This window comes from Chromobacterium alticapitis, from assembly GCF_002924365.1.
GTDB classification, from domain to species: domain Bacteria; phylum Pseudomonadota; class Gammaproteobacteria; order Burkholderiales; family Chromobacteriaceae; genus Chromobacterium; species Chromobacterium alticapitis.
Genome location: NZ_PQWB01000121.1, coordinates 1 through 56,144, shown reverse-complemented (window position 1 = coordinate 56,144; position 56,144 = coordinate 1). Strand labels below are relative to the sequence as shown.

The 56,144-nt window shown below is 63.2% G+C and carries 56 protein-coding genes and 1 riboswitch (1 of these 57 running past the window's edge); of the genes, 19 read left to right on the top strand and 37 right to left on the bottom strand.

All coding sequences use genetic code 11. The features are described 5' to 3' along the window. From mgtA to C2I19_RS18685, 3 genes are all read left to right on the top strand, one after another. Positions 1 to 1,601, top strand: partial view of a magnesium-translocating P-type ATPase gene (mgtA, locus tag C2I19_RS18695; RefSeq protein ID WP_103904138.1) — the 3' portion only. Its footprint begins 1,141 nt before the window's first position; the window shows 1,601 of its 2,742 coding nt (coding positions 1,142-2,742); the start codon falls outside the window, past its left edge; it ends in the stop codon at positions 1,599 to 1,601. Between the two features lie 306 nt (positions 1,602 to 1,907). Beyond that, the gene (locus C2I19_RS18690; protein ID WP_103904137.1) at positions 1,908 to 3,821 is read left to right on the top strand and encodes a thiamine pyrophosphate-binding protein; all 1,914 of its coding nucleotides are present in this window, start codon (positions 1,908 to 1,910) and stop codon (positions 3,819 to 3,821) included. Positions 3,822 to 3,849: 28 nt separating this feature from the next. Beyond that, complete coding sequence (locus C2I19_RS18685; protein ID WP_103904136.1) at positions 3,850 to 5,469, top strand: flavin monoamine oxidase family protein; 1,620 nt, start codon at positions 3,850 to 3,852, stop codon at positions 5,467 to 5,469. Positions 5,470 to 5,829: 360 nt separating this feature from the next. Here the strand turns inward: C2I19_RS18685 and C2I19_RS18680 are convergent, their stop codons facing one another. From C2I19_RS18680 to htpX, 5 genes are all read right to left on the bottom strand, one after another. Then, complete coding sequence (locus C2I19_RS18680; RefSeq protein WP_103904135.1) at positions 5,830 to 6,906, bottom strand: porin; 1,077 nt, start codon at positions 6,904 to 6,906, stop codon at positions 5,830 to 5,832. A 370-nt stretch (positions 6,907 to 7,276) separates the two neighbouring features. Then, complete coding sequence (locus C2I19_RS18675; RefSeq protein ID WP_103904134.1) at positions 7,277 to 8,725, bottom strand: ATP-binding protein; 1,449 nt, start codon at positions 8,723 to 8,725, stop codon at positions 7,277 to 7,279. Continuing rightward, the gene (locus C2I19_RS18670; protein ID WP_103904133.1) at positions 8,722 to 9,435 is read right to left on the bottom strand and encodes a response regulator; all 714 of its coding nucleotides are present in this window, start codon (positions 9,433 to 9,435) and stop codon (positions 8,722 to 8,724) included. The genes C2I19_RS18675 and C2I19_RS18670 overlap by 4 nt, the downstream gene beginning before the upstream one ends. A 204-nt stretch (positions 9,436 to 9,639) precedes the next feature. Further along, complete coding sequence (locus tag C2I19_RS18665; protein WP_103904132.1) at positions 9,640 to 10,611, bottom strand: TerC family protein; 972 nt, start codon at positions 10,609 to 10,611, stop codon at positions 9,640 to 9,642. A 63-nt stretch (positions 10,612 to 10,674) separates the two neighbouring features. Continuing rightward, a complete protein-coding gene (htpX, locus tag C2I19_RS18660; protein ID WP_103904131.1) occupies positions 10,675 to 11,556 on the bottom strand; it encodes a protease HtpX in 882 nt (293 codons plus the stop codon). Positions 11,557 to 11,690: 134 nt separating this feature from the next. Here htpX and C2I19_RS18655 point away from each other — a divergent pair, with 134 nt between their 5' ends. From C2I19_RS18655 to C2I19_RS18625, 7 genes are all read left to right on the top strand, one after another. Beyond that, positions 11,691 to 12,575, top strand: coding sequence for a LysR family transcriptional regulator (locus tag C2I19_RS18655; RefSeq protein ID WP_103904130.1), 885 nt, complete (start codon positions 11,691 to 11,693; stop codon positions 12,573 to 12,575). 127 nt (positions 12,576 to 12,702) lie between these two features. Further along, positions 12,703 to 13,284, top strand: a complete 582-nt coding sequence (locus C2I19_RS22640) for a GspH/FimT family pseudopilin (RefSeq protein WP_103904129.1) — start codon at positions 12,703 to 12,705, stop codon at positions 13,282 to 13,284. Continuing rightward, the gene (gene pilV, locus C2I19_RS18645; protein WP_158253763.1) at positions 13,281 to 13,826 is read left to right on the top strand and encodes a type IV pilus modification protein PilV; all 546 of its coding nucleotides are present in this window, start codon (positions 13,281 to 13,283) and stop codon (positions 13,824 to 13,826) included. Before C2I19_RS22640 ends, pilV begins: the two co-directional genes overlap by 4 nt. Next, the gene (locus tag C2I19_RS18640) at positions 13,823 to 14,524 is read left to right on the top strand and encodes a PilW family protein (RefSeq protein WP_103904127.1); all 702 of its coding nucleotides are present in this window, start codon (positions 13,823 to 13,825) and stop codon (positions 14,522 to 14,524) included. Before pilV ends, C2I19_RS18640 begins: the two co-directional genes overlap by 4 nt. Continuing rightward, entirely contained in the window at positions 14,521 to 15,051 is a 531-nt protein-coding gene (locus C2I19_RS18635; RefSeq protein WP_103904126.1) for a pilus assembly PilX family protein, read from the top strand. The genes C2I19_RS18640 and C2I19_RS18635 overlap by 4 nt, the downstream gene beginning before the upstream one ends. 2 nt (positions 15,052 to 15,053) lie before the next feature. After that, on the top strand, positions 15,054 to 18,362 hold the full coding sequence (locus C2I19_RS18630) for a pilus assembly protein (RefSeq protein WP_158253762.1): 3,309 nt from the start codon (positions 15,054 to 15,056) through the stop codon (positions 18,360 to 18,362). Positions 18,363 to 18,385: 23 nt separating this feature from the next. Beyond that, on the top strand, positions 18,386 to 18,823 hold the full coding sequence (locus C2I19_RS18625; protein WP_103904124.1) for a type IV pilin protein: 438 nt from the start codon (positions 18,386 to 18,388) through the stop codon (positions 18,821 to 18,823). A 63-nt stretch (positions 18,824 to 18,886) separates the two neighbouring features. Here the strand turns inward: C2I19_RS18625 and C2I19_RS18620 are convergent, their stop codons facing one another. From C2I19_RS18620 to C2I19_RS18500, 25 genes are all read right to left on the bottom strand, one after another. Continuing rightward, positions 18,887 to 19,147: an acyl-CoA-binding protein gene (locus C2I19_RS18620; protein ID WP_103904123.1), complete on the bottom strand. Its 261-nt coding sequence runs from the start codon at positions 19,145 to 19,147 to the stop codon at positions 18,887 to 18,889. 99 nt (positions 19,148 to 19,246) lie between these two features. Next, positions 19,247 to 19,864 carry an energy transducer TonB gene (locus tag C2I19_RS18615; RefSeq protein ID WP_103904122.1) on the bottom strand — a complete coding sequence of 206 codons (618 nt, stop codon included), beginning with the start codon at positions 19,862 to 19,864 and terminating at the stop codon, positions 19,247 to 19,249. 58 nt (positions 19,865 to 19,922) lie between these two features. Next, on the bottom strand, positions 19,923 to 20,657 hold the full coding sequence (locus C2I19_RS18610; protein ID WP_103904121.1) for a DsbC family protein: 735 nt from the start codon (positions 20,655 to 20,657) through the stop codon (positions 19,923 to 19,925). A gap of 23 nt (positions 20,658 to 20,680) precedes the next feature. Next, positions 20,681 to 21,829 carry a UbiH/UbiF family hydroxylase gene (locus C2I19_RS18605; protein ID WP_103904120.1) on the bottom strand — a complete coding sequence of 383 codons (1,149 nt, stop codon included), beginning with the start codon at positions 21,827 to 21,829 and terminating at the stop codon, positions 20,681 to 20,683. A 2-nt stretch (positions 21,830 to 21,831) separates the two neighbouring features. Beyond that, positions 21,832 to 22,998: an FAD-dependent oxidoreductase gene (locus C2I19_RS18600; protein ID WP_103904119.1), complete on the bottom strand. Its 1,167-nt coding sequence runs from the start codon at positions 22,996 to 22,998 to the stop codon at positions 21,832 to 21,834. A 2-nt stretch (positions 22,999 to 23,000) separates the two neighbouring features. Beyond that, positions 23,001 to 24,296, bottom strand: coding sequence for an aminopeptidase P N-terminal domain-containing protein (locus C2I19_RS18595; protein ID WP_103904118.1), 1,296 nt, complete (start codon positions 24,294 to 24,296; stop codon positions 23,001 to 23,003). Positions 24,297 to 24,447: 151 nt separating this feature from the next. After that, positions 24,448 to 25,173, bottom strand: a complete 726-nt coding sequence (locus C2I19_RS18590; protein WP_103904117.1) for a YebC/PmpR family DNA-binding transcriptional regulator — start codon at positions 25,171 to 25,173, stop codon at positions 24,448 to 24,450. A 100-nt stretch (positions 25,174 to 25,273) separates the two neighbouring features. Next, positions 25,274 to 26,050 (bottom strand): flagellar biosynthetic protein FliR, encoded by a 777-nt coding sequence (gene fliR / locus C2I19_RS18585; RefSeq protein WP_103904116.1) that lies wholly within the window; start codon positions 26,048 to 26,050, stop codon positions 25,274 to 25,276. Next, positions 26,050 to 26,319 (bottom strand): flagellar biosynthesis protein FliQ, encoded by a 270-nt coding sequence (gene fliQ / locus C2I19_RS18580; protein ID WP_103904115.1) that lies wholly within the window; start codon positions 26,317 to 26,319, stop codon positions 26,050 to 26,052. The genes fliR and fliQ overlap by 1 nt, the downstream gene beginning before the upstream one ends. Next, on the bottom strand, positions 26,309 to 26,809 hold the full coding sequence (locus C2I19_RS18575) for a GNAT family N-acetyltransferase (RefSeq protein WP_233201270.1): 501 nt from the start codon (positions 26,807 to 26,809) through the stop codon (positions 26,309 to 26,311). The genes fliQ and C2I19_RS18575 overlap by 11 nt, the downstream gene beginning before the upstream one ends. Before the next feature lie 2 nt (positions 26,810 to 26,811). Next, positions 26,812 to 27,564 (bottom strand): flagellar type III secretion system pore protein FliP, encoded by a 753-nt coding sequence (gene fliP, locus C2I19_RS18570; RefSeq protein WP_199181264.1) that lies wholly within the window; start codon positions 27,562 to 27,564, stop codon positions 26,812 to 26,814. Next, complete coding sequence (fliO, locus tag C2I19_RS18565) at positions 27,564 to 28,010, bottom strand: flagellar biosynthetic protein FliO (RefSeq protein WP_103904113.1); 447 nt, start codon at positions 28,008 to 28,010, stop codon at positions 27,564 to 27,566. Before fliO ends, fliP begins: the two co-directional genes overlap by 1 nt. 5 nt (positions 28,011 to 28,015) lie before the next feature. Next, the gene (fliN, locus tag C2I19_RS18560) at positions 28,016 to 28,465 is read right to left on the bottom strand and encodes a flagellar motor switch protein FliN (RefSeq protein ID WP_103904112.1); all 450 of its coding nucleotides are present in this window, start codon (positions 28,463 to 28,465) and stop codon (positions 28,016 to 28,018) included. After that, a complete protein-coding gene (fliM, locus tag C2I19_RS18555; protein ID WP_103904111.1) occupies positions 28,462 to 29,466 on the bottom strand; it encodes a flagellar motor switch protein FliM in 1,005 nt (334 codons plus the stop codon). The genes fliN and fliM overlap by 4 nt, the downstream gene beginning before the upstream one ends. A gap of 5 nt (positions 29,467 to 29,471) precedes the next feature. Beyond that, on the bottom strand, positions 29,472 to 29,990 hold the full coding sequence (locus C2I19_RS18550; RefSeq protein ID WP_103904110.1) for a flagellar basal body-associated FliL family protein: 519 nt from the start codon (positions 29,988 to 29,990) through the stop codon (positions 29,472 to 29,474). A 107-nt stretch (positions 29,991 to 30,097) separates the two neighbouring features. Beyond that, positions 30,098 to 31,024, bottom strand: a complete 927-nt coding sequence (locus C2I19_RS18545) for a flagellar hook-length control protein FliK (protein ID WP_103904109.1) — start codon at positions 31,022 to 31,024, stop codon at positions 30,098 to 30,100. Positions 31,025 to 31,078: 54 nt separating this feature from the next. Further along, positions 31,079 to 31,531: a flagellar export protein FliJ gene (gene fliJ, locus C2I19_RS18540; protein WP_103904108.1), complete on the bottom strand. Its 453-nt coding sequence runs from the start codon at positions 31,529 to 31,531 to the stop codon at positions 31,079 to 31,081. A gap of 9 nt (positions 31,532 to 31,540) precedes the next feature. Then, the gene (gene fliI / locus C2I19_RS18535) at positions 31,541 to 32,932 is read right to left on the bottom strand and encodes a flagellar protein export ATPase FliI (RefSeq protein WP_103904107.1); all 1,392 of its coding nucleotides are present in this window, start codon (positions 32,930 to 32,932) and stop codon (positions 31,541 to 31,543) included. Beyond that, positions 32,916 to 33,785, bottom strand: a complete 870-nt coding sequence (locus C2I19_RS18530; protein WP_103904106.1) for a flagellar assembly protein FliH — start codon at positions 33,783 to 33,785, stop codon at positions 32,916 to 32,918. The genes fliI and C2I19_RS18530 overlap by 17 nt, the downstream gene beginning before the upstream one ends. Continuing rightward, the gene (gene fliG / locus C2I19_RS18525) at positions 33,766 to 34,764 is read right to left on the bottom strand and encodes a flagellar motor switch protein FliG (RefSeq protein WP_103904105.1); all 999 of its coding nucleotides are present in this window, start codon (positions 34,762 to 34,764) and stop codon (positions 33,766 to 33,768) included. Before fliG ends, C2I19_RS18530 begins: the two co-directional genes overlap by 20 nt. Next, positions 34,757 to 36,445 carry a flagellar basal-body MS-ring/collar protein FliF gene (gene fliF / locus C2I19_RS18520; RefSeq protein WP_233201269.1) on the bottom strand — a complete coding sequence of 563 codons (1,689 nt, stop codon included), beginning with the start codon at positions 36,443 to 36,445 and terminating at the stop codon, positions 34,757 to 34,759. The genes fliG and fliF overlap by 8 nt, the downstream gene beginning before the upstream one ends. 101 nt (positions 36,446 to 36,546) lie before the next feature. Next, complete coding sequence (gene fliE, locus C2I19_RS18515; protein WP_103904103.1) at positions 36,547 to 36,873, bottom strand: flagellar hook-basal body complex protein FliE; 327 nt, start codon at positions 36,871 to 36,873, stop codon at positions 36,547 to 36,549. 2 nt (positions 36,874 to 36,875) lie between these two features. Continuing rightward, positions 36,876 to 38,249, bottom strand: a complete 1,374-nt coding sequence (locus C2I19_RS18510) for a sigma-54-dependent transcriptional regulator (RefSeq protein WP_103904102.1) — start codon at positions 38,247 to 38,249, stop codon at positions 36,876 to 36,878. Positions 38,250 to 38,264: 15 nt separating this feature from the next. Beyond that, entirely contained in the window at positions 38,265 to 38,960 is a 696-nt protein-coding gene (locus tag C2I19_RS18505) for a chemotaxis protein CheB (RefSeq protein WP_103904101.1), read from the bottom strand. Positions 38,961 to 39,056: 96 nt separating this feature from the next. Then, positions 39,057 to 39,542 carry a low molecular weight protein-tyrosine-phosphatase gene (locus C2I19_RS18500; RefSeq protein ID WP_103904100.1) on the bottom strand — a complete coding sequence of 162 codons (486 nt, stop codon included), beginning with the start codon at positions 39,540 to 39,542 and terminating at the stop codon, positions 39,057 to 39,059. Between the two features lie 420 nt (positions 39,543 to 39,962). Here C2I19_RS18500 and C2I19_RS18495 point away from each other — a divergent pair, with 420 nt between their 5' ends. Further along, entirely contained in the window at positions 39,963 to 40,511 is a 549-nt protein-coding gene (locus tag C2I19_RS18495; RefSeq protein ID WP_103904099.1) for a hypothetical protein, read from the top strand. A gap of 77 nt (positions 40,512 to 40,588) precedes the next feature. Here C2I19_RS18495 and C2I19_RS18490 read toward each other — a convergent pair whose 3' ends face one another. Then, entirely contained in the window at positions 40,589 to 41,515 is a 927-nt protein-coding gene (locus C2I19_RS18490) for a LysR family transcriptional regulator (RefSeq protein ID WP_103904098.1), read from the bottom strand. 98 nt (positions 41,516 to 41,613) lie between these two features. On the opposite strand from C2I19_RS18490, the gene C2I19_RS18485 reads away from it, so the two are divergent. Next, a complete protein-coding gene (locus C2I19_RS18485) occupies positions 41,614 to 42,609 on the top strand; it encodes a bile acid:sodium symporter family protein (RefSeq protein ID WP_199181263.1) in 996 nt (331 codons plus the stop codon). 20 nt (positions 42,610 to 42,629) lie between these two features. On the opposite strand, the gene uvrB is transcribed toward C2I19_RS18485, so the two are convergent. Continuing rightward, positions 42,630 to 44,642: an excinuclease ABC subunit UvrB gene (uvrB, locus tag C2I19_RS18480; protein WP_103904154.1), complete on the bottom strand. Its 2,013-nt coding sequence runs from the start codon at positions 44,640 to 44,642 to the stop codon at positions 42,630 to 42,632. Positions 44,643 to 44,948: 306 nt separating this feature from the next. On the opposite strand from uvrB, the gene C2I19_RS18475 reads away from it, so the two are divergent. Then, positions 44,949 to 45,818, top strand: coding sequence for a serine hydrolase (locus C2I19_RS18475; protein WP_103904097.1), 870 nt, complete (start codon positions 44,949 to 44,951; stop codon positions 45,816 to 45,818). A gap of 15 nt (positions 45,819 to 45,833) precedes the next feature. Here C2I19_RS18475 and C2I19_RS18470 read toward each other — a convergent pair whose 3' ends face one another. Continuing rightward, on the bottom strand, positions 45,834 to 46,799 hold the full coding sequence (locus C2I19_RS18470) for a LysR family transcriptional regulator (RefSeq protein ID WP_103904153.1): 966 nt from the start codon (positions 46,797 to 46,799) through the stop codon (positions 45,834 to 45,836). An 80-nt stretch (positions 46,800 to 46,879) separates the two neighbouring features. Here C2I19_RS18470 and C2I19_RS18465 point away from each other — a divergent pair, with 80 nt between their 5' ends. From C2I19_RS18465 to C2I19_RS18440, 6 genes are all read left to right on the top strand, one after another. Next, positions 46,880 to 47,380 (top strand): GNAT family N-acetyltransferase, encoded by a 501-nt coding sequence (locus tag C2I19_RS18465; RefSeq protein WP_103904096.1) that lies wholly within the window; start codon positions 46,880 to 46,882, stop codon positions 47,378 to 47,380. Positions 47,381 to 47,521: 141 nt separating this feature from the next. Then, positions 47,522 to 48,067, top strand: coding sequence for a kinase inhibitor (locus C2I19_RS18460; RefSeq protein WP_103904095.1), 546 nt, complete (start codon positions 47,522 to 47,524; stop codon positions 48,065 to 48,067). Positions 48,068 to 48,074: 7 nt separating this feature from the next. Beyond that, positions 48,075 to 48,875, top strand: a complete 801-nt coding sequence (locus C2I19_RS18455) for a helix-turn-helix transcriptional regulator (protein ID WP_103904094.1) — start codon at positions 48,075 to 48,077, stop codon at positions 48,873 to 48,875. 69 nt (positions 48,876 to 48,944) lie between these two features. Then, positions 48,945 to 49,856, top strand: coding sequence for a LysR substrate-binding domain-containing protein (locus C2I19_RS22625; protein ID WP_103904093.1), 912 nt, complete (start codon positions 48,945 to 48,947; stop codon positions 49,854 to 49,856). A 77-nt stretch (positions 49,857 to 49,933) separates the two neighbouring features. Continuing rightward, complete coding sequence (locus C2I19_RS18445; protein WP_103904092.1) at positions 49,934 to 50,407, top strand: RidA family protein; 474 nt, start codon at positions 49,934 to 49,936, stop codon at positions 50,405 to 50,407. A gap of 17 nt (positions 50,408 to 50,424) precedes the next feature. Then, positions 50,425 to 51,615 (top strand): aminotransferase class V-fold PLP-dependent enzyme, encoded by a 1,191-nt coding sequence (locus C2I19_RS18440; RefSeq protein ID WP_103904091.1) that lies wholly within the window; start codon positions 50,425 to 50,427, stop codon positions 51,613 to 51,615. A gap of 1 nt (position 51,616) precedes the next feature. On the opposite strand, the gene C2I19_RS18435 is transcribed toward C2I19_RS18440, so the two are convergent. The 4 genes from C2I19_RS18435 to C2I19_RS18420 all read right to left on the bottom strand — a co-directional run bounded on the left by C2I19_RS18435 (position 51,617) and on the right by C2I19_RS18420 (position 55,733). Then, a complete protein-coding gene (locus C2I19_RS18435) occupies positions 51,617 to 52,564 on the bottom strand; it encodes an ABC transporter ATP-binding protein (RefSeq protein WP_103904152.1) in 948 nt (315 codons plus the stop codon). Continuing rightward, the gene (locus C2I19_RS18430) at positions 52,539 to 54,104 is read right to left on the bottom strand and encodes an ABC transporter permease (RefSeq protein WP_439647050.1); all 1,566 of its coding nucleotides are present in this window, start codon (positions 54,102 to 54,104) and stop codon (positions 52,539 to 52,541) included. The genes C2I19_RS18435 and C2I19_RS18430 overlap by 26 nt, the downstream gene beginning before the upstream one ends. Next, the gene (locus C2I19_RS18425; RefSeq protein WP_158253761.1) at positions 54,101 to 54,652 is read right to left on the bottom strand and encodes a GNAT family N-acetyltransferase; all 552 of its coding nucleotides are present in this window, start codon (positions 54,650 to 54,652) and stop codon (positions 54,101 to 54,103) included. Before C2I19_RS18425 ends, C2I19_RS18430 begins: the two co-directional genes overlap by 4 nt. Positions 54,653 to 54,716: 64 nt before the next feature. Beyond that, positions 54,717 to 55,733, bottom strand: coding sequence for a thiamine ABC transporter substrate-binding protein (locus C2I19_RS18420; RefSeq protein WP_103904088.1), 1,017 nt, complete (start codon positions 55,731 to 55,733; stop codon positions 54,717 to 54,719). A gap of 47 nt (positions 55,734 to 55,780) precedes the next feature. Further along, a riboswitch (TPP riboswitch) is annotated at positions 55,781 to 55,875 on the bottom strand. Positions 55,876 to 56,144: the final 269 nt, after the last annotated feature.

Sequence of the window (56,144 nt, the reverse complement as noted above, 5' to 3'; positions counted from 1 at the left end):
GCACGCTGACCCAGGACAAAATCATCCTGGAGCAGCATTACGACGTGCATGGGCGCAAGGATGAATCCACGCTGCAACTGGCCTGGCTCAACAGCTTCCACCAGAGCGGCATGAAAAACCTGATGGACATCGCCGTCGTCGCGCGCGCCGACGAGCTGGGCGAACGCGTCAAGCTGCGCCACTATGCCAAGGTGGACGAGCTGCCTTTCGATTTCGAGCGCCGCCGGCTGTCGGTCATCGTGCAGGATCAGAATTGCCAGCACCTGATGGTGTCCAAGGGCGCGGTGGAGGAAATGCTGGCGGTATGCAGCCATCTGCAGGACGGCGACGACGTGCGTACGCTCAATGCGGAAGAACGCGCCCGTCTGCTGAGCCTGAGCCAGGAATTCAACGCCGAAGGCTACCGCGTGCTGGTGGTCGCCACGCGCCATATTCCAGCCGACGCGCGCAAGGCCGCCTACCAGACCGCCGATGAGAAAGGCCTGGTGGTGCGCGGCTTCCTGACCTTCCTCGACCCGCCGAAAGACTCCGCCGCGCCGGCCATCCAGGCGCTCAAGGAATACGGCGTGACAGTCAAGGTGCTGACCGGCGACAACCCCATCGTCACCGCCAAAGTGTGCCGCGACGTCGGCCTCAATCCAGGCAAGCCGCTGCTGGGCCAGGACATCGAGGCGATGGACGATGTGGCGCTGTGCGCCGCGGTCAAGCACGCCACCATCTTCGCCAAGCTGACGCCGCTGCAGAAATCGCGCGTAGTCAAGGCGCTGCAGGCCAATGGCCACACCGTGGGTTTCCTCGGCGACGGCATCAACGACGCGCCGGCGCTGCGCGACGCCGACGTCGGCATCTCGGTGGACAGCGGAGCAGACATCGCCAAGGAAACCGCCGACATCATTCTCTTGGAAAAGAGCCTGATGGTGCTGGAGGAAGGCGTGATCAAGGGCCGCGAGACCTTCGGCAACATCCTGAAATACCTGAACATGACCGCCAGCTCCAACTTCGGCAATGTGTTCTCGGTGCTGGTGGCTTCGGCCTGGCTGCCATGGGAGCCGATGCTGGCGATGCAGCTCTTGCTGCAAAACCTGATTTACGACCTGTCGCAGATGTTCCTGCCCTGGGACAAGATGGATCCGGAATTCCTGAAAAAGCCGCGCAAGTGGGAAGCCGGCAATATCAAGCGTTTCATGCTGTGGCTGGGACCCACTTCCTCGGTATTCGACATCACCACCTACATCCTGCTGTGGACGGTGTTCGGCGCCGGCGCGGCCTACCACCTGCATGGCGGCGACGGCGGCCAACTGATCATGAACTCCGGCTGGTTCATGGAGGGCCTGATCTCGCAAACCCTGGTGGTGCACATGCTGCGCACGCGCAAGATTCCCTTCCTGCAAAGCACGGCGTCCCTGCCGGTGCTGCTGTCGACCTCGATCGCCATCGCCATCGCCTGCTATCTGCCGTACTCGCCGCTCGCGGCCTCGCTGGGCTTCATCCAACTGGACCCCAGCTACTTCTGGTGGCTGCTGCTGACCATGGCCGGCTATCTCGCGCTGACTCAAACGGTGAAAACCATTTACATCAAGCGCTACGGACAGTGGTTCTAAGCCCTAACCGCGCCAGAGGCCGCTCCAGAGCCGGCCTCCTTCCATGAGCCTCACAAGCCCGGCCTCGCCGGGCTTTTCCATTCCCTCGCCCTCTCCCTGCGCCCTTCCCGCCTACCTCGTATTCATACTTAGCACATTGAGCCTGCCAAAAAATTCCCTTTTTAATCATCAAATTAAAATCAATCATCATGAATGATAGACCTATGGCGCGCCAATAGGTCAAGTGTTCTTTTATTTCCATCGCCCCGCGCCTGCATTACCACTCAAATGGTATCGGCATGTATTCCAAACCGGAGGAGGCAGGGCATGAGCATTGAACAGCCAGGACAAACCAAGCGCTGGGCGCGCGATTACGTGTTCGACATCCTGAGCCAACTGGGCATACACCGGATTTTCGGCGTGCCCGGCACCAACGAGATTCCCATCATAGACGGCACCTCCTACCCGGAAAACGGCGTGGAGTACATCGAGTGCCTGCATGAGAACATCGCCATCGGCGCCGCCATGGGCTCCGCGCGCATGACCGGCAAGCCCGGCGTGCTGGTGGTCCATGTCACTCCCGGCATCGCCCACGCCATCGGCAATCTGTTCAACGCCTGGCGCTCGCAGGCGCCGCTGGTCATCCTGTGCTGTCAGCAGCAGAACGAACTGGTCACCCAGGAACCGCTTCTGGCGTCCAATCTGGTAGACCTGGCTCGCCAATACACCAAGTGGGCGCACGAGGTGCGCACCGAGCAGGAATTCCCCATGGTGCTGCAGCGCGCCTTCAAGGAGGCGATGGCGCCGCCCAACGGGCCGGTGTTCGTCGCCATTCCGTGGGAATTCACCATGCGCCGCATCGGCGACGATAACCGCATCAAAGGCGTCACGCAAATCTCGCCGCACTTCACCGCCGACCGCCAGGCCATAGAACAAGCCGCCCGGCTGCTGCGAGAAGCCAAGAGTCCCATCATCGTGACCGGCGACGCGGCCGGCTACGCCCAAGCCTGGCCGGAGCTGCAAGAAATGGCCGAACTGCTGGGCGCGCCCGTGCTGCAGCAAACCTTCAGCAGCCTGGCCAACTTCCCCAACAACGACTACCACTGGCAAGGCGAGCTGCCCGGCAGCCAGGCCGGCGTGCAGCAGGTCTTCGCCGGCCACGACGTCGCCTTCCTGTGCGGCTTCAGCAATCAGGCCCAGATCACGGTCTACAAATACAGCGATGGCCCGCTGATCCCGCCTAACGTCACCCAGGTCTATCTGAGCAACAACACCTGGGACATAGGCAAGAACTACTACGGCGAGTCGGCGCTGTTCGGCGACCTGAAAACCACGCTGCCGCTGATCAACCAGCTGATTGGCCAACAGCCATCGTCCGCCGCCGCGGCGCGCAACGCCAAGCTGAAAGAACTGGCCGCGCAGCGCAAGGCGGACTGGGATGTCTATTTGCGCGAAGCCATGCACCAGAACGAGATCTGGGCCGTGGTGATCGCCGACGCGCTGCGCAAGGAGATCGCCGAGCGTGATCTGGAAAAGCAGTTCGTCTACGTGCACGAGGCAGTGTCCGATCCGGCGCCGTTCCAGTACCTGCTGCCCTTCACCAACGACGCGGCGCAACCGATCAGCTACTACTGTGTCGGCGGCGGTTCGCTGGGCTGGTCCATGCCTGCCACGCTGGGCATCAAGCTTGAAGAAAGCGGCAGCCAGGGCATAGACACCCGCTTTGTCGTCGCCGCCACCGGCGACGGCTCCTCGCTGTTCTATCCGCAAACCTGGTGGACTGCGCAGCATCGCCAATTGGGCGTGCTCTACATCATCACCAACAACCACGAATACCACACGCTGCAAATGGGCCTGACCCAGGTGGAGGCGATGTACGGCGACGCGCCCGGCTACGAATGGACGGCGCGCACCCAGGATCCGGAATACCTGCGCATCCATCGGCCCAAGCCGGACTTCGTCACCCTGGCCAAGGCCTTCGGCGGCATGGAGGGCGAAATCGTCCGTCATCCGGAAGACGTGCGCGCCGCGGTGCGCCGCGGCATGGACCATGTATTGAAGGGCCATGCTTACGTACTGGACATGCACACAGTGGGCCTGGACCAGCCGCCGCCCACGCCGGAGGAGGCCAATGTCCGCTACGAAAAACAGCCGCGGCTGGATTGCTATCACTTCGGCGGCGAGCAAAACCGCAGCGCGGACAGGCCAGACATGCCGGGCAATGTGCCGGTGATCTTCTAACGTTCCCCCAGAAGGAGAAAACAGCATCATGGCTGAAGAACAATTCGACATCGCCATCATCGGCGGCGGCGTCTCCGGCGTGTACTGCGCCTGGCGTCTGAAGCAAACCCATCCCGGCAAAAAGATCGCCGTTTTCGAGGCCAGCAATCACATCGGCGGCCGCCTGCTGTCGGTGCGCCCGCCGGACATCCCGGACATGGTGGCGGAACTGGGCGGCATGCGCATCCTGCCAGCCGTGCAGCCCTTGGTCACCCACCTGATCCATGAGCTGAACAAGGAACTGCCGGACGATGAACAGATCACGCTGTACGACTTCCCGGTGGACGAACCGCAAAACATCGCCTTCCTGCGCGGCGTTTATCTGCGGCTGGCCGACTTCACCAGCAACCCGGACAGCGTGCCCTACCAACTGAACTTCCTCGACCACGGTCAGAGCGCCGGCGCGGTGATCGTCAACGCGATCGAGCAGATCGTGCCCGGCATCACCAATCCCAGCCTGAACGAGGAGCAGCGTCGCGAAATGGCGCAAAGCGCCGAGTTCGGCGGCGTGCCGCTGTACAAGCAGGGCTTCTGGAATGTGTTGCTGCGCGTGATCACTGGCGAAGCCTACCAATATGCCGAAGACGTCGGCGGCTACGACTCCACGCTATGCAATTGGAACGCCGCCGATGCCATTCCCTGGTATCTGTCCGATTTCGGCGTCAATCCGGAATACAAGGGCTTCAGCAACGGCTTCCAGCAAGTGCCGCTGTCCTTGGCTCAGCTGTTTGAAGAAATGGGCGGGGAGATCCGGCTGGAATCCAATGTTTCCCATATCGCGCTAAAGGGCGACGGCTTCTCGTTCCAGGTCAACGGACAAGCGCACGCAAGCCAATCGCTGATCCTGGCCATGCCGCGCCGCTCGCTGGAACTGCTGACCGCCAACAGCCCAGCGCTGCAGGATGCCAAGACCCAGGCGCTGATTTCCACCGTCACGCCGCGGCCGCTGTTCAAGCTGTTCACCACCTATGACAGCCCCTGGTGGCGCAACACCGGCTGCAACGCCATTGCCGCCGACGGCCAGTCTACCTATGTGCCGGTGCAGTCTGGCCGCTCGGTTACGGACCTGCCGGTGCGCCAGACCTATTACTGGCCGAAAAGCAATGGGCAGCCGGCCACCTCGGGCCACGCCATGCTGCTAGCCAGCTATGACGACGGCGACAACACCGGTTTCTGGGACGGTTTGCGCGCCAAGCGGCGCCAGCCGAGAGCACGCGGCCTCGATGTCGCCCCGTTGGCGGACCCCTTCATCGGCGCAGACGACAATGTGCAGCGCAACGAACTGGCCTGGCACCAGTACAAGGCGCCGCGGATGATGACGGAGGAAGTCACCCGCCAGCTCACCGTGATGCACAGCCTGTCCTTCACGCCGAAAGTGCGCAACGCCGCCTACCGCGACTGGGGCGATGATCCGTTCGGCGGCGGCTGGAACAGCTGGAACATAGGCGTGAAGAGCTGGGAAGTGAAACACGCCGTGGTGCAGCCGACCGATCTGCCGCTGTATATCTGCGGCGAAGCCTACTCCGACGCCCAGGGCTGGGTAGAAGGCGCGCTGCAGACCGCCGGCTATCTGCTGGAAAAACTGGGCGTAACGCCCTTCCCCAACTAAGCCTCCAAACCAGCCACCAGCCCGCCGCGCCTCCCGCGCGGCGGCGCATCCCATCCTTCATAGGCGGAACATTCGTCCGCAGCCGCGTGCCGCCAACCCTCGCCACCATTGCCCACCAAATTGACTCATCTGGCCGAACTGCCTCGAACCCATGCCCAGCACCCAAGCACTAGATCGCCGGCGCATCCGCCTCGACCGCCAGATCTTGTCCCTCCTGGCCTATGACGAACTTCACTATTGAAGACAACGCTTAGACGACGACAAGCAGCAGCGTGCCAAACAAAAAACTGCCGCCCCTTCTCAGGAGCGGCAGTTTTTCTTCCATGCGCCAATGTCAGCCCATCAGCGCCTTGCCCGGCATTAGAAGCTATGGATCATGTTCAGACCAAGGCCGCGCAGCTTGTTGTCGCTGCCGACAGCGCCAGTGTTGGAGAAGATGTTCTGATCAGCCTTGATTTCACCGTATTGCAGGCCGAAAGTCGTGCGCTTGGACATGTGGTAATCCACGCCAACCAGGAACTGCTTATAGCCGGTGTTGTCCTGACGTACGCCGTCCTTATCGAAATCCTTAGCTTGCACATAGGAGAACTTCGGCGTGAAAGCGCCCAGGGAGTAGGCCGCGGTCAGCGCGTATTCCTGCGACTTGTACTTGCCGCCATCCAGATCCGGCGCGTTATCGCCTTGCAGGAAGTTCAGCGGCGTGATGGAGCGATCGCCGCGATCATTGCGGTAGCCGAAGGACAGCAGCAGGTTGTTGGCATTGTAGCCAGCTTCCAGGCGATGGCTGTCGTTGGCGCGCGTCTCGCCGGCAACGCCCAGGTTCACCGGGGTGGCGTGAATGAACTGGTACTTGCCGAAGAAGCCGCTGTTCTCGTAGGACAGACCCAGGTTGTAGGTTTCGCGCTGGGTAGTCGCCGCATCTGCGTTGAACGCGCCGTTCTTGTCTTCCTTGGTGCCGTACAGGAAGGCAGCCTGGAAGCCGTTGTAGTTGGCGGTGTCGAAGCGGATGGCGTTCTTCACGCGCACATCGTCGCGGCCGTAAGCATCCAGCTGCAGAGCGGAGCTGGCGCTCTCCCAAGTGTTCACCATGCCCATGCTGTCATCGCTGAAGGTGGACAGGTTGCCCAGGCGTACCTTGCCGAAGCCGGTATCCAGGCCAACGAAGGATTCACGGCTGGCGAAACTGCCATAACCCTGACGGTTGGTGCCGTCGATGTCGAAGCCGCTTTCAACCTGCCAAATCGCCTTCAGGCCGCTGCCCAGATCTTCGCTGCCCTTGAAACCGATGCGGGAGCCAAGGTCATCGACGTTGGTCTTGTTCATGCCGTCGCTGTGAACATTTTCCACGCCGGCCTTGAGCGTGCCATAGATGGTGACATCAGCGAATGCCGCTGCCGGCAGGGTGGCCACAGCCAGGGCGATCAGAGTTTTTTTCATCGTGCACATCCTATTGGATAGTCTTAGAAAGCGATCACATACTAATTTCCAATAGCACAATGTGCAAGCAATCACTCTCGAATTGGTTGTATAAATACAACAAAAACCATAAATACAACACAGCTAGTAAAGTTCAAAAAACAACTAATTATTAACAATATTGATCATAAATGAACATTAATATCTATTAATAATTCGTTTGCGTTTTTTGCATAAAAAAAGGCCCGCTGCAGCGGGCCTTATGAAGGATAGACTTGACCTGAATCCTCATGAACCAGAAATTAACCCTGTTCCAGCGAACTCAATTTAGATTGTATTTGCTACCAATAAAAACATCAAGCTCGCCTATGTAGGCAATTGTCAATCAGTGTTAAGCCGCTCGCTGAGCCGGGAAATTCAACTCGGCGCACAAACCGCCCTGAGGATGGTTGAACAGCAGGATGTCGCCGTCGTGCTCGCGCGCGATGGCGCGGGCGATGGCCAATCCGAGTCCGCTGCCGCCGGTATGCTTGGCCCGGGAATGCTCCAGCCTCACATAAGGTTCGAACACCCTTTCCAGGTCGGCATCGGCAATGCCGGGACCGTGGTCGCGCACCAGCACCTCCACTCTCCCATCCCGCTCCAGCAAGCGCACTTCGATGACGCCGTCGCCGCCGTAACGCCGCGCGTTCTCCAGCAAATTGGCGATGCAGCGGCGCAGCGCCTGCGGCCTGGCCAACAAAGGCTTGACCGGCTCAGACGCGTAGCGCACCTGCGCGCCCAGCGCTTCGATATCCTCGATCGCGCCCTCCAGCAAGGCATCCAGATTCAGCAGCACGCGGCTTTCATTACCCTGGCCCAGCCGCAGATAAGCCAAGGTATCGCCGATCAGCTGGTCCATCTCGACCAGATCGCGCTCTATCGCCTGCCGCTGCGGCGATTCCTGCAACTGTTCCAGCCTCAGCCGTATGCGGGTGATCGGCAGCCGCAAATCATGCGACACGCCGGCAAGCATCTGACTGCGCGTCTGCAGAAACCGCTGCAGCTCTTTCTGCATTCGGTTGAAGGCGCGCGTGGCGTTGACCACCTCCTGCGTGCCGGTTTCCGGTAAAGCCGGCTGATCCAGATTCGCGGCCAAGCCGGAGGCGGCTTTGGAAAACAAGGCCAGCGGCCGGGTCAATCGGCGAACCGCCCAGGCTGAAACCGCAGCCACCACCAGGGCGACCAGCAACAGCCAGGCCGTCACCCGCCATGGCGTTTCCTTGGGCGACACCACCTGGCCGATGCGAAAGGTCGCCACCGTACCGTCGCGCAAGGTCACCTGCACCGTCGCCATCTGGATTTTCAACTCCTGCTCGCCCGCCTCCATATCGCTGGGCACCGCTTTGACCCCGAACTGCTTGTCCGCGGGCGAGAAGACATGCATGCCCGGCTCCATGAACGGCGTCAGCAACCCCTCGGGCGCATTCGGCTCGTCCTCGCGAAAGGACAGCACCTGCATGCGATACGGGAAATTCAGGTCGTCGCGTATCAATTGGCACAACATGCTGGCTTCCGGCCAATCGGCCTTGCGGCTGTCCAGCCAGGGATGGCCCAACACCACCTGCACCAGCGGCGAAGACATCGCGCCGGCCAGCTTGCCGCGGTTGGCCGGCGGCGTTTCATCCAGCAGATTGATCATGTCGGCCAAATGCTGCGCGACGTATTCGGCGCGCAAGGTGCGCGTCAGCTGCTCGCGATCGGTCAGCACCAGGGCAATGCCAATCACATTGGCCAGCAGCACGCTGGTCAGCAAAGTCAGCAGCAACTGGCCGTACAGCGTGCGCGGCAGACGCCTCATCGAACCGGCACCACCTCGCAGGCCAGCATATAGCCGCCGCTGCGTATGGTTTTGATCAGCAGCGGCTCGCGCGCGTCGTCGCCCAGCCGCTTGCGCAGGCGTCCTATCATCACATCGACGGTGCGGTCGAACGGCCCGGCTTCCTTGCCGTTCATCGCCTCCATCAATTGGTCGCGCGACATGACGCGCTGCGGATTCTCGGCCAGCGCCTGCATCAGCTTGAACTCGCCGCCGGACAGCGGCGTCACCACGCCTTCGCCATCCACCAGGTGCTGGGCGCCCAGTTCCAGCCGCCAATCAGAGAACTGCAGGGCGCGCAAGGAGCTGCTGTTGCGCTTTTCATCCATTCTGCGCAGGATGCTGCGCACGCGGGCCAACAGCTCGCGCGGGTTGAAAGGCTTGGGCAGGTAATCGTCCGCGCCCATTTCCAGGCCGATGATGCGGTCCAGTTCATCGCCGCGGGCGGTCAACATCAAAATGGGGATGCTGGAGCGCGAGCGCAGATCGCGACACAAGGTCAGGCCGTCGGTGCCGGGCAGCATCAGATCCAGAATCAGAATATCGAACGACTGCTCGGCCAGGGTGCGATTCATCGCGTCGCCGTCGCCCACTGCGGCCACCGTCATGCCTTGAGAGCTCAGATATTCGCTCAGCAGGTCGCGCAGATCCGGATCATCATCAACGATAAGCAAACGAGGGGCTTGTGACATCAAGACTATTCCTAAGGTTTTATGATTATGAAGACCAGTTGGCCCGCGACGCATGGCCATCGGACAAACGGGCGCCTGCCGAGATGCGGCAGACGCCCGTTCAGTTTGAACCATGCAAACGGCAATTGGTTCCTCGCCTCGCGCTCAAGCCGGGTCGAAATCCGCCGCCAAAGCCCGACACGCAGCGCGGCATATAAGCCGGAGCTAGCCTGCCGCCCCCCTCGTTCGGTACAGCGAATAGCCGACTCCGCCGCCCAGCAGCGACACAGTCAGCAGCAGCGACAATGCCGTCGGCAGCTTGAAGGCCACCAGGCCGATATCATGCAGATACACCAGCCCCACCTTGACGCCTATCAGCACCAGCACCAGCGCCAGCGCGTACTTCAGGTAATGGAAGCGATGCACCATGGCCGCCAGCGCGAAATACAGCGCGCGCAGGCCCAAAATCGCGAAAATATTGGAGGTATAGACCAGGAACGGATCCTGCGTCACCGCGAAGATCGCCGGAATGCTGTCCACCGCGAACACCAAGTCGGCCGCTTCCACCAGGATCAAGGTCAGCAGCAGAGGCGTCGCCCACCAGCCAGCCGCCAGTCCATGGTTTTCGCCCCGCACCAGAAACGCGTTGCCGACCAGGCCCGGCGTCAGGCGCATGCGGCGACGCAGCCACTTGTACAAGCCCTGCTGCTCGAGCGGCATCGGTTCATCGTCGGCGGCGAACAGCATCTTCAGGCCGGCGAACAGCAGGAAGGCGCCGAACAGCAACAGCACCCACTGGAATTGCGCCACCAGCGCCGCGCCGGCGCCTATCATCAGCGCCCGCATCACGATGGCGCCCAGAATGCCCCAGAACAACACCCGGTGCTGGTAAGCACGCGGCACCGCCATGCTGCCGAAGACCAAAGAAATCACGAACACATTATCCAGCGACAGCGACTTCTCCAACAGATAGCCGGTCAGATACTGCACGCCGGCGTCCGCGCCGCGATACCACCATACCCAAGCGCCGAAGGCTAGGCCGACGCCGATATACATCGCCGACAGCTTCAGGCTTTCCTTCACGCCGATTTCACGGCCATCCTTCTGCAGCACGCCCAGGTCGAAGGCCAACAAGGCCAGCACGCCCGTCATGAACATGATCCACACCCACAGCGGATAACCCAGCGCCGGGGACATCAGTAACTCGATCAATTGCTTGCTCCGTCAATTCGTTGCGGGCGGCTCTCGCCGCCCCTAGTCTCAGCCGCGGCCTTCCAGCGCGACAATGCGCTCTTCCATGCTCGGGTGGGTGGCGAACAGGCCCAGCAGGCCGCGGCCGCCGGCGATGCCCGACGCGGCCATGCTCTTGGGCAGGCCGTCGGCCTCGATGCCGCCCAGGCGGCGCAGCGCGTTGGCCATGGGCCGCGGCGAACCCAGCAGCTCGGCGGCGCCTGCGTCGGCGCGAAATTCGCGCTGGCGCGAGAAGTACATCACAACCAAAGAGGCCAGGATGCCGAACACGATTTCGCAGACAATCACCGTGACGAAATAGCCGATGCCGGTGCCGGCGGCGCTGTTTTCCTCGTCGCGCTTAAGCCAGCTGTCCACCAGATAACCCACCACGCGGGCCAGGAAGTAAACGAAGGTGTTGACCACGCCCTGGATCAACGTCAGCGTCACCATGTCGCCATTACGGATGTGGGCGATTTCGTGCGCCAGCACCGCCTCCACTTCCTCCTCATTCATATTGGCCAGCAGGCCGGTGGACACCGCCACCAGCGAGTTGGAGCGGCTGGGGCCGGTGGCAAAGGCATTGGGCTCGCCCTCGTACACTGCGACTTCCGGCATGGGCAGGCCGGCGCGGTCGGCCAGCTTGCGCACGGTATTCAGCAGCCAGGCCTCCGTCTGGCCTGCCGGCTGCGTGATCACGCGCGCGCCGGTGCTCCACTTGGCCATAGTCTTGGACAAGGCCAAGGAAATGAAGGCGCCGCCGAAACCCACCACCGCCGAGAACATCAGCAGCATGCCCAGATTCAGGCCGCCCGCGGTGACGAAGCGGTCCAGCCCCAAGAGGCGCACGCTCACGCTCAACACCAGCATCACGGCGATGTTGGTGGCGATCAGCAAAATCACCCGTTTCATGTTTCGATCTCCAAAATTGACTTCGTATATATGGCCCAATGCAAAACCTAGGCCTCGTTGCAGTGTAGGTTATGCAAACCATCGAAAAAAGCAGCTAAAATCTGATTATTAATTCCATTTTTTCGAACTGTCAGATGGAAAAACTCAACTACAAACACCTGCAATACTTCTGGGCAGTCGCCCGCACCGGCAGCGTGACCCGCGCCGCCGAGCAGTTGGGCGTCAGCATGCAAACCATCAGCGGCCAAATCGCCAAGCTGGAGCGGCAACTGGGACGCGCGCTGTTCCGCCAGCAGGGCCGCGGACTGGAACTGACCGAAGCCGGCCGGCAGGCCCAGGGTTACGCCGATCGCATCTTTCTGCTGGGCGAGGAGTTGGCGGAGGCCATGGCCGACGCGCGGCTGGACCATATGCAGAGACTGGCGGCGGGCATATCGGACGTGCTGCCCAAGAGCATCGCCAGCCGCCTGCTGCGGCCGGCCATGCCGACAGAGCCGGGCCAATTGCGTCTGAGCTGCAGCGAAGGCGACTTCGAGGAATTGATGGGCGAACTGGGCCGCCACAAACTGGACCTGGTGCTGGCCGACCGTCCCGTCGCCAGCGGCGAGCAGCAACAGTACCAGTCCTGGCCGCTGTTGCGCTGTCCCGTCCTGCTGCTGGCCAGCCCCGAACTGAGGGCGCGTTACCAGCCCGGCTTTCCCGCCAGCCTGCGGCAAGCGCCCCTGCTGCTGCCCAGCCGCGACTATGTGCTGCGCCGCCAGCTCGAGCATTGGTTCGAGTCGCAGGACATCCGCCCCACGGTGGTAGGCGAATGCGATGACTACGCGCTGATGGAAACCTTCGCCAGGCAAAGCCTGGGCCTATGCCCCACGCCGGCCTTGGCCGACGACAGCGACGCGCACCCGGGATTGGAGGCCATAGGCATGCTGGAAGGCGTTTGGGAGCACTACTATGTCACGGCCAGCCGCCGCAAATTGCAGCACCCTGCGCTGCTGGCCATTCTCAACGCCTGGAGCTGAAGCGACAAACGGCCGCGCCCGCGGGACCGATGGATGTTCCAGCCATTCTATCCATATGGAAATTGACGGATAATAGGCCGCATACCGCGCTTCCCTACAATAAAGACAAGGCCGCCTACGAGTCACCATGCGTCAACACAACGGTTTCACCCTGTTAGAGTTAATGATGGTCATCGCGATCCTGGCGATCATTCTGGCCTTCGCCGTGCCGGCTTACCAGAACACCGTGGCCATGGAGAGCATACAAGCGGAGAGCAGCAATCTGTACAGCGACATCCTCTATGCGCGAAGCGAGGCGATCAAACAGGGGCAGTATGTCCTGGTCTGCCAATCCAGCAATAGCGGCACCGTCAGTCCAACCTGCGACGCCGCCGGCGGCAACAGCGCAGACTGGAAAGTGGGCTGGATAGTGACAACAGGCAGCAGCTGCGTCGATGGCACCAACGGCAGCGTGCTGCGCAAGCAAAAGGCCTTCTCCAGCAAGGATTCGGCCGCCTACACCAATCTGGCCAACCCGCCGGCCTCGGGCACCACGCCGTTCTGCTTCAACCGCATGGGTTACTCCGCTTCCGCCAATACCGGCAAAGTCGCGGTCAGCAGCGCTGCCAGCGCCAGCGCCACCAAATATTGCGTGGTCGTGGAGGCCTATGGCCATCCGGCCATCCTGCGGCAAGGCCAAACCACGCCCACAGGGACGACATGCCCATGAACGCGCGCCCACCCTTACGCCAGGCGGGCATCAGCATGCTGGAAGTGCTGGTGGCGCTAATCGTCATTTCGCTGGGGCTGCTCGGCGTCGCCGCCATGCAGGCGGCCGCCATCAACAACACCGGCATCGCCCGCAGCCGCAGCCTGGGCGCGATTGCCGCGGACAGCATGGCCGCCTCCATGCATGCCAACAACGCTTACTGGGCCGCCTTGACCAGCGCCAACAGCAACAGCTGGACCGTCACATCCAGCAGCATCACCGGCGCTCCCATCATGACACTGCCGCCGAAGGATTGCGCCGCCTCCAGCACCACCTGCAACAGCGCCGACATGGCTGTCTATGACACATCCCAGTGGGGCCAGCTGCTGGGCACGCTGCCAGGAGGCAGCGGCCAGATAGCCTGCGCCCCGTCCACGACCAACTCTCCCGCCTCGTGTCTCATCACGGTTTCCTGGCAGGAAAAGCTATCCAAGGTCAACGCCGCCTCCATGACGGCGGCCGCGACATCCAACGCCCAATATCAGATGGTGGTGGTGCCATGACGCGGCTTAGGCAACAAGGCAGCGGCCTGATCGAAGTCATGGTCGCCCTCGCCATCGGCCTGCTGCTGCTCAGCGTGCTGGTGATGATCTTCACGTCGACCAAGCTGGCCCAGAGCAACCAGAGCGGCCTGGCTCGGCTGCAGGACAACCAGCGCACGGCCATGACGCTGATCAACACCATCGTGCAATCAGCCGGTTATTACCCGAACCCGCAAGCCCAAGCGGTCACCGATGCCTTGCCCGCTTCCGGCGCCTTCGCGGCCGGCCAGTCCATAACCGGCACCAGCGGCGTCTCGGGCGCGTCGGACACGCTGAGCATACGCTTCGCCACCGCGCCGAACGACGGCGTACTGAACTGCAACGGCACCTCCAATACCGGAGCCGGCAATACCATTTACATCAACCAATTCGCCGTCAACGGCAATAATCAGCTGACCTGCGCCCTGAACGGCGGCACAGCCCAGCCGCTGGTGGACGGCGTCGCCAGCATGAGCGTGCTATACGGCGTAGACGGCGCCGGCAATGGCTCGGTCAACCACTACTATCCGGCCAGCACCCTGCCCAGCGGCGCCGTGGTACGTTCAGTCAAAGTCATACTGACCATGCTCAACCCCCTATCCAGCCAGGTGACCGTCCAAAACCCTGCGACCAGCTCGCTGACGGTATCCTGGGTAATCGGGGTGATGAACCAGCTATGAAATCGCCTCAACGCCCCCCCTCTCCGCAAAGCGGCTTCACGCTGATCGCCGCATTGATGATCCTGATCGTGATCACCATCATCGGTCTGGCGCTGATGCGCGGCGTCGGCCTGCAAGGCCGGATGGCCGGCAACATCCGTGAAAAGGGACGCGCCTTCGAGGCCGCCCAGGCCGCGGTCGATTACGCTGAGTGGTGGCTGATCCAGCCCGGCAATGCCAGCTCGGCCACGGCCAGCTGCTCGGCGGCGCAAACGTCACTGACGCTATGCAGTGGCGCGCTGACCAGTCCAACCGACCCGAGCACCTGGAACGGCTACACCTACGCCCTGCCCAACGCCGGCCTGGCCAGCAATGCCGCCTTCTACCAGTCGCCGCAACTCTACATCCAGTATTTGGGCCTGAACAATGCCGGCAACGGCGCGCTGTATCAGATCACCGCCCTGGGCTACGGCGGCAACTCCAGCTCGATAGTCGTATTGCAAAGCACCTACACGCTGTATTCCGGCGTCAAAAACCTGGGGAAATGACGATGAAACACGCCACTCGCTTTCCTTGCGCCCGCACCGCGCTGAGCCTGCTGCTCGCCGCGCTGTGGCCCGCCTGCGCCCACGCCATCGTGGTTGGCGACAACTTCACCGGCGGCAGCGCCCAACTCAACTGGAAAGTATTCGGCGGCGCCTGCCTCACCGCCGGCAGCGGCAGCGGTTCGATTCCAGCCTGCGGCAGCACCGACCCCAGCGGCAACGCGCAAGTGGGCGGCAACAATGGCACCATGCCGGACAGCAGCGGCAACGGCGCCCTGCGGCTAACCAACAGCGCCAACAAACAGTCAGGCGCCATCGTCTACAATAGTCTGTTTCCGTCCACCAGCGGCCTGCAAGCAACCTTCACCACCTATAGCTACGGCGGGGACTCCGGCGGCCCTGCGCGCGACGGCGCCGATGGCATGAGCTTCTTCCTCCTCACCGCCATTCCGAATGCGGTGGGATCGTTCGGCGGCAGTCTGGGCTACAGCTGTTCCAACAACAGCGGCAACGCCCCGTTCAACGGCATACTCAATGGCTTTCTCGGCCTGGGCATGGACGAGTACGGCAACTTCCCCAACGCCTCCGACAACACCGCCACCGGCACCGTCCAAACGCCGCAGAACATCTCGCTGCGCGGCTCCGGCTCCATTGCCGCCAATGCGCCGGGCACGGTCTTCAGCAACGAATCGAATCCGTACAATATCCAGTCCGCTTGTCAAAATGCCTGGTACAACGGCCATAGCGTTCAGGACTACCCGTTCATCAGAATCAGCAATCCAACCAATAATCCCAATATCGTCAACGGCGTCTATCGCCTGCCCAGCAGCCGGCCCATGGCTAACGAAGCCTCCACCAAACGCAGCCAGGCGGTCCCCATCAGCTACAAGCTGAACATCACGCCGGACAATCTGCTGAGTTTGTCCTACAGCTACAACAACGGCGCCTACGTCAGCGTCATTTCCAATTTCGACATCAATACTTCCGGCACCAGCGGCACGCTGCCCACCAATCTGACCTTCGGTTTCGCCGGCTCCACCGGCGGCAGCCGCAACGTGCACGAGATCGCCTGCTTCCAGGTGCAGCCCTTCACCCAATCCTCCAGCTCCAGCGGCCTGAACAGCCAGCCCACCAGCCTGGTCAAGACCGGCACCCAACAATACGTCGCCAGCTACCACCCTGACAATTGGTGGGGGGAAGTCGCCTCTTATGCGCTGCTAGGCAATCCCAATACCGGCATTGTCACGGTCTCCAGCACGGCGACCTGGGATGCCTCCTGCGTATTGACCGGCGGCAACTGCAGCGCCACCAGCGTCAACAACATGACCGCGCAGGCCAGCCGATCCATCCTGACCTGGAACGGCAGCCAGGGCGTGCCGTTCCTGTGGACCAGTCTAAGCGCCGCGCAACAAAGCACGCTGAACAGCGACAGCAACGGCCAGGCCCGCCTGTCCTACTTGCGCGGCAGCCGAAGCAATGAGGTCAATTCGCAGGGCGTCGGACTATTCCGCGCCCGCAACAGCGTACTGGGCGACATCATCAACAGCAGCCCGGTATGGGTAGGCGCGCCGCAGAACAAATACCCAAACGCCTGGACCGACAAGCTGTACCCGAGCGCGACCATGCAGGAAAACACCAGCAACGCCCAGACCTACGGCGCCTACCAAAGCACCAACGCCACGCGCGCCAACATCATCTACAACGGCAGCAACGACGGCATGCTGCACGGCTATCGCAGCGGCGCCTTTGACTCGAACGGCAACTACACCACGACGCCCACGCTCAACGACGGCGGCGAGGTCATCGCCTACATGCCCTCAGCGGCGCTGGCCAACACCATCGAATACAGCGGCTCAACTTACGAGCACCAGTATTTCGTGGATGCGACTCCAGCCGCGGACGACCTTTACTACAGCAACAGCTGGCACACCTGGCTGATGGGCGGCATGGGCGCCGGCGGCCAGGCACTATACATGCTGGACGTCAGCAATCCGTCCAACTTCTCGGAAAGCAACGCCTCCAGCCTGGTGATCAGCGAAGTCAGCAACAGCACCATCAGTTGCGTGGGCAACAACAATTGCGGCAACGATCTGGGCTATACCTTCGGCACTCCGGTCATCACCCGCTTCCACAACGGCAGCTGGGGCGCGATCTTCGGCAATGGCTACAACAGCAGCAATGGCCACGCGGCGCTGTTCATCATGCTGGTGGCCAGCGACGGCACGCGCAGCTTCTACGAGCTTGACACCGGCAGCGGTCCCAGCAACGATCCGTCCGGCGGCGGAAACTACAATGGCATTTACTACGCCACCGCAGTGGATCTGGATGGCGACAACATCACCGACTACATCTATGCAGGCGACCTATTCGGCAATGTCTGGCGCTTCGACGTCACCAGCAGCAGCCCCTCGAACTGGTCAGTCTCCAAGTTCGGCAAGAACTCGGCCACGCCGTTGTTGACCACGCAATACACTTATTGCACCAACGCCCAGGTCAGCGCCGGCACCTGTACCCGCGCCTTGCAACCCATCACCAGCAAATTGCTGGTTTCGTCGATTCCCACCGGCAACGCCAGCCCGCGCGTAACGGTCAGCTTCGGCACCGGACAGAAAATTCCATTTACCGCCGCTGCGGCCGACACTTACGCCAGCGGCACCCAAAGCCTCTATGGCGTATGGGACTGGGATATGAGCGGCTGGAATACCCTGACCGGGCAAAGCGCCTACTACGCCATGGCGGCCCCCTCCGGCGGCCTGACGCTGGGCCCGAGCAATCTCACCACCCAAACCGTCACCGGCTCGTACAGCTCCACGCTAGGCAGCGTGCAAGGCTATCGCTCGCTGTCCAGCAACACAGTGTGTTGGCAGGGCAACAGCGCTTGCAGCCCCAGCACCGCCAACAGCAGCTACGGCTGGAAATTGAACCTGCCGGGCAGCGGCGAACAAGTGATCTATAACCCGGTCAATATATTTGGCACATTCACGGTCAATACGACCATCCCGCCCAACAACAACCCCGCGTCCTGCACCGTGGGTTCCGCCACCGGTTTCTCCATGTCGCCGGACCTCAGAACCGGCGGCGCCACCGCCACCTCGTTTTACGCCAATGACTCCGGCACCTTCGCCGGGATCAACGGCGCCGTCATCAACGCCGTGGCCGTCAATATGGCGGGCAGCGCCAACGTCGTCAGCTATCAGAACAACTACTTCGCCATCGGCAGCAGCATCGGCGGCGGCCCTATCACCAATCCCAGCATGATCAACCGGGCACCCTTCAACCTGCACACGCGCCTGAACTGGATAGAATTGCGCTAACCCCGAAACAGGAAACACCCCGCATGCCGCAAACCAACCCGCAAAAAGGCTTTTCGCTGATAGAACTGATGATCACGATGGCCATACTCGCCATCGTCGTCGCCATCGCCGTGCCTTCTTACAACAGCTATATCCTGCAGTCCAACCGCAGCGTGGCCAAAACCGCGTTGCAGGACCTAGCCACGCGCCAGGAAAGCTATTACACGCTGAACAATACCTACGCCTCCCAGCTCTCCACGCTGAACTACGCCAGCGGCACCGTCTACGTGCCCGGCGGCGGCAACAATCTGTACGCGCTGGCCATCACCAACGCCACCGCGTCCACCTTCACGCTAACCGCTTCGCCTCAGGGCAATCAGACCAAGGACACCAGTTGCTATACCTACCAGCTGGACAATCAAGGCAACCAGAGCAATGTCGACGCCAGCAACCATGCGCTCAGCACGAGCGGCTGCTGGTAAACCCTGAAGCCCCATGAAAAACGGCGTCCATTGGACGCCGTTTTGACAGGTGTTCGCGCGGGCTTAGTCGGCCAGCAGCTTGTTCACCACGTCCACGTATTCCTGCATCGCTTCGTCCGCGCTCTTGCCCTTCAGCTTTTCCCAGGCGTCGAACTTGGCGCGGTTGATGAAGTCCATCATGCCCGGACGCTCGCCGTGCGCATCGCCTTCGCTCGCCTGTTTGAACAGCGCGTACAGTTGCAGCAGAGTCTGGTTGTCCGGACGCTCGGACAGGGTTTTCACATCGGCCTGGGCCTGGGTAAACAAGGTCTGCAGATCAGACATGGAATTTCCTTTGTCGATGAATCCGGGGCGGTTGTCCGCCCCTGTGGTGTTAGCCCCCCGGCATGCGCCGGGACGGGGGACAATGTAGCACGAAGCTTTTCAGCGCGACAGTGCCGGCTGCGGCGCCTCTTCCGCTTGCGGCTCAATCCGTATTCGCTTGTAGCTCTTGACCGGCCGTCCATCCTTGATCGCCGGCTGATACCAGGCGGCGCGGAAAGTCGGCTCGATGGCGTCCGCCAGGGCCTTGGACGGGGAACCTTCGAAACGCACCGCGTCCACCTGGCCGGACTCGCTGATGAAAACCAGCAGCGTCAGCGGCTGCGGCGACGCGCTCAATGCCATCTCGGGCAACACGATGCTGCTGCGCTCCATCGCCAACTGATCCAGCTCACTCGCCGGATAATAGATGTCGGCGCCGAGGCGCATGCGGTCGCCGCTTGGCGATGCGGCAGACTCCGTTGCTGACGTCAATCCCGCCGCCGCCGGCTCGGACCCCGCGGCCGCCCTCGCCGCGCCATCCGGCGCGGCCGTCGCCCCCGTCCTGGCCGCAGCGGCAGCCGAGTCGCGCATCCTGACCGTCAGCGTTTCGGTCGCGCCGCCATCGAGGCTGCCCGGCCGCAGCGGCAGCCACAGCAGCGCGCCATGCGCCAGGATGGACAGCCACAAGGCCAGCAAGACGCGCTCGGCCGCGCGCCAGGGCCGCCGCCTTGATTTCACGCCTATCCTTCCAAACATGCAAACGGAGCCGGCAAAGCCGGCTCCGTCATCGAGTGATTTACTTGGCGCTCAGCAGCTGTTCGATATCGCTGCCGTCTATCGCGCCAGGCACCAGCCGGCCGTTCGGGAAGATCAGCGCCGGCGTGCCGGTGACGCCCAGCTTCTCGCCCAGGGCCTGAATCTTGTCCAGCACCGCGGTGTCGCAATTATCCGGACCGGTCAGCGGCTTGCCGTCGCGCATGAAGGCAGTCCAGGCGGCGGCCTTGTCGGACGCGCACCAGATCTGCTTGGACTTGCGCATCGCATCCGGGTGCAGCTGGGTCAGCGGGTACAAGAAGGTGTAAATGGTGACGTTGTCTATGTCCTTCAGGCTTTCGCGCTCCAGCTTCTTGCAGAACGGGCAATCCGGGTCGGTGAACACCGCCATCTTGCGTTCGCCCTTGCCGCGCACATCCTTGAAAGCATATTCGAGCGGCAGAGAATTGAAGTCCACCTTGGACAGCTCGGCCATTTTCTTCTCAGTCAGGCTTTCCTTGTTCTTGGTGTCGATCAGATCGCCGACGAACAGGTAGCTGGCGTCGCTATTGGTGTACACCACCTGCTTGCCGTCCACCACCAGCTCATAAATGCCCTTGACCGGCGTGGCCCCGACACTCTTCACCTGCTTGCCCGGGAAGTGGGTCAGAAAAGCCTTCTTCACATCGTCCAGATTGCCGCCGGCGGCCTGCGAGCAGGCGGCCAGAGACATCAGCAGGGAGCTGGCCAAGGCCAGCGACTTCAATTTGGTTTTCATCTGTTCATTGTCCTTGTGGGAATTCAGTATCCTATGGCCTGTCTGGCCAATTGGCGCTTCAGCGGCTTCAGGCAGCCGGTCAGCGACAGCCCTGCGTTGCGCAGCCAGGGCAGTCCGGGCAGCCTGGCCTGAAACAGCTGATATAAGCCGTCGCAGCCCAGCTGCATCGCCGCCACGGCCTCGCGCCGCCGCCGCTGATGGCTGCGCAGCAGCATCCAGTCGCCGCAATCCGGCGCCGCGCCCAGGCTTTCTGCCAGCTGCGCCGCGTCCTGGAAGCCCAGATTGACGCCCTGCCCCGCCAGAGGGTGCACGGTATGGGCGGCATCGCCCACCAGCGCCACCCGCTCGGCCACTACCGCTTCCGGGCGGATCAGCCGCAAGGGAAATGCCGCGGCCGGCGTAATGGTCTCGAAGGCGCCCAGCAATCCGCCGCCCACCTCCGCCACCCGCCGGGCCAATTCCTCCGGCGACAAGCTCAACAGCGCCTGCGAATCAGAGGTGGACCACACCATGGAAATTCGGTTCCCGGCCATCGGCAGCCAAGCGAGAATATCGCCGCCCAGGAACCACTGCCGCGCCACGCCGCCATGCGCTGTCTCGCAAGCGAAATTGGCGACGACGCCGCTCTGGCCATATGATTTGACCGCGGCCTCCAGCCCGGCCTGGCCGCGCACCCAGGAGTTGGCGCCATCCGCGCCCACCACCAGCTCCGCGCGCAGCGTCCGTCCGTCGTCCAGGCTTAACCTGGCCTCCAACGGCGTGGTTTGCAGCGACTGCGCGCCGCCACTCAACAACTCGACCTCGCTATCCCGCAGGCGCCGCCACAAGGCGGCCAACAGCCAGCGGTTTTCCGCTATCCAGGCCAGCGCCTCGGCGCCGGCGTCGCGCGCGGCGAAATCGATGCGGCCGCCCGCGTCGCCGCGCACGTCCATCGCCGCGATCGTGCCGACCCGCCGCATGTCCGGCCATGCGCCCAGGCTCTCCAGAAACCTCCGATTGGCCGGGCTCACCGCGTAGACGCGGGCATCCCAGTCCTGTTCCAGGCCTTCAAGAGCCGGCGCTTGCCGCTCCAGCAGCGCCACGCGCTTGCCTTGCTTCGCCAGCGCCAGCGCCAGGCTGGCGCCGACCAAGCCGCCGCCTATGATGATGGCCTGATATTTGTCGTAACGCATTCCTATCCTCGCACGCCGAACACCAGATGGCCGGCGAACTTGCGCCTCAGCGCGGGCAGCGCGTCCAGCGCCGTCATGCCCGCGCCGCGCAGCGCGTTCTGCAATGGGTGATGGCCGTCGAACAGCTTGACCAGCCCGTGGGTGAAGCCCACCACGGCATGGCTGTCCAGCTTGCGCGCGGCGGCGTAGCGCCTCAGCGCGCGCGCCTCGCCCGGATCGGCCTCGCCCTCCAGCGCCTGGCTCAGCCCCACGGCGTCGCGCAGCCCCAGGTTCAGGCCCTGCGCCGCCACCGGGTGCATGGTCTGCGCCGCATTGCCTATCAGCGCCACCCGGCCGCTCGCCACCTGGTTGACCTGGCGCAGCGCCAAGGGGAAGCTGGCGCGCGGCCCTATGGACAGGATACGTCCCTGCCGCTCGCCGAAAGCCTGCTTCAGTTGCTCGCGCAACTCGCCCTCGTCGGCAACCAGCCGTTCGGCATCGTCCCGGCTGCGCGTCCACACCAGCATATAGCGCTCGCCATGCGGCAACAGCGCGAACGGGCCCTCATGCGCGAAGCGTTCATAGGCCACGCCTTGAGGCGGCCGCTCGGTCTCCACCTCGGCCAATACCGCGCATTGCTGATAGTCATGCACCAGCCGACGAATGCCAGGCAGCGTTTCCGCCAGCGCGCCGCCTTCCGCCAATACCACTAGGCGGGCGGTCAACAGGCGCTTGCCGTCCGGCGTCTCCACCTCGGCGCAAGCGTACTGGCTCAGACTCTTGACCTGAACCACCCTGGCCTGCCACATCACCCGCACGCCGGCGCGCTCCAGCGCGGCGCCAAGGCCGGCCACCAGGGCGGGGTAATCGACCACCGCGCCCAGATGCGGCAGGTCCAGATCCGACTTGTCCAGCCGCGCGCGGCCGCAACTGCCCTGCTGCGACACATGCACAGTATCGATGACGGTGGCCGGCAAGCCATCCGGCCAGGCGCCCGCTTCCGCCAACAGCTCCCGGCTATGCCAGGACAGGGCCAAGGCGCGCGCATCGCGCACTTCGGCATCGCGCGCCCGAGCCTCGATCAGCAGCACGCGGCGGCCCTGCCGGGCCAGCCGCAGGGCCGCCAGCGCGCCCACCGGGCCGCCGCCCGCCACGAGAACGTCGGCGTGTTCGCTGTTCATCGCATTCATGCTCACGCTCCGCGCATCAGCGCTTCTATCTCGTCGATTTGCTTCGGCGCCGCCGCGGTATACACTTCGCAGCCATCCGCGGTGACCAACACGTCATCCTCGATGCGCACGCCGATATTGTGGAAGACCGCCGGCACATCGTCGGCAGGCCGAATATACAGGCCGGGCTCTATGGTGGTGCACATGCCCGGCTGATAGCTGCGCCACTGGCCTTGCAGCTTGCTCCGCCCGACGTCATGCACGTCCAGGCCTATCATATGGCCCACGCCGTGCATGTAGAACTTGCGATAGGCGCCGGACTCTATCACCCCATCCACCGTGCCGGCCAGCAGGCCCAGATCCAACATGCCTTGCGCCATGACTCTCAACGCCGCTTCGGCCGGCGCCGGCCAGGCAGCGCCAGGCTTGACCGCGGCGATGCCGGCCAGCTCGGCGGCCAGCACGATTTCGTATGCGTCACGCTGCGGGCCGCTGAAGCGGCCGTTGGCCGGGAAGGTGCGCGTGATGTCGCCGGCGTAGCCTTGCAGCTCGCAGCCTGCATCGATCAGCACCAGATCGCCATCGCGAATCAAGGCGTCGTTGGCCACATAATGCAGCGTGCAGGCGTTGCCGCCGGCGGCGACGATGGACTCGTAAGCCTGGTGGCGCGCGCCGCTGCCGACAAAGACTCGCAGCAGTTCCGCTTCCAATTGATATTCATGCATGCCCGGCCGCGCGGCGCGCATGGCCGCGACGTGGCCGGCGGCGGAAATTTCGCCGGCGCGGCGCAGCAGCGCGATCTCGGCCTCATCCTTGACCATGCGCATCTCGTCCAGCAGCGCGCGCAGATCGCCATAATGCGCCGGCGGCCGCACGCCGCTGCGAACCTGGCTCCGCACCGCGTCCAGCCAGCCATTGACGCGACGGTCGAAAGCCTCGTCATGACCCAGCGGCCACCACAACTGGCCACAGTCCGCCAATAGCGCCGGAATCCGCTCCGCCATCTCGCTCAGGGGATAGGCCTCGTCGAAGCCGAACGTCGCGCGCGCGCCGTCCGGACCATGGCGAAAACCATCCCAGATCTCTCTTTCCGGATTGCGCTCGCGGCAAAACAGGATGGATTTTCCGCTGCGGCCATCCAGCAACAGAACGGCTTCCGGCTCGGCGAAACCGCTCAGGTGCAGAAAATAGCTGTCGGGACGGAAGGGATAGTGGCAATCGGCGTTGCGAACCGCTTCCTGCGCGGTTGGCAGCAAGGCGATGCCATCGCCGATCTGCTTCAGCAGACGGCTGCGGCGGGCGGCATGCGGCTGGTACATGTATGGCGGTTTCCTGCGCGAGATCTCTAGGGACAATGAGGGGCCAGTTTACACCGGCTGCGCTCCCGCCCCAAGCCCGCGGACGCGCCAGGCAGGACAGGGGCATGAAAAAACCCGGCGGGGCCGGGTTGTTCGCCTGAACGAGCTGAGTTTATTCGCCGATCACGACCGAGGTGTAGACTTCCTGCACGTCGTCCAGGTCTTCCAGCGCGTCCAGCAGCTTCTGCATGCGGGCGGCTTCGTCGCCGGTCAGCTCAGTCTCGTTTTCCGCGCGCATCGTCACTTCGCCCATCTCGGACTTGAAACCCTTGGCTTCCAGCGCATCTTTGATGTCGGTGAATTCGTAAGGGCCGGTGATGACTTCGATCGAGCCGTCGTCATTGCTCACCACATCCTCGGCGCCGGCTTCCAGCGCGGCTTCCATCAGCGCGTCCTCGTCCACGCCCGGCGCGAACACCAGATAGCCGCAATGTTTGAACTGGAAGGACACGCAGCCATCGGTGCCCATATTGCCGCCGTACTTGGAGAAGGCGTGGCGCACATCGGCCACGGTGCGGGTCTTGTTGTCGGTCAGACAGTCCACCATCACCGCCGCGCCGGCGATGCCGTAGCCTTCATAGCGGCATTCGACATAATCGACGCCATCCAGCTGGCCGGTGCCGCGCTTGATCGCGTTTTCGATATTGTCCTTGGGCATGGACTCGGCCTTGGCCTTGTCCACCGCCAGGCGCAGGCGCGGGTTCATGTTGACGTCGCCCCCGCCCATTTTGGCGGCTACGGTGATTTCCTTGATCAGGCGGGTGAAGATCTTGCCACGTTTGGCATCCTGGCGACCCTTGCGGTGCTGGATGTTAGCCCATTTACTGTGACCTGCCATATTTGCCTCTGTCTGTTGGTTTGGTTCTCTGGCGAACCCAAGCGTCAATCAAAAATCGCGCCATTTTAACAGAAGCGGCCGTCGTCTACGAGATGCCGCCCTATTTGGCCTGCAGCATCTTCAACATCATCACGAAACCCTCGCGATACATCTGTTCAATCACCGGGATCATCAGGGGCAGCGTCAAATACAGGGTACCGAAGCCTATCATGATGGTCAGCGGAAAGCCGAAAGTCAGGATATTGAACTGCGGCGCGGCGCGGGTCATCACGCCGATGGCCAGATTGGTGATCAAGAGCGCGCCTATCACCGGCATCGCCAGCCGCACGCCCCACTCCAGCATATGGCCTCCCCACAACACCAAGGCCTTGATGCCCACGGCCGGCATCGCCATGCCTATCGGCAAGACCTGAAAGCTCTCCACCAGCGTGCGCAACACCACATGATGGCCGTTAAAGGCCAGAAACAGAAAGAAAGTGAACAGGGACAGCATCTGCGACAACACCGGCACCTGCGCCGCATGGATGGGATCGAAAAACATGGCGAAGCCTAGACCGGTCTGGGCGCTAATCAGAAAACCCGCGACTTCCACCGCGCTGACGACGATGCGCATGACGAAGCCCATCGCCAGGCCGATCAGCAATTGCTGCACCAAAATAGCTATCCCTTCCGCAGACACCAGCGGCACTGCGGGCAATGGCGGCAGCAAGGGCGCCACCATGATGGTCAGCAGCAGCGCGAAGCCCGCTTTGAAGCGACGCGGCACGCCGCGATAGGCGAAGATCGGCTCGGTCAGAAACAGTCCTATCATGCGCGCGAAGGGCCAGGCGAAAATGCCGACCCAGGCGTTGATCTGGACATCGCTTATCGCCAGCATCAGCCGATCACATTCGGAATGCTTTGGAACAAGCGGATGATGTAATCCATCAGCGTGCTCAGCATCCACGGCCCCGCCAGCACCAGCACCAGAAACATCGCCAGCAGTTTGGGGATGAAGGTCAGCGTCATCTCATTGATCTGCGTGGCTGCTTGCAAAATGCTGACCAAGAGGCCGACCAGCAGGGACGTCAGCAAGACCGGCGCCGATACGATGATCAGGATGTACAACGCGTTCTGCATGATGCTGATGACCAACTCAGGACTCATGCTCCCCCTCCTTCCAGCCGCCTTTGGCCAGCAGCCAGTTGTCTATTGACACGCCCCCTCGCGCTATCTGGTTGGCGCGCAGCAGCCGATATCCCGCCCGTTCAAACACCGGACGCGAGGCATGGCTGGCCCAGGCATGCAGCGCGCGCACGCCCTCTTTCGCGGCGCGCGCCTCCAACTCCATGACCATCCGGCCCGCCAAGCCTTGCCGCCCGGCCCAAGGCGCGACGAACAACATATCGAACTCGCCGTCTCGCGCAAGCCAGGCGAAGCCGGCCAGGCGGCCGTCACCAGCCACCGCCTTGCACGCCCATGCGCCGCCCAGACGCTCGCGCCAGCCTTGCTCGAGCTCGCCATCCCAGGGCCGCGCCGGCGCCCAGGCCTCGCACTGCTCCCTGGAGTACGCCCCCCCGGCCAGGGCCAGCACGCTTTCGCGAAACAGCGCGTGACAGGCAGGCCAGTCCGCTTCCGACAATGCTTCCAGCAGCATGCTCATCCCGTGTAAAAACTCTGCACCAGCGAGCCCATCAGCAGCGTCCAGCCGTCCACCAGCACGAATAGCATCATCTTGAACGGTAGCGAGATGGTCACCGGCGACACCATCATCATGCCCATCGCCATCAGAATGCTGGCGACGACAAGGTCTATGATCATGAAGGGAATAAAGATCATGAAGCCGATCTGGAACGCCGTCTTCAACTCGCTGATGGCGAAAGCCGGCACCAGCGTCTTCATCGAAACGTCTTCCTTGCTTTGCGGCTTGGGAGATTGCGAAATTTCGATGAAAAACGCCAAGTCCTTCTCGCGCGTCTGGCGCAGCATGAAGGCCTTCATCGGCTTGCTGCCCTCGTCCAGCGCCTGGTTGAAGCTGATCTTGTCGTCCGAGAACGGCACCCAGGCCTTGCTGTAGACCTGATCGAAAGTCGGCCCCATCACGAACAGCGTCAGGAACAGCGCCAAGCCCACCATCACCTGGTTGGGAGGAGACTGGGACGTGCCCAGCGCCTGCCGCAGCAAGGACAGCACGATGATGATGCGGGTAAACGCCGTCATCATCAGCATCATCGCGGGGATGAAGGTCAGCGCTGTCATGAACAGCAGCATTTGCAGGCTCAGCGAGTAATTCTGTCCGCCGCCAGCCGCCGGCGTGCTGGTCATCATGGGCAAGCCGGCCGCGGCGTCCGCCAGCAGCGGGGCCAGCAACGCCCCGCCGGAAAGCAGGGCGACCACCATCTTTTTATTCATCATTTATCCCGCCGCCCCTGCCCGGCGCGGCTTTTGTCCAGCGCGGCCTTCATCCAGCGCGCGAACGGCTCTGCCGGTTCGGCCGGCGCGGCGTCCGCGCCCTCTGGCTTGGCCATTTTATTCAACAGATTGACCTGGTTCGGCGTCACGCCCAGCACCAGCCACTCGCCCTCCAGCTCGACGATCACCACCCGCTCCTTTTGGCCGACCATGGTGCCGCCCACCACCCGCACCCGGCCCGCGCCGCCCAGCATGCCGCCGGACATGCGCTTGAACAGCCAGGCCACGCCGACGATGGCGCCCAGCACTACGACCAGGCCGAAGATGACTTGCAGCAGGCTGGAGAAAGGCGATGGAGAGGCGACCGGCGCCGTGGCGGCCGCAATGGCGCCGGATGCCGAGAACAGCGCGCAGGCGCCCGCCAGCGCGCGAGAAAACTGTGCCATGGCGCTCACTTCTGCAGACGGCGGATGCGCTCGGCCGGAGTGATGATGTCAGTGAGGCGAATGCCGAACTTGTCGTTGACCACCACGACTTCGCCTTGGGCGATCAGGCAGCCATTGACCAGCACATCCATAGGTTCGCCTGCCATGCCGTCCAGCTCAACCACCGAGCCCTGCGCCAGTTGCAACAGGTTGCGGATGGCGATCTTGGTGCGTCCCAGCTCCACCGTCAGTTGAACCGGGATGTCCAGGATCATGTCCAGATTCTGTTGCGAGCCGCCGCCCGCTCCGGCCATGCCGCCCGCCCCTATCTCTTGAAACAAGCCCTGGGCCGGCATCGCCTCCTCATGGGGCTGGCTATCCGCCACCTCCTGCTCCGCCATCGCGGCGGCCCAATCATCCATCGAAATTTCCTGCTCGGCGCCCGCCGCGCCGGCCTGCAGATCTTCTTCGCTCATTGTTCCCTGTCTCCCGGCGACTCCATGAACTCATGGGCCCCCGCCAAAATCTTTTCCACCTTCAGGGCATAGCGTCCCTGCACCGTGCCGTAGCTGGCCTCGAACACCGGTATGCCCGAGACATCGGCCTCCACGCGCTCCGGAATTTCCACCATCACGACATCGCCTGACTTCAGATTCAGGATTTGTCCCAGCGTCACCTTGGTCTGCGCCAGCGTCGCCACCAGTTCGACCTCAGCCGCCTGCACCTGATGCGTCATCAGATTGACCCAGCGATTGTCCACCTCGGTACGGTCCGCCTGCATGGTGCTGGACAGCAAATCGCGAATCGGCTCCACCATCGAGTACGGCAGACAGATGTGAAAATCGCCGCCGCCCGCCCCCAGTTCGATATGAAAGGTCATCGCCACCACCACTTCCGTCGGTGTGGCGATATTGGCGAACTGGGTGTTCATTTCCGAGCGCAGATAAACGAACTCGATAGGATAGACCGGCTCCCAGGCCTTTTGGCACTCGCTGAACACCACCTCCAGCAGGCGATGGATGATGCGCTGCTCGGTCGGCGTGAAATCCCGGCCCTCGACCCGCACATGGTAGCGTCCATCGCTGCCGAACAGATTATCCACGATCAAAAACACCAGATCCGGATCGAAGATCAGGAGACCGGTTCCGCGCATGGGCTTGACATGCACCAGGTTCAGGTTGGTCGGCACCACCAGGTTGCGTATGAATTCGCTGTACTTCTGCACCCGGACCGGTCCAACCGAGATTTCAGCGTTGCGGCGCAGAAAGTTGAAGAGGCCGATGCGCAGATTGCGGGCGAAGCGCTCGTTGATGATTTCAAGCGTAGGCATCCGGCCGCGCACAATGCGCTCTTGCCGGCCGATGTCGTAACTTCTGACCCCCTGCGCGTCCTGCGCGCCCTCGTCATCTTCGTCCTCGCCGGAGACGCCCCGTAATAGCGCGTCTACCTCTTCCTGGGACAGGATATCGTCGCCCATGGCGCTTATTGCTTCTGAATGATGAAGGACGTGAACAGGATGCTGTCGACTACTGGATCGTCGCCCGCCTCCATGGCCTCATTGATGATTTGCTTGACCTGGGATTTCAGCTTGACCTTGCCATCAGCCGTGCTGAGCTCAGTCGCGGTCTTGGAAGACAGCAGCAAAATCACCGCGCTACGGATTTTCGGGGCATAGTCAGTGAATTTCTTCTTGGCCTCCTCATCGCCCAGCTCCGCCTGCATGTCCACTTGCAGCAGATTGCCGTCGCTGCCGGCCAGATTCACCACAAAAGTGTCCATCTTTTCGAAAATAGGCGGACCATCGTGTTTTTTCTTCGGTTTTTCCTTGACCTGCTCGGTCTGCGCCCCCGGCGCCTTGCCCATGCTGGTGAACATATAAGCGGCCAAACCGCCCACTGCGGCCAAAACAAGAAGCAGCAGCACAATGACGATCATCATCAACTTGTTGCCGCCGCCCGCCTTTTTTTCAACCTTGTCCGCCGCCTTTTTATCATCAGACATATTTTATGACCTGTTCCTTATGGAGTACCTAGTGAAATCTTAAACGATTTCCCCCCCATATTTTCCAGTTTTCTTGTCCGGATGAACAGAGTCGAAAGCAAATCGGTTCAGGCAAAAATGCTGAGGATGCCGCGAGCCGCCTTGATGGCAGCCAACGCATCCACGCCGTCCGCCTCCGGCGAGCCCTGTTGTTGACGCTCACGTTTCTGCTGGAACGCCTGTTGCTGCTGACCGGAGTTGCCACTGGACACTTGGGAATCGGTCAATTGAATGCCGCTGGACGAGAGCATGGCGCTCAGCCTATGCATATTGTTTTCCAGCGCTTCGCGCGTAGCCGGCACCGCTGCAGTGAACAAAACCTGAGCCTGGTCGTTGCCGTTCATTTTCAAAGTGATTTCGATCGGCCCCATTTGCGGCGGGTTCAATTGGATTTGCGCCTTGTCCATCTTCAGATTGACCATGGACAGCACCTGCTCCCCCAAAGCCTTGCCCCAGCTGGGATCGTTTAAAGTTTGCGGCAAGGCCAGTTGCGGCACGGCTGAGGCCGCATGCGTCTGCTGGGTTTGCGGCTGTTGCGCGGCCTGCAGCGGCAAGAATTGCGGGGCCGACGCATCCTGCTCCGGCAATTTTTGCTGGTCAGACTGCCAATTGAAACCCTGCTTGCCGACCTGTAACAAAGCGGATGGGTCTATCTTGGCCGCGCCCTGCTGCGCCAGCAGATCCTGCTCGGGCCCTTTGACGTTCGCCTGCTGCAACTGCTGGCCTTGCAAGGCCGCCAGCAACGGCATCGCCAGCGCCGCCTGCGCGGCGCCGTCATCGTCCGATGATTTAGCCGCAGGCTTGTCATCGGACGCCTTGCCATCCCCGCCCTCGCCCATTCCCGGCAACAAGCCGCCCACCATGCTCATCTGAACGCCCAGCAAGCTGGCGAACAGATCGCCGCTCGCGCCCGCGTTCGCCGCGGAGCCTGCCGCGCCGGCGGAGCTGGCAGCGTTGCCGGAACTAGCCGGGGGAGTATTCACAATAATGGTCATGATCGAGCCTCGACGGGGTGTGACGCGGCTAATGAAAGCAAGGAGCGTGCCAAATCAGACATCGTCTCCATGACTGCGGTCCCAGAACTGCCGAGTGGAGAATTCGTCAGTGCGCTTCTGTTCGCGCTTGGACTCCAGCAAGGCTTCTCGCTCCAGCTCGCGCTGCAGCAGCTTTTCATAAGCCTTGAGCTTCTTGTACTCATGCTGCCAGGCCTGTCGCTCCAGCACGAAGCGCTGCATGCAGCGCTCGACGTCTTGCTTTTGCTGCGCCATGGCTTCATCCAGCCGCAGCAGGAAACGGCGAAAATCCTGGTACTGGATGACGGAAATGCCCTTGCCGCCGCTCACCACCAAGCGCTGCCGATATTCCTCGCGAAAGCCGTCCAGTTGCTCCAGCCGCATCCTCGCCTGATTAAGGGCATTCTGCGCCAGACTCATCCGCTCGGCCGCCGCCTGCTGCCTCTCGTCCGCCAGCTTGATCAACAGCTGATACTTGCTTTCCGCCATCGTTCAACCTTAGGCCAGCACGCTCGCCAATTGCTCGCAACAGGAGGAATAGTCGTGGGATTCATGCATGGGCTGAGTCAGGAAGCCCACCATGGGCAGTTGGCGCCGCAAGGCATCGTCCAGCACGGGATCGGAGCCTGCGACATAAGCCCCGACGCTGATCAGATCTCGATTGCGGCGATAACGCGAGTACAGTTGCTTGAAGTGGCGCGCCATGTCCATCTGCTGCTGCGGCACCACGTCCACCATGACCCGGCTGATGGACTGCTCGATGTCTATCGCCGGATAGTGGCCGGCCTCGGCCAAGTCGCGCGACAGCACGAAGTGGCCGTCCAGAATGGCCCGGGCCGAGTCGGCGATGGGGTCCTGCTGGTCATCCCCCTCAGACAGCACGGTATAAAAACCGGTAATGGAACCGCCGCCCTCTTCGCCATTGCCGGCGCGCTCAATCAACTGCGGCAGGCGCGCGAAAACGGAAGGCGGATAGCCTTTGGTCACCGGAGGCTCGCCTATCGCCAGCGCGATCTCGCGCTGCGCCATCGCATAGCGGGTGACCGAATCCATCAACAACAGCACGTCCAGCCCCTGGGCGCGGAAATACTCGGCCAGCGCCGTGGCGTAAGCCGCACCATGCAGCCGCATCAAGGGCGGCATGTCGGCCGGGGCCGCCACCACGACGGAGCGCGCGCGGCCCTCTTCGCCCAGTATGTTCTCGATGAAATCCTTCACTTCACGACCCCGCTCGCCTATCAGGCCCACCACTACCACATCGGCCTTGGTGAAGCGGGCCATCATGCCCAGCAGCACAGACTTGCCCACGCCGGAGCCGGCGAACAGGCCCAAACGTTGGCCGCGGCCCACGGTCAGCAAGCCATTGATGGCGCGCACCCCCACATCCAGCACATCATGTACCGGCGTGCGGTCCAGCGGATTCATGGGCTGGCTGTGCAACGGAAACCAGGCATCGGGATGAATGGGGCCCAAGCCGTCAAGCGGACGGCCCAAGGAATCCAGCACGCGGCCGAGCAGGCTAAGCCCCACCGGGACCTGCCGACCGATGAAACCCTCCGCCCGAACCGCTCCGGCCGAGCGCCCGTACAGCGGCGGCGCATGCGAGGACAAGGGCAGCACCGGCGTGCCCGGCAACAGGCCGTGCACATTGGTCAAAGGCATCAGGTAAACCTTGTCGCCGGAGAAGCCCACCACCTCGGCCTCCACCGACTGATGATCGGCCAGCATCACCCGGCAGGCGCTGCCCACCGGCAGCTTGATGCCCACGGCTTCCATCACCATGCCCGTCACCCGCACCAGCCGGCCGCAAGGCTGCCAAAGCGAGGCGGACGCCGCAGCGTCCGAGCAAGCCTCCAGCCAGGCGCGCTGCCGCTCAATCAGCCCGCTCATCCCCAGCCTCCAAGCCCAGCGCCAGACTCAAGGCGGCGAGCCGCGTTTCCATGGTCATGTCCAGACGCACCGACGTAGTGTCGATCACGCAGCCGCCGCGGGCAATCGCCGGATCTTCGATCCATTGCCAAACCGTCTCCGGCGTTTCCAGCCGCAGAAATTCGCGCGCGGCATCTAGATCCGCCGGATTGACCCGCAGCCTGGCGCTGGACAGCGTCGATGGCAATTCCGACAAGGCGGACTGCAGCAAGGGCAGCAAGGCCTCGCCATCGCGACGCAGCTGCTGTTGCGTCAGCTTCTGCGCCAACTGCCAGGCCAGCCTCAGTACATCCTGGGCCAGTTCCTGCTCCAGTCTCGACAGCTCGGCGGAAAACCCGCCAGCCATGGACTGCAAGGACTGCCAAGCCTCTTCCAGCCGCGGCTGCAACTCGGCTCGCGCCTCGGCCGCACCCTGCTCCCGTCCCGCCTGCTCGCCCTGCTCGAACCCTTCCGCCCGCCCGGCCGCCACCCCTGCGTCATGGCCAGCCTGCCAGGCCTCCTGATGAATGGCTTCCAGTTCAGCCGCGGTGGGATAGCCCAGGCCGGCGTCGACCTCCTCCAGCTCCTGCCCCGCCTCGGCCTGCTCAGCCAGCGCCTCGGCTTCCGCCAAGGGCACCGGCGCGGCAGCCTCGGTCTCGCTCGCGGCGATGCGTTCGGCCAGGCTGGCTCCGGGCTTGCGCATCTGCGCCATCGCCACCAGCTGCGATGGTGTCAGCGCCTGGGCGAAGCCGTCCAGCGAGCCTGGACTCCAGCTGCTCCAGCTCTCCAGCTGCTCGCCGGGGATGATGGGATTGTTACTCGACGAGGCCTTCATCGCCGCCCTTGCTGCCTAGCACGATCTGGCCGTCGTCGGCGAGTTTGCGCACGATCTTGAGGATTTCCTTTTGCTCCGCCTCGACTTCGGACAATTTGACCGGCCCCTTGGATTCGAGGTCGTCGCGCAGCATTTCCGCCGCCCGCTGCGACATATTGCGGAAGATTTTTTCCTTCAATTCGTTGCTGGTGCCCTTCAGCGCGATGACCAGCGAATCGGACTGCACCTCGCGCAAAATGGTCTGGATCGAGCGATCGTCGATGTCCAGCATGTTTTCGAAAACAAACATCTTGTCTTGGATGCGTTGCGCCAGCTCCGGGTCGTATTCGCGGATGAAGCCCAGCGCCGAGGTTTCCACATTGCCGCCCATGAAGTTGAGGATTTCCGCGGTGAGCGCCACCCCGCCGGAAGCGCTTTTCTTGATGCGGTCGGAACCAGACAGCAGCTGCGTCAGCACGTCGTTGAGTTCGCGCAGCGCTTGCGGCTGCACGCCCTCCAGCGTGGCAGTCCGGATCAGCACCTCGTTGCGCATCCGTTCAGGAAAAAACGACAGGATGGAGCTGGACAAGTCCGGCTCCAAGTGCACCAGGATGGTGGCGATGATCTGCGGGTGCTCGTGGCGAATCAGATCCGCGGCTGAGGACGGATCCATCCACTTCAGGCTTTCGATGCCGCTGTGGTCGTTGCCCTGCATGATCTTGTCCAGCAGGTTGGCGGCCTTGTCCGGCCCCAGCGCCTCCACCAGCACATTGCGCAGATATTCGTCGGACGCGCCTATGCTGGCGCGCGCCTGGCACTCCTGGCGGAACTGGTCGACCACATCGTCGATCTGCTCGTAGCTGAGGTTGTTGATCGCAGCCATCGCCAGCGAGATCTTCTGCACCTCTTTCGGCCCCAGATACTTGAACACCTCGACCGCCTCGGCCTGTCCCAGGCTGAACAGCAGAATGGCGCTCTTGCGAATACCGTTCTCACTCATCGGAACTGATCCATTCCTTGATGATCTGGGCCGCCATGCGCGGATCGGACTTCACAATTTCGCGCACCGCCTCCAGATTGCTGGTGTACTGACGACGCCGAGCCTCGCGCGGATCCTCGCGCCCGGCCTTGCCGCCAGCGGCGGCGGCCTCGCCCTCCTCGCCCTCTTCCCCGGCCACGCTCAGCAGACGCCCGCCGCGAACCGCCGCCGCAGCCGCGCCCTCGGCTTCGCCCGCCGGCGGCGCAGGCCGGATGAGATCGCGCATGATGGGCCGCACCACGCCGAATAGCAGGTAAAGCACGGCGATGGCCAACAGGCCGTACTTGATCAGGCTGGTGCCATTGTCCGTGACGTAATCGACCACGCGCTCCTGCATGGTGACAGGCTGGGCATTATCGGCGAAGGCGGCATTGGCCACGTTCAAGGTATCGCCGCGCGCGGTGCTGTAGCCCATGGCCTCCTTGACCAGATTATTGATCTGCTGCACCTCCTGGGCGGTCAGCGGCGTGGGCTTCATCTCGCCGCTCTTGTCCGGCATGCGGCGATAGTTCACCACCACGGCCGCGGATAAGCGCTTGACCACGCCAGTAGGCACCTTGGTGTGCTGTATGGTCTTGTCCACCTCGTAATTGGTGGTGATATCGCGCTGCAGCGTGCCGCTGGCGCTGATGCTCTGGCCCGACAGATTGGCGGTGCCCGGCGCCGCGCCCGGCGGCAGCGTGATCGGCGCGGACGCCGCCGACGGCGGCTGATTGGACAGCGCGCCCGGCACCCCGGTGGGATTGGCTGAACCGTTGGCCAGTTTCTCGCTGATCTGCTGGCTGCGCGTAGCCGAGGGGTTCGGGCTTGAATTAGGGCGATACGTTTCGGAAGTCTGCTCGATTTCGGAAAAATCGACGTTGGCGGTTACCTGGGCGCGGGCATTGCCCTTGCCGAAGATGGGCTCCAGGATATCCTCGATCCGTTTGACGTAGCCTTCCTCGATTTGCCGCACGAAGCCGAGCTGGCGCTGATCCAGGCCCGAATTGTCGTCCGGCCCGGACTGTTTGGACAGCAGATTGCCGTCCTGATCGACGATGGTGACGTTCTTGATCGGCAGATTGGGCACCGAGCTGGACACCAAGTGCAGGATGCCGGCCACTTGGCCGCCATCCAGCTGCCGCCCCGGGTAGAGCTGCAGCATCACCGACGCGGTGGGCGCCTGCTGCTCGCGCACGAACACGCTTTGCTTCGGCGAGGCGATATGCACCCGCGCGCCCTGCACCGACGAAACCGCTTCAATCGTGCGCGCAAGCTCGCCCTCGATCGAACGCTGATAATTGACCTGTTCCGCAAACTGGCTGATGCCGAACTTCTGGTTGTCCATCAGCTCGAAGCCGACCCCGCTGGCCTTGGGCAGCCCCTGAGCCGCCAAGCGCAGACGCGCGTCATAGACTTTGTCGGCCGGCACGGAGATCACGCCGCCCTCGCCCAGTTGGTAGGGCACGTTCATCTGCTGCAGGGCTGCCGTCACCTGGCCGCCATCCCTATCCGCCAAATTGGAGAACAGGACTTTATAGGAGGGGGTGCGATTGAGGACGACGGCGCCGACGATCACGGCGAAAATGGCCGCGAGCGCCGTCAGAAACAGGATTTTCTTGTTGTTGGGCAGCGCCTTGAAGCGGTCTCCCGCTTCATTCATGCGCGCTCGCCAAACCGGAACTGCGTTGTCTTCTGCCAGATCAGCCATACGGTGGTATTTGATTTAGGTCCACCGCCGCCCAATCTGTGGATCCGACAGCGCTAGACTTGGGTATTCATGATTTCCTGATAGGCGCTGACGAGCTTGTTGCGCGCCTGAACCATGGTCTGGAACGACAGGCTGGCTTTTTGCAGCGACATCATCACGTCCTGCAGATTGACTTCCTTGTTGTCGCCCAGCTGAAACTGCTTCTGCATTTCCTCCGAAGTCTGCTGCGCCGAATTCACTTGCTCTATCGTCGATTTGAGCACGTCGGAAAAGTCGACCTGCGGCGCCTGTTGCGCCGTCGGCGACGACTGTTTTCCGCCCGCCAGCGCCGCCGCGCTTCTCAGCTCGCCCAGCAACTGGTCGATATTATTGACTGACATGGCTACTCCGTGCCACTTCCCTCCGGAACATCCTGGCCAGCCGCCGCGTCTTCATCACGGTAACGCTGCAATTTATAGCGCAGAGTGCGCTCGCTGATGCCCAGTTTTTCCGCGGCCAGCTTCTTTACGCCGCCAACCGCTGCCAATGTTTCCAGAATATGGCGTTTCTCAAGGGTTTTCATGTCGGTTTCATCCGACACCGAACCGTCCGACTCGGACACCGTCCGGGTAATCTGCCCCACGCCTGGCATATCGCCCAGCAACAGATCGGCGGCAAGAATTTCCGCTCCCGCGGCAAGTATGACCGCCCGCTGCACGACATTATCCAGTTCGCGGATGTTACCCTCCCAACTATAGGCCGTCAAATGACGCTCCGCATCCCTGGAAAACACCAGGAACGCCCGCCCCGCGGCCTCTGCATGTTTTTTAAGCAGGAATCGTGCCAAGGGCAATATGTCGTCGGGCCGCTCGGCCAGCGCCGGTATCCGCAGCGGGAAAACATTGAGCCGGAAATACAAATCCTCGCGGAAGCGCCCGGCCTCCACCTCGGCCTGCAGATCGCGGTTGGACGTGGCCAGCACGCGGATATCCAGTTTGACGGTACGGGTGCTGCCTATGCGCTCCACCTCGCGCTCCTGCAGCACGCGCAGCAGCTTGGCCTGCAAGGGCAGCGGCATTTCCGTGACCTCGTCCAGCAGAATGGTGCCGCCCTGGGCCTGCTCGAACTTGCCGGGCAAAGCCTGGGCCGCGCCGGTAAAGGCGCCGCGTTCGTGGCCGAACAAGGTGGACTCCAGCAAATTATCCGGAATCGCCGCGCAATTGACCGCGATGAAGGGCCCGCCGCAGCGGCGGGAATGGCGGTGGATATAACGCGCCAGCACTTCCTTGCCGGTGCCGCTGGGACCACAGATCATCACGCTGGCGTCGCTCTGCGCCACGCGCCCGGCCAGGGCGAACAATTGACGCATCGCCGCGGATTCCGCCACCACCTCGCCGCCATCGTCACCCGGCATCGCCAACAGATGCTTCTCGACTTCGACCAACAGGCTTTGCGGCTCGAACGGCTTCAGCAGGTAGTGGCTGGCGCCGGCGCGCAATAACTCAATGGCCCGTTCGATCACGCCATAGGCGGTCATCAGGATGAAGGGCACGCCCGGATAATGCTTTTTCACCTCCTCGAACAAGGCATAGCCGTCCATCGGCGCCATCTGCGCGTCGGAAATGATCAGGCCCACCGGCTCCTGCCGCAAACGCTGCAAGGCCTGGCCGCCGTCAGCGGCTTCCAGCGTGGGATAGCCAGACAGCGCCAATGTATCGATGATGGCTTCGCGCAAGTCGGCGTCGTCCTCGACCACCAAAATCGGTAAATACTTCATGGAATCCAATACATTCTATATGGTTGGCTGGCGCTGATGCGCCAGCACCGTCAGGCGCTGGGCGATGGAGGTCAGCGGCAACACCTCATGGGCGGCGCCGATGGCGATCGCTTCCTTAGGCATGCCGAACACCACGCAACTGGCCTCGTCCTGCGCGATGTTCCAGGCGCCGGCCTGCCTCATCTCCAGCATGCCGTTGGCGCCGTCTCGCCCCATGCCGGTCAGAATGATGCCGATCGCGTTCTTGCCCGCCAGATTGGCTGCGGAACGGAACAGCACATCGACGGAGGGCCGGTGGCGATTCACTGCCGGCCCGTTGTTCAGACTGGTGCTATAGCCTATGGTCGGCGCGCTCTTGATCAGCAGATGGGAATGGCCCGGCGCGATGTAGACGGTTCCCGTCTGCAGCCGCTCGTTGTCCTCGGCTTCCTTGACCCGCAGCCGGCACAAGGAGTCCAGCCGCTGCGCAAACGACTGGGTGAACATCTCGGGCATATGCTGTGCCACCAGTATCGGCGGCATATTGGCCGGCAGCGCGGTCAACAATGTGCGCAGCGCCTCCGTCCCCCCGGTGGACGAGCCGATGACGATGATGGTCTGGCTCGCCAGCGGCATTTTTCCTGTTTGACGCGGCAGAATCACATCCGCGCTATGGCTGGGAACGATCTCCAGCGGCGTTTTATTCGCCCGCTCTCGCGAAGTCAGGGCCATGGATTTACCTTGCAGCATGGTCCGCCCGGCGCGGCGGCGCCGCCCAGGCTTGAAGAGTGTCGATTCCGTCAGCTTAGCAGCACTTGCCCCTGTCAGTCAGCTCGCCATCCAGTCATGCCGGCTTCTCAACTGCTCCAACCAGCCCTCGCACGCCGCCTCCAACAGATCCAACACCTCCTCGAAACCCCGGCAGCCGCCGTAATACGGGTCAGGCACTTCACGCCCTTCGCCCAAGGGCTCCAGCATCAAATGCAGCCTGTCCTGCAAATGGGCCGGGCAGCGCCGACGCAAATCGGCCAGATTGCGGCTGTCCGCCGCCAGTATCAGGTCGAAAGCCGCAAAGTCCTCATCCGCCACCTGGCGGGCGCGCTGGGAAGCCAAATCGTAGCCTCTGCTCGCCGCAGCCTTTACGCTGCGCGCATCCGGCGCTTCGCCGACGTGATAGCCGTGAGTGCCGGCGGAATCCACCACCACACGGCTCAGCAAACCCGCCTGCGCCAGCCTGGCGCGCATCACGCCTTCCGCGGTCGGGGAGCGGCAGATATTGCCATGACAGACGAACAATATTGAAAATATTTTCATAGAATCAATTTCTTACGAAAATAAAAAATAGACGCGCCATGAAAAATCAACATTTCCGTCCCCGCCAAGCATATAGCTTGCGCGTGGGCGCGCATGACATGCGGAATATTGACATGAAAAAGTGTTCAAGACCATTCGTGCCCGCGACATGCCGCCAACCCTTATCGCATTCTCCAACAGCAGGAATAGACTCAAGAAAACAATAGCATGGACAATCTGAAATATGCATCATTCAAATAATTCTTCCATTTCTGCTTTTCCGAATGCCAAAATAACCTGCTCCATGCGGCCGCAACCGCGAATCCTGCTAAAATCTCGCTTTATTGACTCTGGTCGCGCGCATCACGTCTCTCTGACTCAATCCCAAGCACAAATGGTAGAAACGTGACTCTTTGCTAATGAATGCGGACCATTGAAAACATGAAACTCACCTTACTCATATCCGACATGCATGGGAAAGCGGGGAATATCGAATATCTCTCGCTATGGGGAAAATGGCTTGCTCAACATGGGCGGGCAAGCAAAATTATCTGGGTAGATCAACTACTTCCAGAAATTTACGCCCCGCTCCAGCAAGAAGCCATCGACAATCTGCATGGCAACATCACCAGCGAGGCCGCAATTTCGACCGCCCGCTCAAGGCTGGCGGATCATATCCGGCTAGAAAATCCGGATGCGGTGATAGGTTGCAGTTATGGCGGCTATTTGGCCGCGCTGGCAAGAGACGCCATGGCGGCTCAGGCGAAACTGATCTGCCTCAGCTCCACGCGCTTGCGCTACCTGTTGCCGATTGCCACGCCCTGCAAAGTGCATGCCATATTTGGCGAAAAGGATCCCTTTCGACCCAAGGACGACATTCCGCAATCCGATCTCTACTATTCCATTGCCTGCATAGCGGGAGCGGACCATGAGTTCTACCGCCAGCCCTCATCTTGCGGAGAAATATTGAAGGACATCCTGGAGAGCTGATCGTCTTGCCGGCCGCTACCCTCAAGCATCCTGGCTGACCGCGACGAGCAGGCGCCAATCCCCTGCCGCCGCCCCATCTACCCAACCGACCCGCACGTCTCCCGCGCCAGCCGCTGCAAATCTCCGCGCATGTCCAGCACCAGCCGCCACAGGCTTTCCGCCGCCGGCGACAAGGTGCGGTTGCGGCGGCGGATCAACACGATGCGGCGGCTGGCGCGCGGCCGCAAGGGCAGCGCGCGCAGGCCGCTTCCAGCCGGAAAGGGCATGGCCAGTCCAGGGCTGATGCTGACGCCTATCCCGGCCGCCACCATGCGGAACACCGATTGGGAATGGCCTAGCTGCTGCGCCACCGGGCAGTTGAGGCCATAGCGGCGCAATAGCTGGTCTATCAGCGGCCGGCTGCCGGAGCTGCCGTCCAGCAGCGCCAGCGCCTCTCCATCCAGTTGGCGCCAGTCGGCCTCCTCCTGCGAGGCAAGCGGATGATCCGCGCGGCACACCAGCCAGAAATCATCGACCAACACCGTCTCCTGCTCCAGATCGTCGCAGTCCGCCGACTCCACCACCAAGCCGAAATCGGCCGCGCCGCCGCGCACCGCCTCCACATTGATGCGCTGCACCTGGTCTTGCAGATGCAGGCTCAGCTGCGGGAAACGCTCGCGGCTGGCGGCGATGATGGCCGGCATCAGGCTGGCCGACAGCGTGGGACTGCTGGCCACATGCACCGAGCCCATGGCCTGCCCGCCTTCCTTGCGCGCCGTTTCCAACACCTCGTCCAGCGCATCCAACGCGCGCGCCAGCTTGGGCAATAGACGGGCGCCGGACTCAGTCAGCGCCACTTCGCGCGTGGTGCGGTCCAGTAGACGCAGGGCCAATGTCTCTTCCAGCTCCCTCACCGCGCGGCTGACAGCGGGCTGGGTCAGCCCCAGTTCATCTCCGGCGCGGCTGAAACCGCCCTGCTCGGCGACGCGCCGGAAGACTCGCAATTGGCGCAAGGTCACATTCATATCAATAACTCATTAATTGATCATATAAATGAATTTGTATTCTTAATTACGCCGCGTTTCAATAGCGATATCACGCATAGCCCATGATGGATGTCGATATGCCCAAACTACTGGACTCCTTTACTCTCGCGCTGATCTGCACTGTCGTCCTGGCCAGCCTGCTGCCCTGCTCGGGCGAGGCCGCGCAAATTTTCAACATCGTCACCAATCTGGCGATAGGCCTGCTGTTCTTCCTGCATGGCGCCAAACTGTCGCGCGAAGCCGTGCTGGCCGGCATGGGCCACTGGCGCTTGCACCTGACGGTGCTGGCCTGCACCTTCGCGCTATTTCCGCTATTGGGCCTGCTGCTCAAACCGGTATTGACGCCGCTGGTCACGCCCGAGCTGTATCTGGGCGTGCTGTATCTGTGCATGCTGCCGTCCACCGTCCAGTCCTCCATCGCCTTCACCTCGATGGCGCAAGGCAATGTGCCGGCCGCCATTTGCAGCGCCACCGCCTCCAACCTGCTGGGGATTTTCATCACTCCGCTGCTGGTGGGCTGGCTGGTGGTCAGCCACGGCGGCATGGCGCAGGGCATGGGATCGGCGCTGGACATCGTCTATCAATTGCTGCTGCCCTTCATCGCCGGCCAGATCGCGCGGCGCTGGCTAGGGCATTGGGTGGACAAGCACAAGGCGCTGCTGAAATACGTGGATCAGGGTTCGATCCTGATGGTGGTCTACACCGCCTTCAGCGCCGCGGTGATCAGCGGACTGTGGCGGCAAACGCCGCCCGCCGCGCTGGGCGGGCTGTTGCTGGTCAACGCCATCTTGCTGGGTCTACTGCTGGGCCTCACCACGCTGGCGGGCCGCAAGCTGGGCTTCAATCGCGAGGATCAGATCACCATTCTGTTCTGCGGCTCCAAGAAAAGCCTGGCCAGCGGCGTGCCCATGGCCAAGGTGCTGTTCGCCGGCCACGCCATCGGCGCCATCGTGCTGCCGCTGATGCTGTTCCACCAGATCCAGCTGATGGTGTGCGCGGTGCTGGCGCAGCGTTTCCGCCAGCAGGCGCTGCGCGGCCAACAAGAAAAATCCCCGCTGATTTCGCGGGGATAGTGGAGGAAACGGGGCCGGCTCTATAGCTCGCTGAGCCAGGCCTTTTCCTTCAATTGCTTCAACTCGTCGCGGATGCGGGCGGCTTTCTCGAACTCCAGATTGCGCGCCGCCTCCAGCATGTCTTTCTCCAGGCGCTTGATCTCCTTGGCCAGCGTCTTCTCGTCCATCATCGCCACCGCAGCCTCGTCCACCAGCTTCTTGCGCTCGGCTTCCACGCTGTAGACGCCGTCTATGATGTCCTTGACCTTCTTCTCCACGCCGCGCGGCACGATGCCATGCTCGGCGTTGAACGCCATCTGTTTGGCGCGGCGGCGCTCGGTCTCGTCCATCGCCTTGCGCATGGAATCGGTGATGCGGTCGGCGTAGAGCAGCGCCTTGCCGTTCAGGTTCCGCGCGGCGCGGCCTATGGTCTGGATCAGGCTGCGCTCGGAACGCAGGAAACCTTCCTTGTCCGCGTCCAGGATCGCCACCAGGCTCACTTCCGGGATGTCCAGGCCTTCGCGCAGCAGGTTGATGCCTATCAGCACATCGAACATGCCCAGGCGTAGGTCGCGGATGATCTCCACCCGCTCGACAGTGTCGATATCGCTGTGCAGATAACGCACCTTGATGCCGTGCTCGGTGTAGTAGTCGGCCAGTTGCTCAGACATGCGCTTGGTCAGCGTGGTGACCAGCACCCGCTCGCCGCGCGCCATGCGGTCGCGTATCTCGGACAGCAGATCGTCCACCTGGGTGGCCACCGGGCGGATCTCGATCTGCGGGTCCACCAGGCCGGTCGGCCGCACCACCTGCTCCACCACCTGGCCGGCGTGGTCCTTCTCGTACACTGCCGGCGTCGCCGACACGAACACAGTCTGCGGCATCAGTTGCTCGAACTCGTGGAACTTCAGCGGCCGGTTGTCGGCGGCGGACGGCAAGCGGAAGCCGTACTCCACCAGGTTGGCCTTGCGCGCGGCGTCGCCTTTGTACATCGCGCCCACCTGCGGCACGGTGACGTGGCTCTCGTCGATGAACATCAGCGCGTTCTTGGGCAGGTAGTCGATCAAGGTCGGCGGCGGATCGCCGGGACCGCGGCCGGAGAAATGGCGCGAATAGTTTTCGATGCCCTTGCAGAAGCCCATTTCATACAGCATTTCCAGGTCGAAACGGGTGCGCTGCTCGATGCGCTGCGCCTCCACCAGCTTGCCTTCCTTCTGGTACCACTCGATGCGGCGGCGCAGCTCGTCCTTGATCTGCTCGCAGGCGCGCAGCACGGTGTCGCGCGGCGTCACGTAGTGGCTGGACGGAAACACGGTGAAGCGGCCGACGCGCTGCTTGGTGGTGCCGGTCAGCGGGTCGAACAGGGTCAGCGTTTCCACCTCGTCGTCGAACAGGCTGACGCGCAAGGCGGTGTCGCTGCTTTCCGCCGGGTAGATGTCGATCACGTCGCCGCGCACGCGGAAAGTGCCGCGGCCGAAGTCCATGTCATTGCGGCTGTACTGCATCGTGGTGAGGCGGCTGATGATGTCGCGCTGCGGCGTGGTCTCGCCCTCCTTCAGATGCAGGATCATCTGGTGGTAGTCGGATGGGTCGCCGATGCCGTAGATCGCCGACACCGTCGCCACGATGATGCAGTCGGGACGTTCCAATATCGACTTGGTCGCCGACAAGCGCATCTGCTCGATGTGCTCGTTGATGCTGGAATCTTTCTCGATGAACAGATCGCGGCTGGGAACGTAGGCTTCCGGCTGGTAGTAGTCGTAGTAGGAGACGAAGTATTCCACCGCGTTGTGCGGGAAGAATTCGCGCATCTCGCTGTACAGCTGCGCCGCCAGCGTTTTGTTGTGCGCCATGATGATGGCCGGCCGCCCGGTTTGGGCGATGACGTTGGCCATGGTGTAGGTCTTGCCGGAACCGGTCACCCCCAGCAGGGTCTGGTAGGACAGGCCGTCGGACAACCCCTCCACCAGTTTCTCGATGGCGGACGGCTGATCGCCGGCCGGGGCGAAAGGCTGGTTCAGCTGAAATGGACTGTCGGGAAAAGTCAGCAGCATGGCTTGGGGCGGCAAAGTGGCGAAACCGATGATTTTACGCTTGTCTCTCTCCAATCACACCCCCTTGCGCGCCTCGTCCGCCCATCCCGGCTTTCCGCGCCGCCGGCGCTTTCAGCCGTTCGACGAATATAGCGCGGAAAAATCCTCTGCCAAGCCTTCACAGCCGTGCAACATTGTTTAAAATGCAAACAGGACTCCAATAGCGCGCGCCGGGAAATGACAGATATCTGCTGTCATTTACTTTTAAATGCCGCAAAAATAAAGTCCGTCCTTCATCCCAACACATGCGCGCACACGGAGTGAAGCATGATCAAGAAAATCGCAAGCCTGCTGGTATCGGCGGCCCTGGCCATGCCGGTAATGGCGGCTCCGCCGCAAGGCGTGATGGTAGCCAGCGAAATGGCCGGCTACAGCGCCCCGCGGCTGAATTCCCGCTCGGTGCTGGTCATCAACGGCAGCACCGGCGAAACGCTGTATGAGAAGAATACCCACCAGCGCATGCCCATCGCGTCCATCAGCAAGCTGATGACCGCCATGGTGCTGCTGGATTCCGGCGCGGCGCTGGACGAACAGGTGACGGTCAGCAACGCGGAGATAGACCGCGTCAAACACACCACCTCGCGGCTGGCCGTCGGCACCACGCTCACCCGCAAGGAAATGCTGCTGCTGGCGCTGATGTCGTCGGAAAACCGCGCCGCCGCCACGCTCGCGCGCACCACCCTGCCCGGCGGCACCGCCGCCTTCGTCGAGCGCATGAATCGCAAGGCGCGCAGCCTGGGCATGACTGAAACCATTTTCCATGATCCGACCGGCCTGGACGTGCGCAACACCTCCACCGCCGCCGATCTGGCCAAGATGGTCAAGGCCGCCGACGACTATCCGCTGATCCGCGAATTCACCACCACCGAGCAGCACCAGATCCTCTCGGTGCGCAACCATGTGCTGCAGTACCGCAACAGCAACGCGCTGGTGCGCGAGGGCGATTGGGACATCGCGGTGCAGAAAACCGGCTACATCCAGGAAGCGGGCCGCTGCATGGTGCTGCAGGCCGTGGTCGGCTCGCAGCCCTTGATCATCGTGCTGTTGGACGCCGGCGCCAGCTCGGCCCGCGTGCACGACGCCAAGAACATCAAGACCTGGCTGGAGGCCCATCCGGGGAGCTGGCTGGCGGGTTGAGCCATAGCGTTCACTTTACAACAACGCCGGCTTGCCCGGCTTTTTGCATGTTCCTCCGCCCGGTCGACAAGCCAGCAGCTGCCGCGTCACCCACTGATGCGCGGCATCGTCCGCATGACGAAGGTGGCGGTAGATTTTCAATCGATAAGGCGGAATAGCGAAGGGCGGCGCCAATAGCCGGACGCCTGCTGTTTTCGCCAATAGCCGCGCGGCCCGGCCAGGCAAAGTCATGATCAGCTCGCTGCGGCCTATGATGAAAGGCGCGGCCAGCACCGAGGGCAGCAGCAGGCCTATCTCTCGCGCCAAACCCAGCCGTTCCAACACATGATCCACCACCCCGCGCGGCTCATTCCACGGCGCCACCACTACGTGCCGCTCAGCCAGATAGGCCTCCAGCGACAGCGTGTCGCCTATGCGCGGATGCTGCAAGGACGCCGCAGCGACATATTCATCCTCCAACCAATCGAATTCGTCCACGCCCTCCGGCGTAGAACCGCCCTCCTCCGAATAACCCAGAGCAAAATCTATGCTGCCCGCCAGCAACTCTTCCAATGGCACTTTCTGACCAGTCTGCACCACACGAAACCGCAAGCGCGGCGCTTGAAGGCTCATCCGTTCCAATAATGCGGGCAGCACCGCGAAGGCGGTGTAATCGGTGGCGGCCAACGTAAACAGCCTGTCGCTGCTGCCCGGGTCAAAGTCCAAGCCCTGCCGCAAGCCATCGGCCAACAGCGAAAGCGCCTGCTCCACCACGACAGACAGCCGCCGCGCTCGCTCAGTCGGCCGCATTTCCCGGCCGGTGCGCAGAAACAGTTCATCGCCCACCGATTCGCGCAGCCGCGACAGCGCATGGCTGCAGGCCGATGGGCTGATGGCAAGCGCATCGGCCGCCGACTGGACCGAACGGCTGCGGTACAAGGCATCGAACACGCGCAGCAGGTTGAGATCCAGGCCGCGTAAATTGTCGTGAATTTTATTCATTTCATGCTGAAAATAATGCACTGTATTCATTCTAGCAATCCGCATTAAGATGAGGCCATCACTCGCATACGGAGCTTCTCATGACCGACATCGCCATCACCCCCGCCCGGCCGCAGGACGCGGTCGAAATCCATCGTTTCATTACCGAACTGGCCATTTACGAGCGCGCCGAACATGAGGTGGTGGCCGGCATCGCCGACATCGAAGCCACGCTGTTCAGCCCGCAGGCCAAGGCCCAGGCGCTGATGTGCCATGTCGACGGCCAACTGGCCGGCTTCGCCGTGTATTTCTTCAGCTACTCCACATGGCTGGGCAAGAACGGCCTGTATCTGGAAGATCTGTACGTCACGCCGGAAATGCGCCTTGCCGGCGCCGGCAAGGCCTTATTGAAACACCTGGCGCAACTGGCGCTGGAACACGATTGCGGCCGTTTCGAATGGAGCGTGCTGGACTGGAACCAGCCGGCCATTGATTTCTACCAGTCCCTGGGCGCCAAACCGCAGGCAGAATGGGTGCGCTACCGCCTGGCCGGCGACGACCTGCGCCGCTTTGCCCTAGGCGAAGAAACCGCAAGCGCCTGAGTTCGGCTAGGCGCCGCGGCAGCCATCGCCGTAATCGCTCGCGAAAGAGCGCTCCAGCGCCGCGGGCGAGCGTTTCGGCACAGCGGCGAGCCCCACCGCGGACTATCATCTGTCATGTCATTCACCCACAGGAAAACTGATATGCGCACCGCCTTGATGATCGCCAGCCTGCTCGCCCTGCCGCTGGCTGCCCACGCCGATGGTTTCAAACTGAACAGCGACAGCATGGCCGACGGCAAGCCGCTGAGCCTGCGCCAGGTCTATAAAGGCTTTGGCTGCGAAGGCGGCAACGTCTCGCCGCAGCTGTCCTGGAGCGGCGCTCCGGCCGGCGCCAAGAGCTTCGCCATCACCGCTTACGATCCGGACGCGCCGACCGGCAGCGGCTGGTGGCACTGGACCGTGGTCAATCTGCCGGCCAGCGTCCATTCGCTGTCGGAAGGCGCAGGCAGCGCTGGCGGCCAATTGCCCGCAGGCGCGGTACAAGGCCGCACCGACTTCGGCGAATCGCGCTTCGGCGGCGCCTGCCCGCCGGTGGGCGACAAGCCGCACCGCTACCAATTCACCGTCTGGGCGCTGAAGACGGACAAGCTGCCGCTGGACGCCGACGCCAGCGGCGCGCTGGTGGGTTATATGCTCAACGCCAACGCGCTGGGCAAGGCCAGCCTCACCGCCACTTACGGCCGCTGAGGCATCGATGCCCGCCCCCCGCCATCGCGTCAGCCGCATCGAGGCCGGGGAAATCCGCGCCCGCCTGCCGCAAAGCATCAAGCGGGTGCCCGTGTTCTCGCCGGCGCTGTGCCGCGTCCGCCAGGGCATCAAACGCCTCTGGCTGGGCGAACGGGAAATGTCGGCCGGCCGGCAGCAACTGGTGCTGCTGCCGGCCGGCATCGAGGCGGACATCCTCAACCTTCCCGGACCGGACGGCTATCACGCCGACATCGTTACGCTGCCGCCCGGCTTGCTCGATGACTTCCGCCAGCGCCACGGCCCGCTGCTGCTGTCGCAGCGGCCGGGATTCGAACTATGCCCGCGGTTGGACCCACGCGCGGAAACCGCCTGGAACGCCCTGCTCGGCAGCCTGCTCGACGACAACGCGCCGGAAATGTCAGCTCACCACGCTTTCGGCGTGCTGCTGGCGCTGGCGCTGGCGGGACGGATCGAACCGCTGCTCCGCCCCGCCGCCGGCACCATAACCGAGCGGGTGAGGCACTTGCTGCTGCTCGACCCCGCCGCCAGCTGGAGCGTGGAGATGGCGGCCAAGCGCCTCAATCAGGGCGCGTCCACCCTGCGCCGCCATCTGGCCCAAGAAGACAGCAGCTTTCGCGGCATACTGGAAAACGTGCGCATGGGGCTGGCCTTGCAACAGGTGCAAAACGGCGAACGCGCCATCGCTGACATCGCGGCCAGCAGCGGCTACGCCTCCGCCTCCCGTTTCAGCGCCCGCTTCCGCCAACGCTATGGCCTGACCCCGATGGCGCTGAGGCGCACGCTCTGAACGAGGCCGGCTAGCCTGCTGCGCGTCGCCGCGCTTTGCGGCCAGCTTGGCATCAAGTAGCATGCCTGCATGTCCTCCCGCCCGCTGCCCTCCCTGCTTTCCCTGCGCGCCTTCGAAGCCGCCGCCCGCCGCCTCAGCTTCAGCCTGGCGGCGGACGAGCTGTGCGTGACGCAAAGCGCCGTCAGCCACCACATCCGCAAGCTGGAGCAGGATCTGGGCGCGCCGCTGTTCGAACGCCGGGTGCGAGAGGTGGCGCTGACGCCACGCGGCCAAGATTATTACCGCGGCGTCGCCGCCGCGTTCGCCTTGCTGCAGGAAAGCACCGCCCGCGCCCGGGTCGAGGCCGCCAGCGAGCCGGTGACGCTCAGCCTGCTGCCCGCCTTCGCCGCGCATTGGCTGGCGCCTATGCTGGGCGCGTTCTCCCAGGCGCACCCTGACATCGCGCTGCGGCTGCAGGCGGACACTGCGCTGGCCGATGTCGCCAACGGCGCGGCGGACCTGGCCATACGCTATGGCCGCGGAGGCTGGACCGGCCTCTCCGTCCAGCTGCTGATGAGCGAACAGCTGGCTCCGGTCTGCTCGCCTTCGCTGCGCGCCAGCCTGCCGGCCCACCCACAAGCCAGCGACTTGCTGAAGCTGCCGCTGCTGGCCTCCACCTGGCCCTCGTTCGAATGGGAAGCCTGGGCCAGGCGGCATGGCGCCAACCTGCAAACAGCCCGTCCACAGGCCTTCAGCGACTACAACATCGCGCTGGAAGCCGCGCAATCCAACCAGGGCGTGCTGCTAGGCCGCCGCCATCTGCTTGCCCGCCACCTGTCCTGCGGCGCGCTGGTGATGGCGATGGATTCGCCCTGGCTGGAAACGGACGATATCGGCTGGTGGCTGGTTTCGTCCAAACAGCCGTCCCGCCCCTCGGTGCCGGCATTGCGCGACTGGCTGCGGGAGGCCGCGGCCTCATGGATGAATTCAACTCATCCATAAAGCCAAACAATTGATTGGTCGCCGCCGGACTCTCCCGCTTAGCATCGGGTCTTCTCCATCCCAGATGAAAGCCCCCCATGTCCGCCACCTTGTCCGCGCGCGTTTCCGAACTGAACCTGCTCCTCCCTCCCGCCTCGCCTCCCGCCGCCAACTACGCGCCCAGCCTGGTTCAGGACGGCTTGCTGTATATCTCGGGCCAGATAGGCCGGATTGAGGGCCAGCCGCTGCAAACCGGCCGGCTGGGCGACGAGGTTTCCACCACGCAGGGCATAGAAGCCGCCCGCCAGGCCGCGCTGGGCGTGCTGGCGCAAATCGCCTCCGCCACCGGCGACCGCCTGGACCGCGTGGCTCGCGTCGTCAAACTCACCGTGTTCGTCGCCGCCGCCCCCGGCTTCGATCAGCAAAGCCAGGTCGCCAATGGCGCTTCGGACCTGATGACGGCGGTGTTCGGCGAAGCCGGCCGCCATGTCCGCAGCGCCGTCGGCGTCGCTTCGCTGCCGGCCGGCGCCGCAGTGGAAGTCGAAGCCATCGTCGCCCTGGCGCAAGGCTGACCAGAATGGAGACCGGCATGCAGCCCTTTTCCCCCTCCGTCCTTCATGCCTTGCGCGCCGCCACGCCGGGGCTGGAAAACAGCGCCTATTTCAATTACGCGGCGCAAGCGCCGGTTTCAGCTAAAACGTTGGCCGTCGCGCAACGATTGCAAAACGAGGAAAGCGCGCGCTGGCCTCACCTCGGCGCCCCCATGCGGGAGCAGACCGAAATCGCCAGAACGGCGCTGGCGGCATTATTAAGCGCCGACCGCGATGAAATCGCGCTGACCGGAGGCAACTCGCATGGCTGGGGTCTGGCCTTCGCCGCGATGGGGCCTTGGCGCGCCGGCGACCGCATCCTGGTCGGCCGCCATGAGTGGGGCGGCAATCTGGCCGCGATGGCGCTTTGCGCCGGCCAAGCCGGCGCCCGCATAGAAACCATTCCTTGCGACGCCCAGGGCGCGGTCGACGCCGCCGCGCTGGAAGCCATGCTGGATGCGCGCGTGAAAATGATCGCCTTGACTTGGCTGCCCGCCAACGGCGGCCTGATCAATCCGGCCGCCGCCATCGGCCGCATCGCGCGCCGCCATGGCATTCCCTACTTCATCGATGCGGCCCAGGCCGTTGGCCAGCTGCCGATCGATGTAGAGAAACTAGGCTGCGATGTCCTGAGCGGCGCAGGCCGCAAGGCGCTGCGCGGCCCCAAGGGCACAGGTTTCCTGTATGTCCGCCGCGACTTTCTGCCTCGGCTGTCGCCGGTTTTCGCCGACCGATTGTCGGCCTTGACCGACCAGGACGGCGCTGCCAGCTGGCGCGCCGGCGCGGCGCGCTTCGAAAACGCGGAAGCCTCGCAAGCCTTGCACGGCGGACTGGCCAATGCGGTGGAAGAAGCGCTGGCGCTAGGCCTTGAGAACATCCGCGCGGCAACCGATGCCGCCGCGCAATCGCTGCGCGCTCGACTAGCCGCCATTCCTGGGGTGGCCATGGCGGACCTTGGGCGAGACCATTCCGGCCTCGTGTCTTTCCAGATGGACGGCATCGCCGCCGATGCCGCCGCGCGCCGGCTGGCCGAACGCGGCGTGACCGTCGCCGCCAGCCCTGCCTTCTATACCCCGCTTGACATGCAATCGCGCCGCCTCGACCAACTAATCCGCGCCTCGGTCAGCTACCTGACGCTGGACGAGGAAATCGAACGCCTGGCGAACGCGGTGGAAACCCTGCGCCGCTGAATCAGCCAAAGCGCAGCAAGCAAGACTCGTCCAGGCCCACGCCTATCTCGCCGCCGACGAACAGCGAGTCTTGCCAACGCGCGGCCTCGCGCGCGGACAGGCTCAGCGCCAGTTCGCCGGCCTGGGCCGCCACCTTGAGCCGCGCGCCGTCCGGCAGCCAGGTCAGCTCCACGATGCGCGCCGGCGGTTGGTCGTCGCCCAGCAACAGCGCCTGCGGCGGCGCCACCGCATGCTCCAGCACGTTTTCATAGCCGATGAAGCGCGCCAGCCAGGCATCGGCCGGGGCGGCCAGCAAACGCTGCGGCGTATCGCACTGCAGCAGCCTGCCATCCTTCAGCACCGCCACCCGATCCGCCAGGGCGAAGGCTTCCTCTCGGTCATGGGTGACGATGATGACCGGCGCGCCAGCCTCTCGCAGCAGGCCGCGGAAGACGCGCTGCAGTTGCCGGCGCAGGTCCGCGTCCAGGCTGGAAAACGGCTCGTCCAGCAACAATAGCCGCGGCTGCGTCGCCAGCGCCCGCGCCAGCGCCACCCGTTGCTGCTCGCCGCCGGACAGCGTCCAGACTTTACGCCCGACATGGTCGGCCAGACCCACCCGCGCCAGCATGGCCCGCGCCTGCGCCGCTGCGTCGCGCTTGGGCAAGCCCTGCTCGATCAGGCCGAACATCGCATTGCCCAACACATCCAGATGCGGAAACAAGGCGAAATCCTGGAACATCAGCGCGAAGCCGCGCCGCTCCGGCGGCAGTTTCGCCAGATCCGCGCCGTCAAAGCGCAGCTCGCCGCCATCCGGCCGCTCCAGCCCCGCAATCATCTTCAGCAAGGTGCTCTTGCCGCAGCCGGATGGTCCCAAAAGAGCCAGGGTTTCGCCGGCGGCGACGCTCAAGGAGACGTCGTCCGCCACCACGCGCGCGCCGAAGCGCTTATTCAGGTTTCGCAGCGTCAGCACGACTGTCCTCCCATGAGCCGGCGCCGCCGGCGGTTTCTATGATCCAGAACGCGACGCAGGCCAGCAGCATCAGCAGGCAGGACAGCTGCATCGCCGCGTCGGCATTGACCGCGCCGGGCTTGCCCAGCTTCTGGTAGATCAGCGTGGTCAGCGTCAGCCATTCCGGACGAGACAAAAACAAGGTGACGGCGAACTCGCCCACCGCGGTGGCGGCGGCGAAGGCCAGGCCGCGACGCAAGGCCGGCTGCAACAGTGGCCATTGCACGCGGCAAAACACCCGCCATGGGCTGGCGCCCAGGCTGCGCGCGGCTGCGTGCCAATGCGGCGGCTGACCGTCCAACGCCGTCAGCAGCGCCTTGGCGACGAACGGGTAGGCCAGCAAGGCATAAGCGCCCAGCAACAAGGCCAGCGCGGCACTCCACTGCGGATACAACAGCAAGAGGCCGAAGGCCACGCACACCGGCGAGGCGACGAAAGGCAGGAAAATCAGCGCGCGCATGGCCAGGCTGCGGCCGCAGGCAAAAGCATGGGCCAGGCCCAGCGCGCCGGCCGCCAGCACGGTCAGCCCGGTGAAGCGCGCGCTGTTCCACAAGGCCAGCCGGACGTCGTCATCCCACAAGGCGGACCAGCCGGACGCGGCGGCGAGGCCGCGCCACATGACGGCCAGCAAAGGCAGGCCTGCAAACAGCAGCAACACGGCCAGCGCGGCGGCCAAAGCCATCTTTTCCCTCAGGCTGGCCGCCGGCCTCAAGGGCAGCGGCTCAACCCTGGCAGCCGTCGCCAGCCGCCGCGCCAACCAGGCGTACAGCGCGGCCATGCCGCCGCACACGGCCAACACCACGAGCGCCAGCGCGCCGGCATCGGCCAGGTTCAGCTCGTAAGCCACCAGAGTATAAATTTCCACCTCCAGCGTGGCGTAGCGCTGGCCGCCCAGAATCAGCGCCAAGCCGAAGCCGGAGAAACAATACAGGAAGACCAGGCACAGGCTGGACAAGAGCCAGGGCAGCGCCGCCGGCCACTCCACGCGCCAGAAGGCCCGCCACGGCGTGGCGCCCAGCGTGCGCGCGGCGGCCAGGCGGCTGGCCGGCGTCTGGGCGAAACCGTCGCAGCCGGCGCGCACCACCAGCGGCAGATTGAAGAACAGATTGCCGTACAGCAGCAGCCATGGCGTGTCCTGCAGATTGACGCCAAACAGGCCCTGCGGGCCGAACAATGCCAGCACGCCCATCGCCGCCACCAGGGTGGGCATGACGAAAGGCAGCATCAGCAGGCGCAACAATAGGGAGCGGCCGGGAAAACGGTAGCGCGCCAGCAGCCAGGCCAGCGGCGCGCCCAGCAGCAGGCATAACAAGGCGCTGGCCGCGGCTTGGCCCAGCGACCACAACAAGCGCCAACGCAGATAGGCATCGCTCAACAAGCCAGGGCTGAACTGCAGGCCGCCCTCGGCCAGCAAACGGACCAAGGGCAAGACGGCCAACAGGAATAGAAACAACAGAGGCAAGCCGGCGAGCGCCGGCCTGGATGAAACAAACTGCTTCAAACACATGCTCCAGACAACGGCCAGTCAGCCGTCAATACATCCTCGCAACCGTCTTCGTCGCGGATTTGCCCTACTTTGGCAAAGCCCAGCTGCGCGGCCAGCGCCTGCGACGGCGCATTGTCCGGCGCGATGGACAACACCAGCCGCGACACGCCGCCCTGCTCCGCCGCCCAGCCGGCCATGGCCAGCAGCGCCTCGCGCGCATAGCCCTGGCGGCGGAAGGCCGGGTACACCGCATAGCCCAGCTCCACGTCGCCGTAGCCGTTCAGATACGGATGGCCCGGCACGGTGTGGAAATTGATGTGGCCCACCATGGCCAGGTCGTCGCGGCGCAGCAGCGCGCGCACCGACCATGGCGCATAGGCGGGGTCCTCCGCCATGTCGGCCAGCCGCATCGCCATTAAATCCGTCTCCCGCAGCCAGTCGTCGGCCAGGCGACTGCCCAGGCTTAGCGCGGCGGCGACCACGTCGCCGCGCAGGCAGGCCTGCAAGCACGCCGGCTCCAGATGGCGCAGAATCAGGCGGGGGCTCATTACATCTTCAATCATCACGCAGCTTCCAATCAACAATGCCCGCATCATGACAGAAAACGCTTGAAAACGTCACGCCGCGTCACTGACCGGACTTCAGCACCACCCGCGTCCAGCGGCTGACCCAGCCGCGCTGCTTGGCGGCCAAGGCGGCGTTGTCCGGCGTGTCGTGCGCGGCCGGTTGCTCGGCGTACTTGTACACCGGGTTCAGCTCGATCTTGTCCATGGCCGGATACATCCACATCTGGGTCGGGATGTCCTTCTGCACCGCGTCCGAACGCAGGAAGGCGATGAACTGCTGGGCCAGCTTGGGCTCCTTGCCGCCCTTGACCAGGGCCGCGCCCTCCACCTGGCGGAACACCGCGCCTGGCAGCGGCAGGTTGCCGGTCGGCGCGTCGGCCAGTTTTTCCTTGCTGTAGAACACCTCGGCCGCCGGGCTGGTGGCGTAGCTCACCACGATGGGCCGGCCGCCGCCGTTCTTGGAGAAGTCTGTGTAATAGGCTTCAGTCCAGCCCTTGCTCACCTTGAGGCCGTTGTCGCGCAGCTTGCCCCACAGGGCGAAAGCCTTTTCCTCGCCCAGGGCATGGATGGTGGAGGCTAGGAAAGCCAGGCCCGGGCTGGAAGTGGCCGGGTTTTCCACCACCAGCAGGTTCTTGTAGGCCGGCAGCGTCAAATCATTCAGCGTCTTGGGCAGCGGCAGCTTGTTCTTGGCGAACCAGGCCTTGTCATAGTTCAGCGTCACATAGCCATAGTCGATGGCCGCCATGCCCGGCAGGCTGACCTTGCCGCCCTTGGCCAACTCCGCCGGCAGCGGCGCCAGCGCGCCGGCCTGCTCGGCCTTGCCTATCAGGCTGTTGTCTATGCCGAACACCACGTCGGCGATGGGATTGGATTTGGTCAGTATCAGCTTGTTGACCATCTCGCCGGCGTCGCCGGCCTTGATGATGGATACCTTGGCGCCGGTCTGCTTCTCGAAAGCGGCCAGCAGCGGCTTGTCGATGGCGAAGGAGCTGTGCGCGAGCACGCGCAGCTCGGCGGCGTGAACGGACAGGCCGGACAGGCCCAGGACGGCGACGACAAGCTTGGGGAACAACTTCATGGAATTCTCCGTGCGAAAAAACGACGGAGCAAGCGGGCATGCGGGACGGTTCCCGCGCATCACGCTCCCTCCGCTGGCATGATCCAGATCAGGTTCTCAGGGTGTCTCTCAGCCCGCATGGCGGGCACCCCCGGTGACAGGCGCACAGTATAGCGGAGATTGCGGCAAACAACTTAACACTATGGCCAAACCGCTTAACACCGGCGCGAAAAGCGGCCGCTATGCTGCAAACGCTCGCTGAAAAATCCACCCGGAATGGGGGACCGCATGATCAAGACACTCTTGCTGGCCGCCGCCCTATGCGCCCAGCCTGTCGCCGCCCTGGCCGACATCGGCGTCGATGGCGCGCGCCATCTGCTATTGCGCGCGGGCTTCGGCGCCAATCCGGCGCAGATCGCCGCCTTCGCGCCG

Coding starts and splice junctions, on each gene's coding strand:
- C2I19_RS18625 (WP_103904124.1), top strand. CDS start 18,386: ATGCCGCAAACCAACCCGCAAAAAGGCTTTTCGCTGATAGAACTGATG.
- C2I19_RS18470 (WP_103904153.1), bottom strand. CDS start 46,799: ATGAATAAAATTCACGACAATTTACGCGGCCTGGATCTCAACCTGCTG.
- fliG (WP_103904105.1), bottom strand. CDS start 34,764: ATGAGTGAGAACGGTATTCGCAAGAGCGCCATTCTGCTGTTCAGCCTG.
- fliP (WP_199181264.1), bottom strand. CDS start 27,564: ATGAATAAAAAGATGGTGGTCGCCCTGCTTTCCGGCGGGGCGTTGCTG.
- htpX (WP_103904131.1), bottom strand. CDS start 11,556: ATGAAACGGGTGATTTTGCTGATCGCCACCAACATCGCCGTGATGCTG.
- C2I19_RS18610 (WP_103904121.1), bottom strand. CDS start 20,657: ATGAAAACCAAATTGAAGTCGCTGGCCTTGGCCAGCTCCCTGCTGATG.
- C2I19_RS18545 (WP_103904109.1), bottom strand. CDS start 31,024: ATGACCATTATTGTGAATACTCCCCCGGCTAGTTCCGGCAACGCTGCC.
- fliF (WP_233201269.1), bottom strand. CDS start 36,445: ATGAATGAAGCGGGAGACCGCTTCAAGGCGCTGCCCAACAACAAGAAA.
- C2I19_RS18685 (WP_103904136.1), top strand. CDS start 3,850: ATGGCTGAAGAACAATTCGACATCGCCATCATCGGCGGCGGCGTCTCC.
- fliR (WP_103904116.1), bottom strand. CDS start 26,050: ATGCTGGCGATAAGCGATGTCCAGATCAACGCCTGGGTCGGCATTTTC.
- C2I19_RS18485 (WP_199181263.1), top strand. CDS start 41,614: ATGCCCAAACTACTGGACTCCTTTACTCTCGCGCTGATCTGCACTGTC.
- pilV (WP_158253763.1), top strand. CDS start 13,281: ATGAACGCGCGCCCACCCTTACGCCAGGCGGGCATCAGCATGCTGGAA.
- fliI (WP_103904107.1), bottom strand. CDS start 32,932: ATGAGCGGGCTGATTGAGCGGCAGCGCGCCTGGCTGGAGGCTTGCTCG.
- C2I19_RS18460 (WP_103904095.1), top strand. CDS start 47,522: ATGCGCACCGCCTTGATGATCGCCAGCCTGCTCGCCCTGCCGCTGGCT.
- C2I19_RS18590 (WP_103904117.1), bottom strand. CDS start 25,173: ATGGCAGGTCACAGTAAATGGGCTAACATCCAGCACCGCAAGGGTCGC.
- C2I19_RS22640 (WP_103904129.1), top strand. CDS start 12,703: ATGCGTCAACACAACGGTTTCACCCTGTTAGAGTTAATGATGGTCATC.
- C2I19_RS18575 (WP_233201270.1), bottom strand. CDS start 26,809: ATGCTGCTGGAAGCATTGTCGGAAGCGGACTGGCCTGCCTGTCACGCG.
- fliE (WP_103904103.1), bottom strand. CDS start 36,873: ATGTCAGTCAATAATATCGACCAGTTGCTGGGCGAGCTGAGAAGCGCG.
- C2I19_RS18595 (WP_103904118.1), bottom strand. CDS start 24,296: ATGTACCAGCCGCATGCCGCCCGCCGCAGCCGTCTGCTGAAGCAGATC.
- C2I19_RS18655 (WP_103904130.1), top strand. CDS start 11,691: ATGGAAAAACTCAACTACAAACACCTGCAATACTTCTGGGCAGTCGCC.
- C2I19_RS18635 (WP_103904126.1), top strand. CDS start 14,521: ATGAAATCGCCTCAACGCCCCCCCTCTCCGCAAAGCGGCTTCACGCTG.
- C2I19_RS18505 (WP_103904101.1), bottom strand. CDS start 38,960: ATGGCCCTGACTTCGCGAGAGCGGGCGAATAAAACGCCGCTGGAGATC.
- C2I19_RS18495 (WP_103904099.1), top strand. CDS start 39,963: ATGAAACTCACCTTACTCATATCCGACATGCATGGGAAAGCGGGGAAT.
- C2I19_RS18675 (WP_103904134.1), bottom strand. CDS start 8,725: ATGAGGCGTCTGCCGCGCACGCTGTACGGCCAGTTGCTGCTGACTTTG.
- C2I19_RS18550 (WP_103904110.1), bottom strand. CDS start 29,990: ATGTCTGATGATAAAAAGGCGGCGGACAAGGTTGAAAAAAAGGCGGGC.
- C2I19_RS18500 (WP_103904100.1), bottom strand. CDS start 39,542: ATGAAAATATTTTCAATATTGTTCGTCTGTCATGGCAATATCTGCCGC.
- fliO (WP_103904113.1), bottom strand. CDS start 28,010: ATGGCACAGTTTTCTCGCGCGCTGGCGGGCGCCTGCGCGCTGTTCTCG.
- C2I19_RS18425 (WP_158253761.1), bottom strand. CDS start 54,652: ATGATTGAAGATGTAATGAGCCCCCGCCTGATTCTGCGCCATCTGGAG.
- C2I19_RS18680 (WP_103904135.1), bottom strand. CDS start 6,906: ATGAAAAAAACTCTGATCGCCCTGGCTGTGGCCACCCTGCCGGCAGCG.
- uvrB (WP_103904154.1), bottom strand. CDS start 44,642: ATGCTGCTGACTTTTCCCGACAGTCCATTTCAGCTGAACCAGCCTTTC.
- C2I19_RS18665 (WP_103904132.1), bottom strand. CDS start 10,611: ATGTCCCCGGCGCTGGGTTATCCGCTGTGGGTGTGGATCATGTTCATG.
- C2I19_RS18455 (WP_103904094.1), top strand. CDS start 48,075: ATGCCCGCCCCCCGCCATCGCGTCAGCCGCATCGAGGCCGGGGAAATC.
- C2I19_RS18630 (WP_158253762.1), top strand. CDS start 15,054: ATGAAACACGCCACTCGCTTTCCTTGCGCCCGCACCGCGCTGAGCCTG.
- C2I19_RS18620 (WP_103904123.1), bottom strand. CDS start 19,147: ATGTCTGATCTGCAGACCTTGTTTACCCAGGCCCAGGCCGATGTGAAA.
- fliN (WP_103904112.1), bottom strand. CDS start 28,465: ATGAGCGAAGAAGATCTGCAGGCCGGCGCGGCGGGCGCCGAGCAGGAA.
- C2I19_RS18445 (WP_103904092.1), top strand. CDS start 49,934: ATGTCCGCCACCTTGTCCGCGCGCGTTTCCGAACTGAACCTGCTCCTC.
- C2I19_RS18465 (WP_103904096.1), top strand. CDS start 46,880: ATGACCGACATCGCCATCACCCCCGCCCGGCCGCAGGACGCGGTCGAA.
- C2I19_RS22625 (WP_103904093.1), top strand. CDS start 48,945: ATGTCCTCCCGCCCGCTGCCCTCCCTGCTTTCCCTGCGCGCCTTCGAA.
- C2I19_RS18530 (WP_103904106.1), bottom strand. CDS start 33,785: ATGAAGGCCTCGTCGAGTAACAATCCCATCATCCCCGGCGAGCAGCTG.
- C2I19_RS18605 (WP_103904120.1), bottom strand. CDS start 21,829: ATGCGTTACGACAAATATCAGGCCATCATCATAGGCGGCGGCTTGGTC.
- C2I19_RS18670 (WP_103904133.1), bottom strand. CDS start 9,435: ATGTCACAAGCCCCTCGTTTGCTTATCGTTGATGATGATCCGGATCTG.
- C2I19_RS18510 (WP_103904102.1), bottom strand. CDS start 38,249: ATGAAGTATTTACCGATTTTGGTGGTCGAGGACGACGCCGACTTGCGC.
- C2I19_RS18600 (WP_103904119.1), bottom strand. CDS start 22,998: ATGAATGCGATGAACAGCGAACACGCCGACGTTCTCGTGGCGGGCGGC.
- fliQ (WP_103904115.1), bottom strand. CDS start 26,319: ATGAGTCCTGAGTTGGTCATCAGCATCATGCAGAACGCGTTGTACATC.
- fliM (WP_103904111.1), bottom strand. CDS start 29,466: ATGGGCGACGATATCCTGTCCCAGGAAGAGGTAGACGCGCTATTACGG.
- C2I19_RS18690 (WP_103904137.1), top strand. CDS start 1,908: ATGAGCATTGAACAGCCAGGACAAACCAAGCGCTGGGCGCGCGATTAC.
- C2I19_RS18420 (WP_103904088.1), bottom strand. CDS start 55,733: ATGAAGTTGTTCCCCAAGCTTGTCGTCGCCGTCCTGGGCCTGTCCGGC.
- C2I19_RS18640 (WP_103904127.1), top strand. CDS start 13,823: ATGACGCGGCTTAGGCAACAAGGCAGCGGCCTGATCGAAGTCATGGTC.
- C2I19_RS18490 (WP_103904098.1), bottom strand. CDS start 41,515: ATGAATGTGACCTTGCGCCAATTGCGAGTCTTCCGGCGCGTCGCCGAG.
- fliJ (WP_103904108.1), bottom strand. CDS start 31,531: ATGGCGGAAAGCAAGTATCAGCTGTTGATCAAGCTGGCGGACGAGAGG.
- C2I19_RS18440 (WP_103904091.1), top strand. CDS start 50,425: ATGCAGCCCTTTTCCCCCTCCGTCCTTCATGCCTTGCGCGCCGCCACG.
- C2I19_RS18475 (WP_103904097.1), top strand. CDS start 44,949: ATGATCAAGAAAATCGCAAGCCTGCTGGTATCGGCGGCCCTGGCCATG.